Below are 56457 nucleotides of genomic sequence, written 5' to 3'. Positions count from 1 at the left end.
TTTCCAATTTTTTGATTTCAAATATTTACACTAGGCAGAAAGAGATTTGAAAAGAATAGAAGTGGTTTTCACTTAATGACACGGAAAACCTGATGCGTGTCTCATGTCATGTGAGAACTCGTGGAGATACATGTCCCCATATGCATTTTGACCCTGAACCAAACTAAATAGTTGACCTTGATCAAAACCCATTGAGAAGAATCCTACTCCAAATAGTACCAACAAGATTCCCACTGCTAATTTGGGAACGCCATGACTGGATTTTGTCAATTGTTGCAAAATTTTTGCCATTTTCATTTCAAATATTTGAATATTATTTAAACAATCGGATGGTTTATCCAACTCAAGTCATACTAGACTTAAATTTGATACTCTAAGATACCAGCTTTGGTGTAAAATGCATCAAGTTATTCATTTGCTCTCCAAAGTTGCAGAAAGACATGCCCCAAGCAGAATGCTAAGTTTTGATCTAGTTCATGTAATCAAAACAATGCAAATGATGGCAGACAGCAAAAAGATAAGCAGATCAAGTATGATGCAAGAACTTGATCTCGGAGAAGGTTCTGTAAAGACACTTGTAAAACACATGAAGATGTACGGACTTGTGGAAAACTCTAACGCAGGAATGTGGATGACCGACAAGGGAAAGACAATCTATTCTAAGATACATTCGTTTATTCCAAAAGAGGCAGATATTTCCAAATGTGCCATTGCACTAGGCAAATTCAATCATGCCGTGCTTGTAAAGAACATGGCCTATAACATCAGAAGTGGTATTGAACAGAGAGATGCAGCAATAAAAGCAGGTGCAGTAGGTGCAACCACACTTGTCTGCAAAAATGACAGACTGGTGCTTCCTGGAACAGATGAAGATTTGATAAAAAACAACAAAGACATCCATCACATCATAATGGAAAAATTATCTCCAGAGCAAGATGATGTCATAATAATTGGAAGCTCACAAAGCAAGAAAATTGCAGAGCGGGCTGCAAAAAGTGCAGCACTATACACTATTGAAGATCATGAAAAACACTAGAAACATTTCAGAATTATATCATCATATATGTATCTGATATGTTTTGATTTTAGGAACCAAAAATATTGCCAACAAGACAGACAACACAAACATCATGCCTGATATATTACCAAATTCTGGTACAACCTGCGTTCCAATTATCTCTATTTTAGAATCACCGCTGACTAGAGGAATATCCAATATCCTATATTGCGAGTCAGATGCTTCCTCTTGGAATGAGGTCACCTCATCATCATCTACAAAGATGAGAAATGATTCGTCAGCATTGCCAGTCTTTTTTGCATCAAGCAACAGCCTAGGAATCTCAAGATGAAGCATTCCAGGATATTGAGCATCAAGATGCACCACAAGTGAAATGTCTTGAGGGTCAATTACTATGCTTTTGACTGTACCGCCCGTGATGGTATAGTTTAGATCAAAGTTTTGTCCACTAGACATGTCCTTCACATTAAAGACTCCTTCCACAGGAATATCTTTTTGTTCAAAGTCAAATTGCACGGTAGCTGAAACATGTTTGAAGCCATATTGTGCAATCAGAGTGTATTGACCTGGAAGTCTCCACAACGGACCTTCAATTTTCAGAGGCAAAGAGAATCGTCCATCAGCAGTAACAAGTATTTGTTCAACATGCACAAGATTGTTTGTAGGATCAAGTATTTGCAAAGTCAATGGTATTTGAGATACAACATTTTTTACCGATCCAGATACTATCATGATATCACCAGTGTTGTATCGCGTCTTGTCTATCTTGACTGTAATTTGAGAATCAACAGGTGCAGTCTGAGCCCAGACAGGTGGAGTGTTTGAAAGACACATCATGGTACATGCAAACACAGCAAGACAGCTTGCCGCTAGAATTTTTTTCATTTTCGAGATTATACAGTGTCATCTATTGCTATAAAATAAAATCATTCCGTATGATTGGATCATTGTAAAACACACCCAACCAGCTTTAAGCTTTTCTTATGAAAATTAAGCTATAATCTTTAGCGACCCCTATATGGTATTGCATCCAATACAGTATAGAAAATCCCAGTATGCAAGTCATTTTTCAGATTTTCATACAAGATGATTTTCACAGAGGGAGCCCAGACATCCAGTCACGCCCTCTGAGTTTTTATTTCCAAATTATGAATAACATCAAAATCCTAATGCTGTTTTCGTTCTCTTTTTCTCTGTAACATTCTCTGTTCCCCTTCTGCAAATCTCTTCTTTTCATCATCAGTTACAAGCAAGAGCGGAGGAACATCAGTAGGTCTGCCATTCTCATCTAGTGCTACAGATGTCACATATGCAGTATTAGTCAGAGTTTTAACTCCAGTAAACAGATTTTCTGCTTCAACGTGTATCTCAATTTCCATAGAAGATCTTGAGACATAGTTTAACCTGGCATTTAGTATCAATGCATTTCCAACCATCACAGGTTTGAGAAAGTTTACCCTGTCAATTGATGCTGTCACTGCATTTCTTTTGCAGTGCCTCTGCGCTACAAGACCTGCAATCAAGTCAATCTGCCTTAGAATCTCACCACCAAAGACATTGCCAGCAGGATTTGCATCAGATGGAAACATTCTGACAGTCATCTCTGCCTTTGATTCATCTGCGCTCTTTGGTTTTAGTGACATGCTACTGCAATGGGATACATGGCGCATTTATGAGTTATTCTTTCTGGTTCTAGCAAACATTGTTTAATTAACATAGATTTACAAAAAAAGTATTGAATTCAATAACCGAGACATGTGTAGTCAATGCTCCAAGAGATACAGTGTTCGAGTTTTTATCAGATATAGAAAATCTACCGCAATGGAGTACAAAGTTTGTCAACAAACTATCAAAAGTACAAGACAAGTACATTGCACAGACCCCAATAGGAGAGGTCTTCATAAGACTTGATGTATCCAAGACGGCAGGCTTGATTGACATTTATGCAGGCCCTAAAGAGGATGCCATGACTCCAGCATACATGAGAGTAATCTCACTTTCAAACAATGACACTGCAGTGATGTTCACTTTTTTTCAATATGATTCCACACCTGATGCATTATGGAAGATATTTTGTCAATGGATAAAAATCGAAGTGGAAAATATCAGAAAGCATTTTGATTCATAAAATAAAACCAATATTATATCACATGTAAAATCAAGAGAGATATCAAATGAAGTATTTTTGGTGGAGGCTTGTAGATTATGCCACAGGAGCCCTAGTTGGAGGTCTTGTAGTATTTCTTGTCAACAAGTTTGTGTGTAGCCAGTGTCTAGGCCATTATACGCCAATCCTGATGCTAGGAATATGGATTGGTTTTATGTTATTGTGTAATGTTGTATTTCAAAAAATAAAGCCTTCAAACATACAACAAGACAAGCCATGATTTGACAGAAAGCAAATATAGCTTGTATGTTACACCATTATTGAAAATGGTTTTTTTTGATGACTTTTGCAAAAACGTAGTTTTACTTGATAAAAAAATAAGATTTGCAGGAATTGCAGATGGTGATGGAACACTAGAAGGCGTTGCAGAAAGGCCAGGATTGATTCCAGTCATGAAACCTGAAGAGAGAGCCCAGTATGCAATAACTGCTGCCACAAGACAGTACACCAGACTGAGATGGGAGTATTTACTTGGAAAGATATCATACGCCAGCTCACACTATACAAAACTCATCAGAGCTACAATACCAATTGCCGATGAAAACAGAAGACTTGCACATGTATTGTTGCTGTCATTTGATCCTGATGCAGATGACTTTCACAATACAATTACAAAAAAGATAATTCCATTCATAAAACAAAACATGGAAAAAATAATGCAAGAAGCCCAGAAATAATTCTAAATTAACTTCCAGTGTTTATTACAGGCCTTTCCAGTCCCCTATTGCTGATGTATTGTGAAACCCGTGCATCAGAACAAATTGATATGTTTTGTCCCTTGTTTGCATCACAGTACTTGCCTATCTGAAGCATCTCTTGATCACAATCAGAGCTTGGCGTTGTCATGCATGAATCAATATCACTTGTCAATGTAGATACAGAATCAGGACTTTGATTAAGACCCGGTATTGTGCCACTTTGATCCGATGGAGACAAAAAGGGAGAAGCAATAAAGTAAATACTAAAGGCAAATGCAACTGCAATAACAAGATAAGTTGAGAGTCTTCTCCTTTTATCCATAGATTTGCTGTAAATTTCTAAATTATAACTGATCCGAATCTATGATACCAAGATTTGCATCGTCACAGGAGGCGACAAGGCATCAGGGTTTCCCACACTTGCCCACACAAAGACCTGAGCAGTATAAGTTCCAGGAGCAGTAGGAGTCCAAGATTGTGAAGGACTAAGAGACTGACCTGCATCAAGTGTTCCAGTTATCCATGACAAAGAATACACAACTCCATCCTGGTTCTGAATTTGTACAATATAGGCAAACGGCTGGTCTCGGTTTTGGCTGTTTGCAACATCGGTTGTTATTTGGACTTGTTTTCCAACAGTTGTATGCCATACACCATTCTCAAGTATGGCATTTGATTTTGCTACTTGAGAATAACCCGGCTGTAAAACAAACGACATCAACACAACAGATAACGTGATTGCAACCAGAGTCTTGTACATCAAAAAACAGGTAATTTTTCTTGTTTTTTAGGGTTTGGTAGAATCAAGACATGACTTCAATTATCTTGTCTTGTGATTTTTCCCCAGACACAATCCGTATTTTAGATTTTGAGACTCCAAAGTGCTCTGCAACTTTTTTTATGATTTCAAGATTTGCCTTTCCCTTTACAGGTTTGGCCATTATACCAAGCTCCATTTGATCACCTGTAATTTTGATAAAGTCTTTGTGAAACGACACCGATACCTTGTAGAGCACTGACACCTTTGATGTAAGACAAATATTAAAGATACACAGTTACAATTCATGCAAAACAACAGCGAGGATCTTGAGCGATTACAACTATTAGATATTGTATTTACAAGAGGCGTCAATGCACTCTCACGTGCAGAACTTGAACGCCTTCATGACCTGATAGAAAAAAAAGACTATAGTCATGACAAAAAAGCACAAAAATCAAAAACAAAGCTTCTCAAAAAATTAGGCAATGCAATTTATGATCATGATGTAAAATCCGGCAATTCATTTAAAATGAACTAAAATCAAGCTGTGACAATGATGACTGAAATTATCCATTCGGTATTTCGTGATGCATTGTTTATCAAGTATGGCCTTTTGGGACTTTTTTTCAATGGAGTATTCTCAAGTTTCATCCCAATACCTACAGAATTGACAGTATCTGCCCTGTTACTTGGCGGAATTGATCCATTTGAGATATTTTTAACACTTACAGTCGGCTCCATAATTGGGGGATACATTGCGTATTACTTGGGGTACAACGGGCGATTGCTAAAAAAACTCAGAAAAACTCCAGAGAAAAAATATGAACAGAAAGGTATCTCAATAATGTCAAGATACGGATGGTCCACAGTAATTTTCTTGTCACCATGGATTCCAATTGTTGGAGATATTGTATCAATAGTAGCTGGAACAAAAAGATACAACATTGTAAAATACACAATATTTATGACAACTGGTAAAACCGTAAAGGCAATTGCAATCGTATTTTTTGGAGTTCATTTTATACGATGGTTGGTTCACGTTTTTCACTAAAGTATATTATGAGTATGCAAGAACAAAAATTCTGTGAGACAAGTATCACCAATAAATTATCAGATAGAATTTGAGCCAAATTTTGATAATTTTACATTTAGAGGAAGCGAAAAGATAGCAATCAAAGTATCAAGCCCTACAAACAAGATAACACTTCATGCAGCAGAAATTGAGATAAAACAATGTAGCATCTCCTGGAATAACAAGATAATAAAGACAAGGGCAATAGTTAACGAAAAGACAGAAGAGATAACACTTGTACTAGCCCAAAAGATAAATGGCAATGCAACAATTTCAATTGATTTTATCGGTCAGCTAAATGACAAACTAGTTGGATTTTACAGGAGCAAATACAAGTTCAACGGAAAAGAAAAGTATCTTGCCACCACCCAATTTGAAGCTGCAGATGCACGAAGGGCATTTCCATGCTGGGATGAGCCAGAGGCAAAAGCAACATTTGACGTCTCACTTTTGGTAAACAAGAACCATACCGCAATATCAAACATGCCCGTAATCTCAAAGAGAAACATAGGCAAAAAGACGCTATATCATTTTGACACCACTCCTATAATGTCAACATACTTGCTCTATCTTGCAGTAGGAGAGTTTGAGTCAATCTCAACCAAATCAGGCAAAACATTGATTCGAGTAATTACAACAAAAGGCAAGATATCACAAGGAAGACTGTCACTTGAATTTACAAAACAATTCTTATCATATTTTGAAAAATATTTCAAGATTGCATATCCACTTCCAAAGCTTGACATGATTGCAATACCTGACTTTGCATCAGGCGCAATGGAGAATTGGGGTGCAATCACATTCCGAGAGACAATACTTCTCTACGATCCAAAGACCTCGTCTACTGAAACAAAGCAACACATTGCCGAAGTAATCGCACATGAAATCGCACACCAGTGGTTTGGCAATCTAGTTACCATGAAGTGGTGGAATGATCTCTGGCTCAATGAAAGCTTTGCAACATTCATGGCAACAAAGGCAGTTGACGCACTATATCCAGAATGGGATTTCTGGGACCAATTCCTAATTTCAGAAATGACAGGAGGCCTCAGTCTTGATTCATTAAAATCATCTCACCCAATTGATGTTCCTGTAAAAAGCCCAGCTGATGTCAGACAAATATTTGATGAAATCAGCTACAACAAGGGAGGATGTGTACTCATGATGCTAGAAAATTTCATTGGACCGGACAATTTCCGCAAAGGACTCTACAGTTATTTGAAAAAACACGAATATGCAAATGCAACCACAGAAGACCTTTGGGATTCACTTGGTTCTGCTTCACGACAACCAGTAAGACAGATGATGAACACATGGGTGAGACAGGTAGGATACCCAGTTATAAAAGTCAAGGCAGAAAATTCCAGATTGAAACTAACACAAAGCAGATTCCTACTAGAGTCAAATGGCAAGAGCAAGACCGGAAAATGGATAATCCCACTCTCAGTGAGAACAAAAGACAGAACAGTCACCAAATTAATGAAAGGTCCAGTAACCATACCTCACAAGTCAGGCTGGTTCAAGGTAAATGACGGTCAGAAGGGATTCTATCGTGTAAAATATGACAATAATGCGCTAGATGAGCTAGGCATCCAAGTAGAAGACAAGACAATATCAAATGTAGACAGATGGAGCATCCATCATGACCTTGTAGCATTATGCCTGTCAAAGCAGATATCATTTAGAGAATATCTTGACTTTGTAAGACATTACGAAAATGAAGATGATTACGTTGTATTGTCAGACATAATCAGCAGTCTGAACTTTTTCTACATATTATCATCAGGGGAAGCGTTTTGGGACGAGATAAAAGAATTCAATCTTGATTTCTTTAACAAGATATTCGTAAAACTTGGATGGGACAAGTCAGAGGGAGAACGATCCACTGTAGCCCTTTTGCGTGGTCAAGTGATAAGTTCACTTGGAAGATTAAAAGACAAAGATATTGTCAAAGAAGCGCAAGCAAGATTTGCAAACCTGCTAAAAACAGGCAAGTTAGAGCCAGATCTTCGTGGTCCTGTATATTCTGTAATATCATGGAATGGAGACGCATCAACATACCAAAAGATATTATCATTATACCGTAAAGCACCAACACAGGAAGAGATGGTAAGATTGCTCAGTACCCTTGCAAACTTTCAAGATAAAAAATTATTATCAAAAACACTTGCATTTACACTTTCAAAAGAAGTCAGAACTCAAAACTTATTCCAACCAATTGCAAGAATGGTAACAAACCCACAGGGAAAAGAGCTTGTATGGCCATGGATAAAACAGAATTGGAGGGGTATTGTTACAAGATTTGGAGTAGGAAATCCACTTTTGAATAGAATTGTAGGTAGCGTATCAATTGAATCAAGCATGGAAAAAGAAAGAGAGATCAAGAAATTCTTTACAAAACACCATGTTCCAGGAACTGAGATGAAACTGGCACAGACACTAGAGAGAATCCGAATCAATTCCAATTTCATAGAAACCACAAGAAAAGAGCTATCCTAGTTACATCACAGAACAACTCACCTCTCAATGTTTAATAGTGCCACAAAATCAGAGACTCGCTAATGAGTAATCCCTCCCGCCGCAAGCAATCCATAATCACAGTAATGTTTCTCATAGCAGGATTCTGGGGCATTTTCATGGGATTGATTGTATTTACCAAGCCAAACTTTATCCTAACAGCACTTGGAATGGTAAACATATCTCTTGGAATATTTTTGGGATTTCGAATTTTAAGAAAAGACAAACAAGAGCTAAACCGAAGAAAATAATCAATTAAGAACGATTTTTATAATTTGGTCACTAGAGTTTACAGATGTCAGAGCTAAGTTTAGGTCATTTATTATCAAACGAATACGTAATTCCGGTTTTCCTCTTGACAATTTTTCTAGCATCCCTTATCGCATCAAAGGTAAAAATTCCATACACCATGATTCTTGTCGGTATAGGAATAGCAATTTCCGTACTAGACTTTACAGGCCATGGAATTCCAAACATTTCAGGATTCAAGGTAGATCCAAAGCTTATCCTCTACTTTGTCATACCGCCTCTAATTTTTGAAGCAATGATGAAGATAGACCGTGAACAATTCAAGACCGTCAGAATATCGGCACTTGCACTAGCAACAATTGGAGTAGGACTTGCCACCATAGTCGGAGGCCTTTTGCTGTCATATTTGGCAGGACTTCCAACAATAGTTGCATTTGCATTTGCAGCCCTCATTGCACCGACAGATGCAGCAATAGTAATAGAGGTATTCAAGAGAGTCAAGATTCCAAAATCTCTTGCAACACTAATGGAGTCAGAAGCAAGCTTCAACGATGCTGCAGGTGTAATTATATTTTCTTCAATCATGGCAATTGCAGCATCACAAGGATCTCTTCTTGCAGCAGGCAGTACTACAGAAATTAATGTAAACATTTTGGAGACAATAGGTCACTTTGCACTTGTATTTTTCGGAGGAATTGCAATAGGCATAGGCCTTGCAGTAGGTTCCCAGTTCCTACACGGATTACTCGAAGAGCCATTTTCGGAAACTGCACTCTCAGTTGCTGTACTTTTCGGTTCTTTGATAATTGCAAATGCGCTTGGCATGTCAGGTCTTGTAGCAGCAGCTGCTGCAGGACTTTGGTTTGGAGTGGTACTGAGAAAACCCAAGTATATCAGTGAAAAGGTCAGAACATACGCTTCAAACTTTTGGGAAATGATTGCATTTTTTGCAAACTCGGTAGCATTTTTGTATCTAGGTTTGAGCATGGACATGGTACGAATAAGCCAAAACGTACCATTAATTGCACTTGCAGTTGTTGCAGTACTTGCAGCAAGAGCAGTATCAACATATCCAATACTTGCAGTCACACATAGATTTACTAAAGAAAAAACAGACAAAACGTGGAGACATGTTGTCATGATTGGCGGAATGCGAGGTGCACTCTCAGTTGCCCTTGTTGCGACTTTACCGGAAAGCGAGATAAAAGAGATACTAAAGACAATTACCTTCGGAGTAGTCTTGTCGTCATTGATAATCCAATACCCAGTACTTACAAGATACATCAAAAAGGCATTTCCTGAAACAGTCCAAGAGACAACAACATAGAATACAATACATCAAAAAGAATTAAACAAGATACCAAGAACAATTTACCATATAGCAATGGCCGATAAAGATTCAATTCAAAAAATTATTGCAGAGGGAGCAAGTTATGCAAAACTAGAAAGGCATAAAGAGGCAATCTCATTTTTTGACAAGGCAATTAAACAAGATCCAGAAAACACAGATGTACTATACAATAAAGGCATGTCCCTGCTTGCCCTAAAAAAGAACAAAGATGCTGCATCATGTTTTGAAAAAATAATTTCACTTGACCCAAATCACACAGATGCACTAAATAATTTAGGAAATCATCATGCCGAGTCTCAGGAGTTTGCCAAGGCAGTGACATACTATGACAGGGCACTTGCAAACAATCCCAATTACATTCCAGCCTTGTACAACAAAGGAATTGCAAGCATACGACTGGAAAAATACGATGATGCAATCAATTGCCTAAATAAAGTTCTGGAGCAAGAACCTGAAAACATGCAAGCAACATACTACAAGGGACTAGTGTTAGGCAAGCAGAAAAAACATGAAGAGGCCCTTTCATATTTTGACAAAATACTAACAAAAGAACCAGATAACAATGAGGCAATATTTTACAAGGCAACAGAATTGTCAGAACTTGGAAGACACCAAGAGGCAATTGAGATCTTTGATAAAATACTAAAAGAACACCCCAAAAACGGTACAATAATTTATGCCAAAGCACGAAGCAAAGCACTTCTTGGCCAAAATGATGATGCTCTGATACTTCTTGCACAAGCAATATCTCACTACGGCAAAACCATAAAAAAGTGGGCGGCAACAGATTTAGCATTCGATAAGATAAAAGGGGATTCAAGATTCAAGACAGTGGTAAAATAAAATGTCAGAAGATATGCTAAAAACAATCAAGGGCCTGCTTGCATCAGGTAGAGGAGACACCAAGAGATTACGCAACATAATTGAGGAGATAAAAAGTGGCGAGCCAGTTGTCATGTCAGATTATAGATACATCCAAAATTTACTCGAGTCCCCTGATACTCCAGAAAAAGAACAACCAGTTACTCCCCCACCCAAAAGAGATACATCACTTGAGGTACTCAGGGTGAGACTGGCAGAAGGCCAAATATCAATAGAGGAATTTCGTGTCCTCAAAAAAGCTCTAACTGAAGAAGAATAATTCATTCCCAAATCTTAAATGCAAAAAAACCCAATCAAGACACAGGATTGAAAACGGCAAATCATGTCTACAACTATCAAGTATGGACTGTACAATCTTGCACTATATGGTTAAAGAGACAAGATCCGCTTTCAAAGAGTGATTAAATTTGTCAAAATTTGCTCCATTACCCCCGGCCCCAGTGATAATGACATCCTTTGGTCATTGCGGCATTGGTCTTGGTGCAGAAGCATATAGAAGATTGTTGTTAGATGTAGGTGCAGACCCACTCAAGCCAACACTCAAGGGAGAAAAAGATGAATCCCGCATACTAAAAAGATACGGTAGTACAATTCTTCGATTTCCAAACTCTTATGGAGGAAGCGAGATTCCACTTATTCCAAGAGCTCTACTAATTGACCTTGACCCAAGAGCTGCCAATTTGATATTACAATCATATCCAGACTTGTTTGCATTAAGAGACAAACACGTAATCTCTGGTGCAGGAGGCGCTGCAAGAAACTGGGCAGAAGGCCGTACCAGATTCATCAAAGAAGTAAGTACAAAATATGACATGCAAAAGCAACTTGCAAGTCTTTCACCAGAACCAGTAAGAGGATTTACAATTCCATTTGCAATGGGAGGCGGAACGGGCGCTTCATTTGCAAGTGCTTTCATGCAATACATCAAAAAAGACACCAAGGAACACGCAACAATTGCATCATTTGGATTATTGCCAGAATTTGGCTGGGACCCAGTCATACTAGAAGCATCTGCAATCAACATCGTCATGAACCTAGAACACCAGATAAAGTACAGTGACTGTTCTATTCTATTTTCAAACAAGAGATTAAGAGAGCTTGCGCAAAGACACGAGAAAAGACTAGACAAGATGTCATCTATCATAGATGATCTTCCAAAAGAACACGAAGTCGGGTGGAAAGATTACAGAGGAATGAACTTGATTGCAGCAAATGCAATCTCGATGTTTATTGCATCTTTTGCAAGAGAGACAGAATGGGACATGTCAAACTATAGAACATGGCTTGCAACAAAAAGACCAAGATTTGCAATCCCGTGGGTGATTCCAATCATTCCAGAAGAAAGACAATGGAGCTCTGATTTGATGACAGGTACCAAGCACAACACAATGGAGGGAATAGTAGAACACATCAACAAGAAAGAAGATGCAGTACTGTTTGATATCGATGACAACGATGTAAGAGACAAGGGAGGTCCAAAGGATTCATGTTGTGCACTTGTCAAAGTAAAGGGAGACTTTGAGGCAAAAGAAAGAGAGACTCTCAAGAACATGATAAAGGACAGATTCCACATCGAGGAATCAAGAATGATATTCATCAAGATTCCAATACTTGAAACAGAACAAGCAAATGTCACAATACTTGTCAATACAAAGGCAATAGGACCAAAAATTCTAGAGATTGCAAGTGAGGCCGAAGCATCCTGGGATGCATTCAAAGATGAATATGGCAAGTGGGGATTGACTACAGAAGAATTCAAGGCAAGTCTTATGGATGTAGTCCACGAGTTTAGCTAGAAATGGCTGACTTTACATTCTTGGAACAAGTTGCAACCCGCATCAGAGAAAACAGAACCCAATTAAAAGACACAGAAGACGAGCTTGCAACAGTAAATTTCAGAATTCATGAAATTCCACTCAAGAGCCAGACAGAATCCACGTTTGCAAAAATGATTGGCCAAGATTATTACGATGCATCAACAGATCTGGAAAAGGCAAAAGAAAAACTAATTGCACAAAAAGAGGAACTTAGCACCAAAGTCAAAGAAGACATTTCATTATTTATCACAGAATTTACATCACATGATCTTGTAATACCGCTAGAGCCAAACCCAAAGGTTGCAGACGGAAATACAATATTTCATTACAAAAACAATTCAACATACAACAACATACTTGCCATACTAAGTGAGCTTTTAGGACTCACACCACCAATACTTGTCAAAGACGTCATGTTTTCAGCTTCAGAGATAACCATCAAGGTGACAGACGAATACGAAGCAAAGCAAAAGTTCCTCAGCAGCATCAACGAAGTACAAAAGACACTCTCAATCAAGAGAAAATAGACTAGAACAAGTTTTCAGGGGCAATTGCAATGCCGCCACACTTTAGACACAGTCTAGAAACCATAGGCTCTCCAAGTTTCATTGTTACACTGAATTGATTTTTGCATTTTTTACAAGTGTATGGAACCTGCACTGTTGTCATTGTGAAAAAATCAGGCTTTGAAGTATAATAATCAGAAACCACGTTATCAAAGATGATACCAAGGATACATCCCACGAATAAGATATAACAAGGTAGAAACCGCCAAGATTTTGTGAATAAAAACACGAAAAAGCTTCTTGCTTTAGCGTTTATGGCAATTTTCATAGTTTCTACAGTCAGTGTTGCATTTCTAGGCGGCGGAAGAACTGCTACCCAGACCAAGCCTGCAGACACTACCATCACAAACACACCTGCAGACAATTATCCAGACGACAAGAGAGCAACCTTTTGTGATACAGGTCCTGCCAAGTCAACCAAATACATAACAGAATTCAAGATTCCTACCGCATGTACCCAGCCACTTGCAATCATAACAGACCCGTCAGGAGCAGTCTGGTTTACAGAATCAAACACTGGAAATGTGGGCAAGTTTGATCTTTCTTCAAAGACATTCCAAGAGTTTCCAAACACCCAGTGGCAGAAAGGTGAAAAATCAATGATGTGGGGACTGGCATCTGCACAAGATGGCAACATATGGGTTACAGACTCACAACACGTTCTCATCTGGAAGTTCAACCCTTCAGACAAGAGCTATCAGAGATTTGCATTCCCAAAGAGCCAAACCCAGGACGGCTCATTCCCACAAATGTTACTAATTGACGGAAAGAATGCATATGTTAATGACTTTACCGGTAGAAAGTTAGGAGTATTTACAACAGATAACACAAGTCCAGACCTTGGCATAACAAGCATTCAATCACCACAAAAATACAATTTCACTAGTGCAATGGTAACAGATTCTGCAAACAATGTATGGTACACAGCATGGATATACCAACAAGGAGGAAGCCTTGTCAAGTATGATCAAAAGACTGGCAACTCTACACAGTATCCACTTCCACAAGACATCCAAGCTCCAAATGGAATTACAATAGACTCTTCAGGAAAATTATGGATAATGGACACTGCAAGCAGTTTCTTTTTCGATTTTGATCCTGTAACATCACAATTTACAAAACACACAACATCACCGCCCCAAGTAGCATCATATGGAAACGCATCAGGATTAATCAAGACGCCAATATCAAGACCCTACTGGGACCACTTTGATGACAAGGGAAGACTCTGGTTCAACGAGCAAGTTGCAAACAGTCTTGGAGTATACGACCCAGCATCCCAGTCACTTGTAGAATACTTGGTTCCATCCAAGAATCCAAACTGGTCTGATTGTGGACCAATGAAAGACTGTGGAGTAGCCCAAGTACTAGACTTTACATTAGACCACAACAAAGTCTGGTTTACAGAATGGGTTGAAAATAACATCGGATTACTTGATTCAAGCGTCCCATTGCCACTAAACGTAACTACATCCGAGTCCTCACTTACAGTCCACAGAGGACAAAATGCCACAGTATCACTAGATATCACACCGCAAGACACCCTCACATCTCCAGTCTCCATAGTAACATCAAACACCTCAGGACCTCAAACCATCTCAATCATGTCATCTCAAGGTAATGTTACAGTAAACAAGCCAACAAGCGTCAAGATAACAATCTCTGCAGACAACTTTGCAAGTCCAGGAACCTACCAGATCCTAGCCGGTGCAAGATACCAAGATGTAACCATATCCAAATACATCAATGTCACAATCCAGTAAGGTTCCCAACCTAGACAAAATTATTGGAATCTCAACATATAGTACAAAAACAGAAGGAACTGGCGGAAAAATCAAGTCATCTCCAGAGCAGTTTTTTGTCATGGAGCGATTACGCCAAAAAGCACTTGACAAGATATCTTCTTCTGGAAGTTACACAGTATACAAGCTAAAAAAACAAGGAATCGACACAAATCACGCATTATCTGACATTTTTACAAAATACGGATTGCGACTAAAGGCACTTGGACTCAAGGATGCAACTGCAACCACGGAACAATATGTATGCGACATGACAACAGGAAGGTCTGCTAACACTCTAGTCACAAACAGATACACACTAGAAAAAATCGGACTGGTGCAAAAGCCATTAACAAAAAAAGACATGATAGGAAATCATTTCAAGATAAAAATTGAAGATGCAGATTTTACCAAAGTTTCAGTATTCCAAGACCAAGACAAGATTCTCAACTTTTTTGGATATCAAAGATTTGGAAGCAAAAGGCCAGTATCACATTTGATAGGAAAAGCAATTTTGCAGAAAAATTTCGAACATGCAGTAGAGACCCTGCTGTCTTTTACCTCAGAGTATGACACCCCCCAAAACAACAAGGTACGCCAAATGCTAAAAGACAAGTCATCTTACTCCCAAGTCATGGATATGGTCCCCCCTCAAATGGACATTGAGAGAACAGTACTCTCTGAGATGATATCCCACGGAGACCCCCTCAAGGCACTGCGTGCAATACCCATACAGTTGCGAAGATTCTTTGTGCAGGCATACCAGTCATTTGTTTTCAACCAGACAGTATCTCAAGCACATGATTATGGCGAAGACTTGCTGCATCCACAGCAAGGCGATGTCTGCTTTGACAAGGATGACAATCTAGGAAGATATGAAAATGACCCGGACCAGAGGCTTGCAATTCCCCTTGTAGGATATTCATATTCAAAGAAAAACAGGTTTGATAGTTTCATATCAAATATCCTTACAGAAGAGCAAATCACACCAAAGGAATTTTTCACAAAGGAGATGCAAGAGGCAAGCGAAGAAGGAGGCTTTAGGCAATCTACCATATTGTGCAGCGATTTTGCAATAAAGGAACCATATGTGGAATTTACTTTATCCCGTGGATCTTATGCGACAATATTGCTTCGTGAAATAATCAAGCCACAAGATCCAGTATCAGCGGGATTTTAGAAAAAATCAGGTACAAAAAAGATCTCACTGATAAATTCCGCCCAAGTTTTATTAATCATGAATTTAGGTTTTCCATAATTGAAGACTAGAATCATACTGTTATCGTTTCTTGCGATTTTACCAATTAGTCACGCATGGGCAGTTACAGACTTGAGCACACTTGGAAGCCCTACCGTATCAATATCATCAAACACAGGAGCTCCAGGAAGCCTAGTCACCATTACAGTATCGCACATACCAGACATATCAAAGACAAGTTACCCATATCCAGATTTGTACATCTATTTGCCATTCTCCCAACCATTTGGTACTGCAATATCAAGTCATTGCGGCGGCCAGGACTGTTTTCCAATATACACCCATGATGATGCAATAAACCAAGACCTCACAAACAGGACCATAACATTTGCATTGCCAAGCACAAGCAACCCCAAGCCAGTAATTCTAAACGGTCTTGAAAATACAGTCTGCGATGTTACAATAAACGGCAAGACAGTAGAGAGGTTCTCAACTCTATGCAATACAAAAAACGAGCCCCAGGGAACATATGACATCAAAATAGGATGGGTCCTTGAGACAGACCTTGACCAGAAATACATTACAAACACAATTCCATTCCAAGTTAACGGCAATCCACTGCAGATATCATCAAGTCCTGTTGCAGACAATGGCAATACCATCCTCAAGGAATATCAAAATGGCACAATAAGCCAAGCCCAATTTTACCAAGATCTCAGGTTACGCGGATGGACTGATGAGCAAATAAGACAAGCATTAGCAGTAATTGGCAAGCTTCCACATCAGATGGGAGTGCCAGGCCCTGACGCTGGACTTCCAAACAACAATACCATGCAAATTACAAACCAAACTATTCCAAACACAAACAATACAAGTCAACCAATAGTTCCAATCAAGATACCAGTAAACATCACCAAAGTATCAACCAATACAACCAAAACAAATCCAATTCCAGAAAATACAACTACCAAGGAGAATACCACAACATCCCAAATAGTGTACACAACAACACAAACCAATTCCACACAGATGCCAGCTAGAAACAATTTCATGTGGAATGAAATTGTAATTGGATTATCATCTGCAGCAGCTGCAATAATGGCAGGTGTTGTAATATTTGTAAAGACTCACAGAGGTAAGCACAATGCCTGACAAGTCATGCAGGACTTGTGGAGGAGAGCTTATCAAGTGGTCCACATGTTCCAAGTGTAAAAAGACTATACAAAAAATATGCAGAACATGTTCTGGAAAAACAGTAGAAGAGATTCACAATCATCATGTCTATCTTGAGCCATACATTACAACCAAAAAAGAGAGACTTGCCACAGTTCAAAGCTTCTCAGAGGTTCCACCCAAGAAAAAAGAAAAAAGACATGCCAATCCCATTGCCATATCAATCATCATAGCAGGAATCATTGTTTTGGCAATATCAGTTACAAACTATGCCGTGTTTTCAGATAGTTTTGCCCAAAATCAGATAAAACAATCACAGCCCGAGAGAATAGTCTCAGCACCAAGCCTTGACACACCAATACCGCATACACCAACACCTGACACTCCAAAAAGCACACCACCTCAAGATACCCAGACTAGTACCAAATCAGAAGACCCATCATACACATACAACAACTGCCTCGGGGTATCAGATGGAACCCAGTTGACAGTAACATGCCCCACAGAACAAGGAGTTCCCTACAAGGCAGTAGTAAAAACACCCACAGAATTGATACTCCAGCTTGAAAGTGATGTGTTTAACTTGCGCGAGTTGTCAATTACAGAGCACTCGGATTCAATATCAATCCAGTATGCAAAAAAGATGTACGAGGCAAAATTCATCAATGGTTAGACATCAAACATCAATATACATCGAGACCTCCCATGCCGTAGGAGTCTGAGCAAACGATTTACATTCTGAATTTTTCATTTCTACATACGAATCAACAAAGTCACTTGTAAACACATCTTCCAAGAATTTTTTATCGCTTTGGAGAGATCCAAGTGCATCATGTAGAGTATACGGGAGAGAACTAATGTTGTATTTTCTTTTTTGTTCAGGCGTCATCTGGTAGATATTTTCTTCAACAGGGTCTCCAGGGTCTTTCTTGTTATGAATTCCATCAAGTCCTGCAAGCAGCAATGCAGCCTCTAGCAAGTATATGTTTGCAGTAGGATCAGGCACACGATATTCTATTCTTTTACTGTATTCATTTCCATGAAGATACATTGGAACCCGTACTGCAGAAGATCTATTTCCCACACCCCAGCATATATTGACAGGCGCCTCAAAATCCGGTACAAGTCTTTTATAGGAATTTGTAGTCGGATTTGATATTGCACACAGTGCAGACGCATGGTCAAGTAATCCACCGATATAATACCTGCCAATCTGGCTTAGTTCTGATACATCATCAGGATCATACATGGCATTTTTGTTGCCATTCCACAAACTTTGATGTATATGCATTGCAGACGCATTGTCCCCATAGATTGGTTTTGGCATAAAAGTTGCAACTTTACCCATTTTTCTTGCCTTTACCTTCACCAAGTTTTTTACTGACACAACCCCATCTGCCGCAGCAAGAGTATCGTTGTACAGTAGATTTATCTCACATTGTCCTGATGTTGCAACTTCATGATGCTGTGCCTCCACTTTAATCCCAAAGTATCTGTACACATCATCACAGATGTCTTTTCTAATACCTTCAAGGGTATCACGCGGCTGTGCAGGATAGTATCCTCCCTTTAGGCCAATCCTTGTGCTTGCATTTCCACCCTCCCATGGAGCCTCACTTGATTTGATAGAATATCCAGATCCCCCATAGGAATGCATCGCGCCCATAGCAGATGGAAACAGGTTTACTTTGTCAAATATAAAAAATTCCAGTTCCGGTCCCCACATGGCTTTGGTCAATCTAAATTTTCCTAGTTTTTCAACTGCCTTTGACGCTATGAACCTAGAATCCCTATTGTACCGTATCTCATTTTTACCATCACTCTCATACAGATTTGCAAACATCCTAGCATTTTTCCTCTGCCCATCATCATACACAGGAGGCAGAACAACATATGTAGAAAGATCAGGTACAAGCAACATGTCAGACTTGTTTACAGATTTGAAACCTCGAATGGAGCTTGCATCAAGTTTTTCAAGCCCATTTACGAAATGCTCCTCATTTAGAGAATAAGATGGAATGCTTACGCTGTGTAATTCTCCAAATACATCTACAAACCAAAAATCTACAAAGTCTATCTTGTTGTTTTTGATTCTATCCAGTGTATCCTGTACCATCATCTTCCATACCAAGGTGTAAATTTATGGAGGCCCGCCGCCTGCAATACTGACATCTTGGCCGCCTTTTTCAGTCTCACTCTGTAACATCTCCTTTAGCTCACCTTCATAGAAGAACTGCTTGCCTGCAAATGGCTCCAGATCATCTATCCAGATAGCACCCTCATCATATTTTGCAAGAAACGGCCTTTGGACCCAGTCAGGATTTCTTCCCTGTAAAAAGCGCATTACAATTGCCTTTTTTGCACCAATGTCAGTAACACCTAGAATCTGTATCTTCCCAGGAGTGGAAGACATGCTTGGTCCTCGAACTGTTCTACAAAGACCACTGACTTTTTGATATGCATCTCGAAATATTTCTTGTGCCTCTACAAGAGGAACTCCAAAGTAGTGCTGTGCTCCAGTATCTCTTACCACAAACATATAGTACGGCACAAGGCCCAATGCCACCTGATTTTTCCACATCTGAGCCCACGTATCAGAATTGTCGTTTATGTGCCTCAAGACCGGTGATTGTGTTCTAATTTGAGCGCCAGTACTTCGAATGCGCCTTATTGCAATCTTGACTGCCTCTGTAGACAATTCAACAGGATGATTAAAGTGAGCCATGAAGGACAAATGTATTCCGCGTCCAGTGACACGACTAAACAATTCAAGCATCTCGTCAGAGTCACCATCAGTGAGAAACTTGTATGGCCAGTAAGATAGTGCTTTAGAGCCTATTCGAATTGTATTCAAATTTGGCAAGTTTGCATCAAGCAAAGAATCAACATATTGTGAAAACAATCTTGCATTCATTATCATTGGGTCACCTCCTGTAAACAAGACATCTGTTACTTCAGGATGTTCCCTTAGATACTGAACCAGATACTCTGATTCCTTCATTGCAAACCTAAATTCATCCATACCGACAAATTGTGGCCACCTAAAACAAAAGCTGCAATATGCATGACATGTCTGACCCTGGCTTGGGAAGAAAAGCACTGTCTCTTTGTATTTGTGCTGCATTCCGTATAGTTTTGTGCCATCTTTTAGATGCGGAACGTTATGTTCCATCTGCCCTGCAGGATGCGGGTTGAGCTGCATCCTTATTTTGTTTGCAACTTTTTGGATTTCCCTTGTTCCCAGGTCTTGTTTTAGAGCAGATTCCATCTCCTTGTAATGGTGCGGTCTTAGCATTTCTTTTTGTGGAAATGTAAGCCTAAAGATAGGATCATCAGGTATGTTTTTCCAATTTATCAACTGTTCAATCACATAATTATTTGTCTTAAATGGTAGAACATTTCCTACAACTTCCATCTCAAATTGTTGTCTAGGCGGAAGTTTTTTTATTTGTGGAATTTCTCTGAAATTATTTAGAGTGTATGATTTGTATGTTGGAGCAGTTGATTCTGACCAAGACTGATTTAATTTTTTCATAGTTACATTGATACGATATCATCATTGTTAAGTGTTGTCCATGAAAAATAAAATTATAATTTTTTCCAAAGAAAATAAATATGATGACTGCAAAAAAAATCAAAAAATTATTTTTCAAATTTTAAACAAAAAAATATTTTTCAAAAAAAATCATCTTATTTATCTCTTGTGTAAAAAACATATTTGTAGAATTAAAAAATTTTTCTAAAATAATTTTTAAAATTTGAAAAATAATTTCTTATTCTCACAAAATGATAATTACAAAATCATTCTGAGAACTCAAAGGATATCATCGTCTTGTCAATTTTTACATTAATTTTTTTGTTAAACGCTTCTTCAAAGATTAATTCCAGTATGGTTTTGTGATATAATGACCAATTTTTCCCAAGCTCATGCTTCATCACATATCTATGAAATTCATCTTCCTGTATGTGGCTTACCTGAACTGACGAATTTATCATGCGCAGCTCAAACCATGACAAAAACGATTTGACATCCATCTTTCCCTTCATGAATAAGGCCATGTTCTTTACCTCGTCTTTTCCAACGCGAGATGCAATCTGAATTACATCTTTTTGGGTTAATTTTTCAAAGACATGTACAAAGACCTGTTTGTTTATCAGTACAAATCCAATTGTGGACTCGTACATTCCCCAATCCAGAAATTGCTTTAGTGCCTGGTTTACCAGAGTATTCGTACTGACTTGTCGGGTGGATGATTCACTACGTAGTCGCTTTATGGTAGCATCATCAAGCCGAAATGTTATGGTGGATGTCTTTTTAGGGTTTGAACTCAACTTGACATAATAACCAATGATCTCTTTTTAAGAGTTGTACATCATCAAAAAGATCCCTGCAAAGACATTGTCAAAAAATTCCAAGTTAATAAATTTGGATGAACTGTGTTAATCGTGTTTTTAATAAAAAATACAGCAATACTATACATGCAAATGTCTCCAGATCCCACAGGAGAGATGTATGCATGGATTGCAATGGCAGCAGTAAGTGCGCTTGCTTCTGCTGTTGGAGTTTTCACCATACATAGAAGACGATAGTAAAATTACTATCTTTCCAGATTTTTAAAAAAATTATCTCTCTTCAGGTCCCAGGATGAATTTTTTTATCTCATAATATCTTGCACGAATTGTAGTAGATGTAACCCCTGATGCTCGAGTTATTTCAGATTGTGACTTTTGCTCTGCATTTAATATACAAGACAGATACAAAGTTGCAGCAGCCATTGCCTTTGGGTTTCTCCCTCTAGTCATGCCAGCTTTTTCAAGTGTCAGCAGCAGTTCTAGCGCATTTCTCTGTGATTTTTCAGAGACTTGAGCCTCATTTGCAACCTTGGCAAGAAATTCCACTGAACTAAATGGTTCAAGGGATAGACTCATTTCTTCTACCAAAGTTCTATACGTTCTTCCAAGTTCTTTTTTACCAATATTGCTTGTAAGCGATATCTCGCCCAAAGATCTTGGAACTCCGGCCTGTTTGCATGCAACATACACGCATGCACATACAAGATTTTTTGATTTTCTCCCAACAGTCATTTTTTCCCTCATTGCTTTTCTATACAGATGAGCCGAGTTTTCTGCTACAGAATCAGGTAATGCAAGTTTGACTTGAAGCACATTAAGAAATACAAGTGCAGAACGCAGAGTCTTGTTTTTTGCAGCAACTGCGCTTCTAGTATTTAGTATCTTTAATCTGTAAAACGCATTCTTGTTTACACTTGACAGAGATTTACCCATGCCATCTCTATCTGACATTACGGTTGTCATGTTCATATCATACATTGTAAGCGAATTTGCAAGACCAAAGTTTCTTTTTGGACTGTCTACAGAATCAGACTCAAAAAGCGGTGCTGATTCGGGGGATCTTTCTTCTAAAACTCGCCCACATGAACCACATAGAATTTCACCTGAAGAATTGTCAGTAATTATCGGCCATCCCTTGCATCCTGATGTAATACAGGAATACTCAGAAGAGGATTTTTTTGATATCTCTGGCCTTTCCAGCACCTGTTTTCTCTTACTCATGTATCATATCCGCCCATTGTTTTCTAGATTCAGTCGGAAAAGCCTGAGTCTTTTCAATCTCTTCTTTTACCAAATGAACTGCAAGTTCTGCCTCGTCACGTAATTCTTCAGATATGCTCCTTGAGCGAACTTGAGCAATTCCATGCAATTCATAATTCATCTCAACCTCAAGAAGCGTTTGAGTTCCAATCTGAGTTATCATGATATCTTTCGTACCGGTAATCATTCCCCTCGTCCATCGAATGTGAATCCCTTCTATTGGAAACAAGATGACTTTCTGCAAACACTTTTCAGAATTTGCAAGTGTCACCTGACGTGTCAGAGCATTTCCATTTTTTGATGTTGTTCTAACACGAGACATTCCTTTCCAAAAATATGGATCGCGCTGAATTTCAGATATTACATTCCATACTTGTTTGGCAGAAGAATTTATCATAATTTTAGAAACTACTTTGATCATCAACCCAGTATGGAATTGTCAGGTTAAAGCCTAGCTAGTACACACTGCAATCTAGCTTATTGATATACAAGAAATGTAATTTAGATAATCATGCATGAAACATTTGTTCTCATAAACTGTGATTTAGGAAAAGAAGAACAAATTGTGAAATCACTGCAAGAAATAGAATACGTAAAAGAAGTACAAGCAACGCACGGAGTATACGATGTTGTAGCAAAACTAGAGACAAAAACAGAAAAAGAACTCACAGATATAGTAAGACAAAAAATACTTGGACTCGGGCCAGTCCATAGCGTATTGACATTATTTGCGCAATGATATCCTAGAGGTTATCCCCAAAGTTTCTTGTGTGAGCATCTACCTCATCCTGAGGTGATGGAGACTTGTTTTCATGCTTGTGTTCGTTTTTGTGTATGCGTCCCTCCATCTTCTTTTGATGTTCTTCTCGCGCATGATGTAGTCTGTCTTTTTCATGTACAAACTCTTTTCCACAATGCTCACATTTTGCGATGGTATGATGATGCTCATGTCTTGCATGGTTGATCAAATCATCATATTCATTAAATGATGACTTGCATTGGTCGCAGCTGAATTTCTTTTTGAAAAGTTTCATGATACCATAAATAAAAAATTACAGCATAATAAAACTGTCGTATCTAGATATTTATTACGACTGGAACATAAACAAACAATTTGAGATTTAACACCAGTGCATACAATGCAAAAACTTTCTGACTAGACTCATCTCAAAAAAACTCACAAGACCATGGACTTGCAAAATATCACACAAGGCATCCAATCAGCAGTAGTAACTGCAAATATCTCAGATCAGATAAACAATACACTACAATCAAATTTCATCAAGACCGAGATAGCCAAAATAAATCACAGTATCATACAAAATGTATTTGGAACTAGCGACCTTACCTCTCCTCAAGTAATTTTTCTAGCAATTGCAGTAATTGTATTTGTAGGAGTTACAGGAGAGGCATTTTTTAGAAAGACTGGAGTTCCTGAAGTTCTCTTTTTAACAATAGTAGGTTTTGTACTAGGCCCAATCTTTGGAGTTGTAGACAATTCCACAGCATTTAGGATAATCCCGTACTTTGCATCACTTGCGTTGATCATAATCATGTTTGATGGAGGAATCAGTCTTGACATCAAGACAGTAATCAGGACTGCACACTATTCCCTTCTTTTATCCATACTTAGTTTTGCAGCAACACTTGCAATTGTTGCTCCCCTTGCAGTCTATGCATTTGGATGGCCGTGGATTAACGCATTGCTTTCGGGTGCAATACTTGGAGGAATTAGTCCAATTGTAGTATTTGCCATAGCTAAAAGGTTGCCCATATCAGAAGAGACAAGATCAATTCTCATTTTGGAATCAGCCATGACAGACATCTTGGCAACAATAGTAGCATTTTTGCTCTTTGAAGCAATAACATCAGGCCATTTCAGTAGCATATCACTTGCGTCAGGATTTGCAAGAGAGTTAGCAGTAGGATTCGGGTTGGGCCTTGGAGTTGGAATACCATGGCTTTATGGATTTTCAAAGATAACAAACATCAAGCACGCATACATGCTCACACTTGCAGTACTGTTTGTGCTCTTTTTTGCTGCCAAGTCTCTTGGCGAGTCAGGGGCCCTCACTGCGCTTGTATTTGGTCTCGTATTAGGAAATAGAACAGAGGTATCAAGGCGACTGAGATTCAAGATGCCAGAAATATCAATGGAAGATACATTCCATGACGAGATTACGTTTCTTGTCAGGTCATTTTTCTTTGTATTTGTCGGCTTGATTGCAGAGTTTGGCCAGCTGCGATACATATTGGTAGGAATCATAATGGCAATAGCAATTTACATGTCACGACGAGTCTTGACAAGAGTGTGTCTGACCCCATCCAAGTTTGCCCAGTTTGACAGAAGAGTAGTAAGGGCAATGGTGCCAAGGGGACTTGCAGCTGCAGTGCTTGCAACATTTGCAATAACATTTTCCATACCTCATGCCAAAGTCTACACCGAGATTGCCTTTGTCATAATAATTGCAACTGTAATAATCACGACAATAGATTTGAGCAAGATTTCGAAAAAAGATGTAAAAAAACTATAGAATCTTAGATACAGTATCTTTTAGATCACTTGCAGCCTTTTTGCCTTTGTTGTTGGTATTCAAATTTACATGATCTACAAGATCCTCAATGATTATCTCCATTGTACTGTCAAGCGCTGCCCTCACTGCAGTTATTTGTTGCACAATCTCAGGATAGCCTTTTCCCTCATCAATCATTTTTCCTATTCCTTTGACATGTCCTTCTATTCTTGCCAATCTTTTTTTGATCTCAGGAAGTTTATGGTGAGTCATGTCAAGATAATTTTCATTTTGGCGATATTTATCTAATCGGATGGTTTATCCAACATAACTAGAAACAAGAATGTAAATTCCAATTGCCGCAATTACAAATCCAACCATGGAATCATTGTACTTTGCAGGAATCCTGGCAAATGTTTTTGCAAGCCCAAACTTACCCAGTTGGACCAAAAGTAACATAGTCAGAATTGATGCAGCTGCAAACACAACTGAGAGTTCCAGTGCAAAATAAAATCCAGAAGAGATGGCAGAAAGATAAATTGGAATTATGCTAGGATCCGGAGAAAGTGCTGCACCCAAGATTGCAAAGTATCCTATTTTCTGAGATAGATTTCTAGACTTGATATCATGGTCATGGTTGTGATCATCATGTTCACCATGGTGATGATGGTGCTCTTTTTTGAGCAATGATACAACACCTACAGCAAGACCTGCTGATGCCATGATTATTCCTATCATCATATCCAAATAGCGAGCAATCAAGTGAGAGATTAGTAATCCTACAGCGACAACTGCCAATCCCATTCCTATTGATAGTGCCACATGACCTATGGCTGTAACAAGCGATATCCCAAAGAGTTTCTTTGGAGCCCAGCGCTTGTTTTGTGCAAGGACACATAGAGTCAACCAATGATCAGGTGCTGACATGTGCAATATTCCTACAACTGCTGCCCCTATCACATAGGTTAGAGGATGTATCAAATCTGCTTTCCATAATTAACAGTCATCTAAAAACATTATCCTCCCCCCCTGGATAGGATCTATAGGAAGATCTATCCATATTCATCAAGGTACCATAATTGTACATGAATTAAATAAGCAAAATACGAAATTCATGGTACCATCATGTTTGACAACATATTTTCCAAGGTTACAAAAGCACCAGAGTTTCCTCAAGAGTTTGAGTGGATAAACACAAAAGAGCCGCTCTCACTTGAGAAACTAAGAGGACATGTCATAGTTTTAGATTTTTGGACCTATTGCTGCATAAACTGCATGCATACACTTCCAGTACTTGCAGAGCTTGAAAAAAAATACAAAGACTCACCAGTTGTATTCATCGGAGTTCATGCTGCCAAGTTTTTCAATGAAAAAGAAAAGCAAAACATTGCCCAGGCAGTTGCAAGATACGAGATATCTCATCCAGTAATTGTAGACCAAAACATGACAGTATGGAGTAATTTTGGCGTAAACGGCTGGCCCACAATTGCAATAATCGACCCAAACGGCACACTGGTGTACAGACAGTCAGGCGAGGGCCAAAAAGAGATGATTGAAGACACCATAGATGTGCTCTTGGAGAAACACTCCAACTCCCACACACTTGCAAGAGAACCAATTGTCATACATCATACCATAAAAAAAGATGCCACTACACTCTCATTTCCAGGCAAGATATCAATATTTAATAAAAAAATTGCAATATCAGATTCAAACCACAACAGGATACTTGTAACAGATACGTCAGGCAAAGTCTTGCATGTCATTGGAAACGGCAAGCCAGGACTCCAAGATGGTAACCTATCTCAAGCATCATTTTGGAGACCGCAAGGAGTTGCATGGTACAACGATTATACCATCATTGTAGCAGACACTGAAAATCATGCATTGCGTAAGATAGACTTGGAGAAAAATCAAGTCACTACACTTGTAGGAACTGGAAGACAGGGACCGTGGAGATCACCTGGAGGAAGGGGGAAAGAGACTGCAATCTCTTCTCCATGGGATGTAACAACAAAAGACAATCTTGTTTTCATTGCAATGGCAGGAAATCACCAACTGTGGGAATATGATACCACCACAGACATTGCAAGACCGTTTGCAGGAACAGGACAAGAAGATATTGTTGATGCAGACAGGACACGCGCACTACTTGCACAGCCAAGCGGGATTTTTCTACACAATGACATAATCTATTTTGTAGACAGTGAGACCTCATCAGTCAGGGAGCTTGACCTTAACACTGGATACGTCAGGACAGTCGTAGGACACGGACTGTTTGCATTTGGCCACAAGGATGGCAACTCAAACCAAGCGCTATTTCAACACCCACTAGGGGTGTGCTCCACGCAAGAGAAAATTTTTGTCGCAGACACATACAACTCTGCAATTCGAATAATTGACAAGACAACAGAGCAGGTTGCCACCGTTGTAGGAAAGAAAGAAACTAGCACCATGTGTAAATTGGACGACCCAAGCTGTGACACACTTTTTCTCTACGAGCCAAGTGATGTCAAATGGTACGATGATAAACTGTACATCGCAGACACAAACAACCACCTAATACGCATCTATGACTTGAAGACAAATCTATTGCAGACACTAGACATTCAGATATAATTATTCAAAAAAGCTCTCAGATACAACATCATTTTTTAATGCAAATTCTTTTAGCTGTGAAAACTGGACCTTGCCCTTGTGGTATTGGTCCCACAGAAAATCAAGTGCTTCTATACTTGAGAGATGCTCTGGGTCCATTGATGCTGTCTTGCCAAATGTCTCGGTGCAGAATTTTTGTAAGTCAGCAAACTGGAAATTGTCAAGCAAGATACGCATCTGGTCGACAGTATCATCTTTTGGTTTTTTTCCAAACAATCCCATACAAATCAACTTGAACGGCCGCCATTTAACTCCATCCGGTAGTATACAAAATTTTTGTATAAATCCAGAATAGGGTTTAAGTTTGTGTTCTAATCTATTATACCATGGAAAAAGCGTACGTTTTGATCGGTTGCGAGCTTGGTGCAGAAAACGAGATTCTTGAAAAACTCAAAAAGATGGAAAAAGTCAAGGGTGCACACATTGTATACGGAGACTATGATATCGTAGTAGAGGCTCAGGCTGATACAGAATCCCAGATGGACAGTCTAATTACAAAGCAGATTCGCCAGCTGGCACGAGTCAGGTCTACTATGACCTTAGGCGTTGTAAGCTGATTCCAAGACCTGCAACAAGTATCAAAATTCCACCAATTGCAATCAGTGGGCCATTTACAATCCATTTCGGATTTGAATACATGAACGAGTAGGTAGGCCCAACAATTGAATTTCCCTGCAGATAAAATACAATTCCAGATACCATAACTGCAACGCCAGCCAAAATCACCAAAATCCCCCGTTTCATGATATTACTTTCCCTCACATCCCAAATAAAAGGCAAAAATGAGTTGATAAGAAAGGCAAAATCATTTCGATTTCCTTCTTTAATTTCTAATTTTAAACGATATTCCAGATTGGATGAGTGGGGAGTAGACCTATTTGAGATGAAGAAGAACCGTAGCGCTATTGATATTGCCATATTTGCAAGCGCTGCTGCTTCTGCCCTAATTGTATACCTAGTCTTTGGCCCATCAATTGACGCTGCCATAAAACAATCACCATTGATTATTGATATCATGTTTGTACCATCATTTGGAATCGGATTTTTGTACGGACTGAGGATGACTGACAGGGTGATGCATCCATCAGAATCCCGCAGTCCTACCAAGAGGGCAATCTACAAGATATTCTTGTTCTTGTTTATCATGGGTGCCATATTTACCACAGTATCATTTGCACTTCATGGAGGAGCACATCCTGTCCACAAGTCAATCTTTTCAGATGGACTAATCCCATGGGCATCAGATTTCATCCAAGCAAACGGAGGACTGACATTTTTGATTGTATCAAGCATTACAATAATGGCTGCTGCCACAAAAAGAATAGTCGGCATGGAAGGAGTCCTTAGTAAGTTATTCACATTTGTTGGAACCTACATATTTTTCTCAATGCTTGCAATGACATTTACCCACTCTGACCCCACACACTCACAAGTGTACCTGTATGCATTTTACCAAGCAGGAATCGTAGGCGGAATGTTTTACCAGATGAACAAACTGACAACAAGGGCAAACATGTGGGAAGACTATAACAACGGATTTTAGAATTTCAATCTAGATACAATCAACATCATTGATACTGCCAATATCATGACAAGCGGTACAATGCTTGAAAACTCTGGAAGATACGTAGTTCCTATGACACTTGTCTTTACAGCACCTGTCTGATTGAATTTCAACATTACAGTATTTGAATCAGTTCCAGGAGCTACAATTGCAGATACTGGCTTGTCATCCTGTAAAACAGTGAGATTTCCTCCGATTAGATTTTTAGGAATATCAATTTCTGCAACCTTGTCAGGGTATGAGCTGTTTCCTAAAAAGTCAAGTTCCTTGTTTTGTTTGTTAAATGTAACATTTGACATGTCATAGTTTGATACTGTTACCACATCAAAGGTATAATTTTCGGCATGTATCTTCCAAATCCACTTTATTCCAGGATGATCAAGTTGTTTTCCAGTAACTACCTCCTGCGCAAAGACAGGAACTGTCACCATGCCCAATGCTACAAGTATAACAGACAAAATCAGTATAGACTTCAATTTCTCAAGACAGCAAGTTTTCCACGAATTTCCTTGTCTTTTATGATTCGTGGATGAGATGGGTCTGCAAGTATTACTTCGTACCAGAGGTACAAGCCGTCTTGATGAACATAATATGATCCAAGAAGATTCATGTTTGGAAATCTCTCAAGTACCCTGCGTTCTGCAACATGCTGCATTCCAAGTGCTGGCTTGATTCTCAACACACCAAGGTGCTTTGGTCTTCTTCCTGCAACTGGTCTTTTCTTGCGCATGTTACCTTTTCCTACGCGCATTCTTACTACGACAATTCCCTGTTTTGCTTTGTATCCAAGTCTTCGTGCCCTCTGGATTCTGCTTGGCCTTTCTATGCGAACTAGAGCATTTTGTTTTCTCCATTCGATTGCCTTGGCTCTAAGCTCTGGGGAATTTTCCTTCCACATGTTTATCCAGATTTGATCCTGTCTACTTGGCATACACCGCACTACAAATTTACCCTTTATATTCTGTTAGACAAAAATTGGCACTTTTTTGCCCAGTATAATAAAAATTCAAGCAAAGACTATATGAAATAAATTTTCATCTCAAAATCATGAACAAGCCAGTACTGGTCTTGGCATTTGCAGTCATACTGATGGTACTATTTGGAATCAACTCTGCTTTTGCAGTATCATCCCTTGAGATCTCTACAAACAAAAAGACCTACGAGTATGGCGATTATCTCTCAATTAACATTCTAGTCCCTGATCTCTCATCCAAGATGGTAATACTGCATATCATCGACAGCTCAAACAAGACAAGTGCCCCAATCAATCTTCCAATAACACAGACAAACACAACAATTACCACACCTGTTCCATTTTACAAAATAAACTTTGATCCAGGTACATACAGAATAAATGCACAGTATTCTAATTTTACCACAAGTACATCTTTTGATATCATAGATTCTGGCAAGATTGCAATACCGGTTGAGCTCAAGTCACTTGTTAAGACATTAGAGCAGGGAGACCAGTCAGATAATGCATACACTAGCTTGATTCGTGAACTTGTAAATGACAAGATAATAGATATTCCAAACTATGTCCAATCAAATCAACCACATATACCACAATGGTTCAAAAATAATTTCAAGTGGTGGGCAGACAGCTCCATATCAGACAATGATTTTGGAATGGCAATAAAATATCTAATGCAAAAGGGAATAATTTTAGCCTAGTTTTCCTTTTGGCTTGGCTGTCTTGCGTCTTGCAGATGATGTAATTGTAAGTACCACAACAAGTGCGATTGCACCAATAAGAGAATATTCAGTTACTTGCTTTTTTCCAAAATCTAATGAGAAATTTGGTTTTTGATGCAACAACGAGTTTATTTTATCCAGTATCTGGTCTTGCAAAGTCATTGAACCCGAGTCTGCAAATGCAACTGATACTGGAATTGCAAGCATCACAAGTAATGGCGCTATCTTGGCATCCACTAGATAACGCCGCGGAGAATCATTATTATTTTTTCGCCTATGACATTTGCAGCAAGTGTTTGTGCTTCCTTTGTCTGTGCACCAATGTGAGGAGTGCATACCACATTTGGCAGCGTTGTGAGTTTGTTTCCTACAGCAGGCTCTTTCTCAAAGACATCAAGTGCGGCACCTGCAAGTTTACCCTGCTGTAATGCATCATACAATGCATCTTCATCAATTATCTCTCCTCGTGAGGTGTTTATGATGTAAGCAGTTTTTTTCATAGTAGAGAGTCTTTTTGCATTTACAAGATGATGTGTTGTCTCTGTGAGCGGTACATGAAATGAGACATAGTCAGCACTTGACAGCAATGTGTCAATGTCTGCTTTTATCAGTCCTACTTCGCGTGCAAAGTCATCTGCAATAGGCATTACATCAAACCCAATGATATTCATGTTAAGTGCACGTGCAAGCTTGGCAAGTCTCTTGCCAATGTTTCCCAATCCAACAATACCCAAGTATTTTCCTGAGAGCTCACTTCCCATCAGTTCTTTTTTGAGCCATTTTCCGTTTCTAATTTCCCTGTCGGCCCTTGGGATTTCTCTTGCAAGTGATAACATCAAACCAAGTACAAGTTCTGCAACCGCATTCATTGCACCTTCTACTGCATTGATTACTCGAATCCCCTTTGCCTTTGCAGCTTCAGTGTCTATGTTATCCAATCCCACACCAACACGTGCAATTATCTTACACTTGGATGCTTTTTCTATCATCTCCTTTGTGATTTTTGTTCTGCTTCTAACTATAACAATATCAAAATTTGCAATCTTTTCTTTTATTTGATCTGGAGTAATCTCTGGCTCGTATGTAATTTGCAGACCATTTTTCTGTAAAATTTCATTTAGAATTGGTGCTACCTGATCACATATCAATACAGATTGATTCATCGACATGAAAGATGGCCATCATACACAGAATATAATCATTGCCAAGTCAAAAAAATAATTTAAAAAAATATTATTGTCTTTTTGATATCATCTTTGCAAGACATGCATACAGCCCAATAAAGGCGATCTGGAAGAGCTCAATTGGTGGGAACAAGATTTTTCCTATCTGAAGCCCCAGCTGCGGAGGTCTTGGACCTCGTGGGAACTCACCCCCAGTCATGTTTCCTCGCGGAAATTCTCGGGGAGTGTGCTCTTGAGCACCTTGTCCTCCTCCCAGAATGTTTCCTTCCGGCATGAGGTGAAGCCTATCAAGATACCACATCAAGATAAAGGCGCCAGTTCCCACCAGTCCAATTATCTGCCAAACTTTTCCCCATCGTTTGACTACAGGCACTGCCCAGAATATCTGCACCAGTCCACCTACAAGAAATAAAATTCCCTCCCCTGTGTTGCGCGATATGTTACCAGGTACCATTTGCAAATGCATAATTCCTGCAATCACTGTTGCAGCTGCTGTAACCAAAGAAAATATCAAAATTTTCCTGTCTTTTGAAAACGTTTGACTCATTTTTAATTACATAATTTAATTTGCAATTATAACAGTTGTCTAACCTTGTTAGTTAACAATGTGTCCTGTTGATTTCATTTTGCATACCATGTAACAAAAAACCATAATCAAGATTATAAAATATCAAAACAAAAAGAGAAAAGTTGGGGATTTACCCGCTAATAGATGTCGCAATTGCAGCTGACTGGTTATCAGTACATAGACAGTGAACGATTTCCTTTTGTGGAATAGAGTTCATGCCCAATGGAGGTACTGCATCAGATGGGTTTGGCATATCGCCTGCCTTGTAGCCCAAATTGAATGGGTCGCCTGCGACAAATACTGTGGCCGCACCTGTAAAGATTGCTGCATAGTCATGATTGACTGCTACATATGCACCAGGGCTGTTAAAGACAGTATCAATGATTGCATCCTGTGAACCACCAATTAACCAAGTTTGGCTACCTTGAGCTTGTACATGATTACCTTGTGATACACGATCCAACATTCCACCAACTATGTGGAAGAATACTGGCATGTCACCTTGATTGACTACAAAGATTCTGTAGTGTGTGTTAAGGTCGACAAACAATGGATGTCCTTGATATTGCTTTAGTGCTGGGTCATTCCAGGGTTGTACTGGGAAGACGTTCTTGCTTGGATCACCTTTTATCAGCTTGTTGATGTCTGCGTTTGGTGTGTAACCAAATGCCATACCGTTTACAACAGTCTGTGTGGTGTTGTGTAAGAACATTGCTGTCTGATCATAGCTGCCATCTGCTGTCAAGTACAATTGGTTGTACTCTAAGACAAATTCTTTTGCATCGGCTTCATAGCGTTGATGTACTACTGAGACTTTGCCGTTTTGGGCTACAGTCTGGTCTACAATCAATGGCTTGTAACCGTCCAATGGATCTACGATTGTAACTCCGTACATGCCGGACAATACATGTTGGTCCATTGAAGCTAGATTGACACCTTCACAGTGATACTTGAATGCACCAGGAACCTCAGCGATGTATGCATAGGTGTTAGATTGACCAACCTTCACTGCTCCAAAGTTTGTTGCACTTAGTTGTCCTGCGTGCATGTCTATGGAGTGTGGTGTTGATTCAGTTGAAGGTATTGTGAGTGTTACTCTGACGATATCGCCTTGGGTAACTCTTACTGTTGGTCCTGGGACTTGACCGTTAAAGGTCAATGCATGGTATTTACCACCGCCCATGATTGGCAAGTCAGCGCTTTGTGCAACTAACTTGACATCTACAACATGGCGTCCTTGTGCGACCATACTATCAACTTGATCTGCTGGTATCTGTGCAAATGCGCTTGGCATCTGTAACTTGACACCGCCCATGTCATCGACTGCTCTCATCATACCTTGTGCTGATGCACTTGGAATATTCTGAGTAGATGCAGTCATCTGAGTCTGTGAATATGTGCTTGCGAACAATAATCCTGCCACTGCCACTACTGCGGCAATTGACATCATACTGTATCGTCTGTTCATCGTTTCGAATGTTCAAATCTAAATATATTAACTTATTGGGAAATTTCTTGAGAAATTATCACATTCTTACAACTCTGGACCACGTATAATTCCAAAAATGCGAATGCATATTAGGAAAATTAATTCCAGTGGTGACGTGAAGTTTAGAACAGATACCGATTCTTTAGGAAAAGTAGAGATTCCAGCAGAAGCATACTATGGTGCATTCACTGCAAGAGCCATAAAACAATACCACGTGACAGGACAGAGGTCTCATCCCTATCTTGTGATGGCATTTGTAATGATTAAAAGATCAGCAGCAGTTGCAAACATGAAAGTAAAGGCACTTGACAAAAAAAGAGGAGATGCCATAGTCAAGGCATGTGACCAAGTTTTATCAGGAAAACATTTGGACCAGTTTGTAGTAGAGGCAATCAACTCTGGTGCAGGCACTGCATTTAACATGAACACAAACGAAGTCTTGGCAAATATTGCATTAGAGATACTTGGCAAGAAAAAAGGAGATTATGAATCGCTCCATCCAAATGATCACGTCAACATGTCGCAGTCAAGCAATGATACATTTCCAACTGCCATGCATGTTTCCATACTGTTTGATACAGTCCAAGTCATACCAGCAATTGATGAGCTAATCAAGACACTTGCAAAAAAGGCAAAAGAATTTTCAAGTTATCAAAAAATTGGAAGAACCCATCTCATGGATGCACTTCCTGTTACATTGGGAAGTGAATTTGCAGCATATGCAACTGCAGTTGCCAAGGCCTGCGATGCAATAGTTGAAGCAAAAAAAGAACTTGAAAAAATTGCACTTGGAGGAACTGCAGTAGGCTCTGGTGCAAACACACCAAAAGGATACAGAACAATTGCAATTTCAGAGTTGGCTAAAATTTCAAGGCTTTCACTCAAGCCAGAACCGGACATGCAGTTCGGACTAGAGAGTAGATTTGCAGTTGCAAAAATGTCATCTACATTACGAAACCTGGCACTAGAGCTTGGAAGAATAGCAAACGACATCAGACTCATGGCATCAGGCCCTGTTGCAGGACTATCAGAGATAGGAATCCCAGCAGTCCATGCAGGCTCGTCAATCATGCCAGGAAAGGTAAACCCATCTCTTGCAGAATGCATGAATATGGTCTGTTTTGATATAATAGGAAAAGACTCTACGGTGGCACTTGCAGCACAGGCAGGACAGTTTGAGTTGAATGTGATGCTTCCAGTAATGGTAAAATCAGTACTAGATTCAATGGACATGCTGCGAAACTTTGTGCCAATATTCTCAAAGAACCTAATTGAGGGACTGACTGCAAACAAGACCAAGCTAGGCCAGTACATAGAAAACAGTCCAGTAATTGTCACCTTGCTTGCACCAAAGATTGGATACCAGGCAAGTGCAGACTTGTTCAAAGAGTCTCTCAAGACAGGCAAGACAATCAGACAGCTTGTCGTTGCAAAAGAATTATTGACTGAAAAAGAAGTAAACGAACTTCTCGGATGAGCAATGGCCAAGATCTGGGTAGAGGCACATGGTTGTTCTGCAAGCTTTGCAGATTCTGAAATGATATCAGGTCTTGTCGTAAATGGAGGCCACACACTTGCAGCAAGTGAAAAAGATTCAGATCTTAGTGTACTGATAACATGTTCTGTCAAAGATGTTACTGCACACAAGATGGTACATCGGATAAAGAAACTTCGCAGCGCACCACTTGTTGTTGCAGGATGTCTTCCAAAAGCAGAGAAAAATACTGTAGAAAAATTTAGCCCCAATGCAAGCATGCTTGGACCAAACTCACTTGGAAGAACACTTGATGTAATAGAATCTACGTTGCATGGAATAAAAAAAATAGAACTTGAAGATACCGATGCAAGCAAAGTCGGACTGCCAAAGGTCAGACTCAACCCAGTTGTAGGCATAATAGAAATTGCAAGCGGATGCATGAGCCAGTGCACATTTTGTCAGACAAAAATTTCAAAAGGAGAATTACAAAGCTATCGAGTCGGAGACATTGTACGCCAAGTAAGACAAGAGATCAAAGACGGATGCGTCGAAGTATGGCTTACATCAACTGACAACGGCTGCTATGGACTAGATATCGGCTCTAGTTTGCCTGAGCTTGTAAGCAATGTATCTGAGATAAAACAGGATTTCATGGTACGGGTAGGCATGATGAACCCAATGTATCTTCCACGCATACAAAAGGGATTACTAGGAAGCTTTGAGAGTGACAGAGTCTTCAAGTTTTTGCATATTCCAGTCCAGAGCGGAAGCGACAAGGTGCTAAAAGAGATGAAAAGACAGCACACTGCCAAGATATACCATGACGCCAACGCTGCATTTAGGGAGAAATTTGAAAAGTTTACCATTGCTACTGATATCATAGTAGGCTTTCCAACAGAGACTGAAGAGGACTTTGTCAAGACAGTAGACTTGATAAAATCAACAAGGCCTGATGTTGTAAATCTCTCAAGATATAGCGCACGAGACGGCACCAAGGCAGCCAAGCTAGAACAGATTGACATTTCAGAAGTCAAGAGGCGAAGCAAGATAGTATTTGATCTTGCAAAGAAGATATCACTTGAGAGAAACAAGGAATGGATAGGATGGGAGGGCCAGGTGCTATTCGATGAGCGATCAGAAGGAAAGACAAAGGGAAGAAACTTTGCCTACAAGCAGATAGTAACAGACCAGTATGTAGAATTGGGACACAAAGTAAATGTCAAGATAACAGGCGCTGCACCCAATGGGCTGTATGGTACAGTGAGCTAAATAATTTAGATCCGAGTTTGGATCAAAACTAAGCAACAAAGTTTTTTAATCAATTTTGTAAGCAAGAAGGAGTCATGGAATTTCAGATGAAAGAACCAGTTTTAATTATAGGCCTTGGCGGTGCAGGATGCAAACTAGCACTAGATATCAAAGGCACTCTTGGTCATGACTGCCTTTTGATAAGCCATGATGCGCGAGATTTGAATCATGATGTTTCAAAGATTTTAATCAATACCAGTCCTATCTTGAACCCTTCAGCATACTTGATCAGGGGCGTCTCATTTGGAGCAAGAGAATCCATTGAAGAAAAGATATCAAACTATTCCACGGTTCTAGTTGTAGCAAACCTTGCAGGCAAGTCTGGCGCAGCCCTTGCCCCAGTAGTATCTCAGATAGGCAAGGAATCAGGAAAAAGCGTGCTCTCCTTTGGAATAATGCCGTTCAAGTTTGAAAAAGACAGGATATTTTTCTCAGGGGTGTCTCTTAAGAGACTAAAGGCAAATTCAGATTGTACAGTCATAATAGATAATGATGCATTGCTTGAGAGCAATCCAGACCTTACACCAGTCAAGTGCAATGAGATAACAAATGCGGCATTGCTTCACGTAGTATCTACGTTAAAGAGCTCATCATCTTTGCCACTTGAAACAAGCATACTTTCAACAAGCAAAGACATGCCAAGTGTAGAGACATCACTTAGAGATTCAATCAAGATGCTCTACGAGGATGCAACACCTGGAAACATCAAGAGTGCACTAATGTACGTGGTAGGCGGAAACAAGGTTCCAATCGGAGTTTTAAATTCAATGGTAAACACAATCAGCGGCATATTTGGAGATGACAGTACACGCGTAAGCATGTCTCTTACTGCTGGGGAGAGCTCCAAGGTAGTGTTGTTGACATCAATTGAAGGTGAGACCCGCTTTGACAAGTACGACCCGTTGGGATTTATTCCAAAAGAAAATGTACTTGATTGGGATGAACCCGATGCAAGTGTAAAAATCGACCTTGTACTAGATCAAATAGAATAAAATTTTAAAAATTAAAATTTCTAAGTTTCAAAAAGACTAGATTACTCTTTCTTTGTCTTTTTCTCAGACTTTACTTTCTTTTCTTCTACTGCTTTCTCTTCGGCCTTCTTTTCTTCCTTCTTTGGTTTCTCTTCAGTCTTGGACTCTTTCTTTTCTTCTGCCTTTTTCTCTACCTTTTCCTTCTTATCTTCCTTCTTTTCCTCTACTTTCTTTTCTTCTTTTTTTGACTTGTCAGACTTTTTCTTGTCGTCTGATTTTTTCTCAGATTTTGTCTCTTCTGCCTTTTTCTCTTCTTGGTATTTTGATACAATGACATTTCCGTCATCTTTTGTAATCTTGACTCTAATCTTTCTTGGAGGATGTCTTATTCCTCGTGCCCATACCAAGTGACTAATCTCTTCTTCAATCTTGATATTCTCAGACTTCATGTGCTTTATGGCAAACTCTCTTATCATGTTGATTGCCCTCTTTGCCCTCTGGTTGTTTGGTGACAAGAGTACCTTTCCAAGGTTAATAGTGTAAATTCTCTCTGTTGCTTCTGTCGACATTTATCCCACCTTCACATCCGTTCTGCGCCACTGTCTCTTCTTAGGATTTGTTCGCACTCTACGCTTTGTCCTAACAATTATCCAAGCTGGTACAGATTTGTTCTGTTTTATTTTCTTCATCAACCTGTTCTTTCTTGGAGTTGACTTGTGTGCAGCCATAAAAATTTGACATTTTAGCCTCTTTTTAAATGAATCTCAGATACCAAGGTATCAATCGGTTACAAGATCTTGTCATGCATCTGCTTGAGCATCCTTGCAGATGCACCCCAGATCAAGTGGTTCTCAAACTTGAAGGTGTACATCTCCATGATGGACTTGTGGGCAGGATCTTTGTCATCTTCAATGGTATGCAACAAAGGTACAAGAGGTATCTCAAGCAGTGATGCAATCTCTGAGTTTGGAGTAATTTTTGGCAGAACATCAAGTATTGTCACATACGGAAGTATTGTAAAACCAGAATTTAGTGTTGTAACAGGTTTTAGATTTCCAATAACCATAGAGCGTGTCATCTCAATTCCAAGCTCTTCTCTAGTTTCCCGGATTGCAGTATCTAGTAGGTCGCCATCATCTTTTTCCCAGGTTCCGCCTGGAAACGCAATCTCACCTGCATGATGATTCATGGTTTTTGGTCTTTCAGTCATCAAGACTGAAGGCTGTTTTCCAAACAGAATAATCATTACAGCTGCAAGCCTTCCAGTTGCATTTACTTTTGTTGTAATAGGACAAGACAGGATCTTACCTAGTTCTTTTGTATCCAACGTTGATACTAGAGAAATAATCAATTATTGTCTTTTGTTGTTGTGATATACCATCACAGAACAAAGTATTCTGCTTCCGGATGATGTACCACGATTGCAGCAGTGGACTGTTCTGGAATGATTTGTCCTGCCTCTGTTAGTGTCATGCCAGACTTTTGAGGCTCTAATAGTTTCCACACAATGTGATGCTGTGAGACATCAGGGCAGCTTGGATATCCCCAACTGTATCGCAGTCCCCTCTTTGGGCCTATACCTAATTCCTCTCTAATCTTGTTGTTAATCCACTCTGCCATTGCTTCTGCAGTCTCTACTGCTAGTCCATGCAAATAGTATGCATCAGTGTACTTGTCTTGCTTGTTCCACTCTTCTATGATATCAGATGCTTTTGTTCCAACAGTTACTGCCTGGAATGCAACAATGTCATCTTTTCCAAAGTAATCAGTAAGGCACAGATGTTTTTGCTTTGAAGAGCGTGGAAAATCAAATGACAACTTTTCTCCGCTTGGATGGTCCACCACAAGATTTCCATCCACATCGTGACACGTAAAAAATCCATAGACTGCCCTTGGCTCAAATAATTTTTCATCAAGAATTTTTTTCTTCCACTGTTCAAGCAAGATTTCATGCTCTTTTTCTGTCTCTTTTGCTGCCTGCCCTCTTATTCCCCATGACAACACAAAAAGAGATTTCTTGTTGAGATACTTCCAGACCTCGTTTAGGTCAATATCTCCAGGCTCTAGCCTTGTTACTTTATTGATTCCAGAAAATACAGGAGGTGCTACAGGTACAATTCCGCTGTGTGCAAACTCTGGCACCTCTGCTTTTTCAAACACCGGCTCTTTCCAGTCCTCAATTTTCTTTTTCCACTCTGATACAAATTGCTCTCGTTCAGGAGATACCAATTTGTCCATCATTTTTAATCCATCAAACATGGTTTTGCAATAAAATACCCCAGGAGAATAGACTCCGCCTTCTTTTGCAACCCGGTTGATATAGTTTGAATTTATTGCAGCACCACCACACAAAACAGGAATCTTCATGTTGTTTTTTCTTGCATGTTCTACAAAAAATTGCATCTGCTTTGATGTTGACACTAAAAGAGCTGATAACCCAATAGCATCAGCATTTACCTCTTCAATTTTTTCAAGAAACTTTTGCATCGGAACTTGTTTTCCAAGATCATATACTGTATAGCCGTTATTCTCAAAGATTGTTTTTACAAGATTTTTTCCAATATCATGTACGTCACCATATACAGTTCCAAGGACTAGTTTTCCTTTGCTAGAGCCCTCTTCTTTTAGGAGATACTTTTCAAGCTCTGCAACAGATGCCTTCATGCACTCTGCAGATTTGAGAACAAATGGGAGAATCAACTCACCTGAGCCAAACTTGTCACCTACTTCTTTCATTGCAGGAAGCAAGTCATCATTTAGAGTAGATATGGCAGCTTGGTGTGTTGCCTCCTTTGAAGCATTAATTGATAATTTTCCATCCTTTTCTGATGTATCAAATTTTGAAGTTATCTTTTCTGCAATTGCAGATACAACATCGTTTTCTATCCCATCTTTGAGCCTATTTACAATCCTAAAGTTTGCCCTCTTTCCAGCAGGCCATGTTGGGTCTACATCTACTTTTTTTGCAGCAGCCTGTACCGTATTTTTGGTACTCTCAAAGTGTGCAATGAATTCTGCAAGCGCATTTTGGTGCTTGTTAAATATCAAATCCTCTGCAAGTCTTTTTTCCTTGTCATCTATCTCAGTGTATGGTATGACATCTTTTGGGTTGATGATTACAGTGTCAAGACCATATTTTACAGCATGATACAAAAATACTGCATTGAGTATCTTTCGTGCCCGTGGCGCAAGACCAAAGCTAACATTGCTCAAGCCAAGCGTGGTAAACGAATGTGGGAATTTCTGCTTGACAAGTTTTATTCCCTCTAACGTATTTTTCCCAGCATCTAAAAATTCTGCCTCACCTGTTGCAAGGGTAAATGTAAGTACATCAAATATGAAATGCTCTTCTGTCAGGCCATACTTTTTTCCTGTTTCCACAAGCAGCTCGGCAGTCTCTAATTTTTCCTGCGGAGTCTTGGCCATCCCCTTTGGCCCTATACACATGGCAACTGCAGGAACTCCATACTTTACCATCATGGGTGCAAGCAGATGGAATCTGCTGCCGTCACCTTCAAGATTTATCGAATTAATTATTGGCTTGCCAGGTATTTGCTCAAGTGCTGCTGCAATAACCTTTGGTTCTGTGGAGTCAATTACAAGTGGAGCATCAATCTCAAGGCTAAGCATTTTTACAAGTTTTTTCATAAATTCCAGTTCATCTGAGCGCTCTGTTGTTGCAACACAGACATCAAGGCAGTGTGCTCCATCTTCAATTTGGTCCCTTGCAAGTTTTACGAGCTCCTCATAGTTGTCATTTAAGACACATTCTTTTGCCTTCTTGGACCCTTGTGCATTTAGTCTCTCACCTATAATCAATGGCGGCGGATTTTGCAAAAGATCTACTGCCTTTAGTGCAGAGCTTACTCGCTGAATTTTCAACAATATTTGATGTAAAGATCTTTTTCTAAATACCTAGCGGTTATTTCCTGCCTGATTTTTGTCAATTATTTGGCGTAACTGCGAAATATGCTCAGGATTTGTACCGCAGCATCCACCAATTATTCTAACATGTGGGTATTGCACCAAAAAGTCAGCCATTACGTGAGCCATCTCTTTTGGCTCCATCTTGTATACTGCTTTTCCCCCCTGGTTTTCAGGCATTCCAGCATTTGGCACAACAAGCAATGGTAGCGATCCTTGTTCGTCAAGCCACTGGATGCTTGGGACCATCTCTACAGGACCTGTGGAACAGTTCAATCCAAATGCATCAATTCCCATTTCAGATACTGTTGTGTATGCAGCTTGGACAGTGGTACCAAGAAGCATCTTGCCATACTTGTCAAGTGTGACATTTGCAATTATTGGAATTTTTTTTCCAGTCTTTTCAAAGGCCTCATGGCACCCCTCTATTGCAAGTTTTACCTCAAGGATATCCTGGCTTGTCTCAACAAGTAATGCATCAACTCCGCCTGCAATCAATCCCTCTGCCTGTATCTCAAATGCCTGACGTATTTCATCAAGTGATATCTGCCCAAGCGAAGGATCATTTGAGCTTGGTAAGAATCCAGTAGGACCCATAGAGCCAATCACGTATCTTGGTTTATCAGTAAACTCTTTTGTCACATCAACTGCAAGCTGGGCAATTTTTTTGTTAAACTCTAGCGTCTTGTCTCCATAACCGTATTCATCCAGTTTTAGCTTGTTAGAGCCAAAGGTGTTAGTTTCAATACAATCAGCACCTGCTTGAAGATATGTACGGTGAATTTTTTTTATCCACTCGGGTCTTGTAAAGGACAGACCATCATTGAATCCATCCTTTCCATCTGGAAAGTCTTCTGGCTTTGGGTTTAGTTTCTGGATTTCAGTTCCCATTGCACCATCAAAAAGTACAATCTTTTGTTTCATTAAAACATCAAGTGGGAGTTTATCCAAACCAATTTTTGGTAAGTTTAATCGATTTAATTCTGTTTTGTTTTTGAATATAACAACAATGCTCTTCAAAGGTTATAATCAAGTAGCCATGAGAATCAAATAATGACAATAATCTACGAGATAAACCCGCCAAAAGTAATTGAAGATACCATACTATCCCATGACCAATTGTCTGGCTCTGTTGAGAGACTAAAACAGAGGGCACTAGAAATTGGCAAGGTCTGCGATGGCATACACCTTACAGATTCAGTACTTGGAGTTCCTCGTGTATCCCCAATCACTGCAGGATTTTTTGTGCGAAATTCCAACAATAAAATTGGCGTTACTGCAAGCATTCGAGTCAGAGACAGAAACATTACATCAATAACGCAGACAATATGTGATGCAATTTTATTGAATCTAAATGGGGTCTTGGTTCTCAAGGGCGATGCCCCACCCCAGGGTCCTCAAGATTCAGGGCTTGTGCCAAGTGATATTGTAAGGCAGTTCAACGAGCAAGGATTTTCAAAAAGAATTGACATGTACTTGTCAGTATCAAGCCAGCCCAACTTTGAAAAGATGCACAAAAAGATAGAGGCCCAGCCAAAGGGGTTCATCACCCAGGTAATTAGTTCCATAGACCAAGTCACAAGAATAGTGGACCATCTAAAACCGCAAGGATTCAGAGTTATTCCATGTATCTTGGTGTCATCAGAGAAGAACAAAAAATCAGCCCAGATGCTAAACCTTGATTGGTCCCAATACAGCAAAGACATAGTATCGTTTGTCAAGCAGGTAGAAAAGACAGCAGGAAGCGTATTGCTTAGCTCTCCAAATGATTTTGCAGTAGCGCTAAACCTATTGAATCAACTCTAAAAAATATAATTGATAATTAGCACCTAGCTTAAAATTAAAGACAAGACATCTAGAGCATATTACAACATGAGATTATTTTCAATATGCATGATTTTTGGATTGGTAGGAGTTGTTATTGCAGTCCATCCGGCATTTGCCAATGTGTGGATACCTGATGATGAGTATTCTGGATTTTATGACATCAATGGTACCTACACAGTAATTGGTGCGGTAAAAAATACCCAGGATGTATCCATTGTCCCAACTATAACAATAAACATCAAGGATGGCTCTAGCGTTTATTCACAAAACTATACTCTATCTACAGTAAATTCACAAAAAGATATTCCTTTCAAGATACAAATACCAGAGATCAAGGGAAAAGATGCAACACTTGACAGACCACAGGTCTCATACATAACAACAAGTCATGTCAACCCAGATGTTGATGTCATATACGACAAGACACTCAAAAAACACGGAGACGGCCATGAGACAGGCATGATACTAAACAACAGTACATCACCTGCATATGGAATCAAGATTTTTGCTGCCATATATGGGAAGGATGGCAAATTCTTGGATGTTGGAAAGAGCATCGAGACAATCTCCAAGATAGACCCTGGTCAGAAGGTTGCATTTTCCATGTATCCAGACCCGCAGCATGCAACATCTGTTAGTTATTACAGTTGTTTTGTAGTAAGTGACAATCCTACAATTCAAGTTACCATGACAAAAGATGGCAAGCCGTACAACTTTACATATCTTACAACAGGCTCTGTCACAGATGTCCAGTTTAACTATGACACCCGCAGTATCACTGCAACTGTGAGATACCCATTCCCTGATACAGGGTATGTGAATTTCATGTTCCCAGAAGAATCTGAATCTGAAAAGTTTTCAGTGCTCTCAGATGGCAAACCAGCCCAGTTCATACAAAGCAAGGACCCTGATGGCTATTGGCATGTTGCGTTGACGCTTGGCCCCAAATCTGTACAACATATTGCAATCTCCGGATTTGGAGACCCAGCAACAGCACAAGCATCACAGAAAGAAGATTACAGAAATTACATCTTGATTGCAATTCCGATTGGGGCAGCTGCTGTCATAGTTATGATTCTAAAAAAGAGAAAAGACTAGACAGTAGGCAAGTTTTGTTGTTGTAGAACTTTGTTCAAGATACTCAGATCAAATATTCCTGAAAGGTCTGGTTTTTTCTCGCCTAAAAATCTAAGATTAAATGCATCATCTGCAGATTTTAGCACCGAGGATTGTATTGGATCATAGGTGAAATCCATCCTAGTAAAGGCTTCAGATATGACATCATTAGGCATTGTCTTGCCAGTAAGTTTTTGCACCTGGGTATTGAATTGGTTTATTGCATCAGCCTTGTTTTTGTTTATCCACAAAGTTTCTTGCACGTGAGCCTGCAATAATTTTTGGATTACGTCAGGATGGTTTTGTAGGTAATCAGATCTTGCAACAATTAATGCAGTTGCAAACTTGCCATTAGGCCATAGGTCTCTTTCATCTACAAGTATGGTACTGTTTGTCTGTTTGGCAAGTATTGTTCCCCATGGTTCTGGAACCCATGCTCCATCAAGCTCTTTTTTTGACATCATTGTAACAATGTCAGCAGAGTTTGCAGGAGTTATGGTTACATTTCCTCCGTTTTCTGTTGTCTTGAATCCATTTTTGATAACATAGGAACGTAATGCTACATCCTGAGTGTTTCCAAGCTGTGGCGAGGCAAATTTTTTGCCAGACAGGTCATGGACAGAATGTATCCCTGCATCATTTCGCACAACAAAGACTGCGCCTCCACTTGAGACGCCGCCAATTATCTTAAGTCCGTTTCCATCACTTTTGATGTATCCGTTTATTGCAGGATTTGGGCCCACATATGCAACATCAATTCTTTTTGCAAAGAGTGCCTCTATTGCAGAAGGTCCTGCATTGAATACCTGTGATTCTAGTTTAATATCGCCCAAAGTTTTTTGATAGTCTCCATTTCCTACACCAATTACCGCTTGGGCGTGGTTGATGTTTGGAAAGTATCCAATTCGCAAAACATTTCCCGAATCAGATGAAGCCATTGTTTTTTCTTGCACAGGTTGTGAAACAGCACTGAGTGCAATTACAATTGCAATTATTGTACCAGATATTGCAAACTTGATTCCAGAGTTCAATGATATAACACTCCTTTGTGATTTGTCATGTCTATCCAAGTCATCTGTGATGATCTAGTCCCCATTTGTTTCTGATGTTGCCTTCTAGTTTTTGGAGCAAAAATCTGTCCACAAGAAGTCCTATTGTAAATATCGTAATCATGCTTGCAATTACTTGACTCATGTCAAGAAACTCTCTTCCAACCGAGAGTATGTGACCAAGGCCTACAATTGACATTAGTATCTCAGCACCAATTATTGCGTGCCATGCAAATGACCACGCCTGTCTTAGACCAATTATCAAGGATGGAGTAGCAGCAGGAATGGTAACATGTCTGAACAACAACAGTCCGTATGCGCCCATGTTCTTTGCCGCATCAATGTAGATGGATGGAATATTTCTGATGCTGCTGTATGTCGATATCATTATTGAAAAAATCGAGCTCATCACAACTACAAACATTATTCCAAACTCGTCAAATCCTATCAACAGTATGGAAAATGGTACCCATGCAATACTTGGAAATGACAACAGTCCTGCAGAAAAAGAGTTTAATGTTTTTCCAAATCCTTTGAATTTTATCATTGCAAACCCAATCAAGGTACCAAGTATGATAGATACTGCAAAAGACCCAAGAAGTCTTGCAAGTGTCACACCAACGCCTTGAGGCAGCGTACCATTTAGCACAAGTTTTGCATATGTTGTTGCAACCATTGCAGGTGATGGAAGCGATATCTTTGGAAATATACCCAACATGAATACAAGTTGCCATACCCCAACAAATGCTGCAATCATCAGTGCAGCGTTTGCAGCATCCTCAAGATTATGAGATTTTACAATACTAGCCATTTTCATCACTCTTGGTTTTTGCCATGACTTCACTTCGTAGCTCATCAAGAATTTGGTGGTAAAATTTCTGCAGATTCTCGTCTTCTGCAAGTCGCGGTCTTCGATAATCAATCAGTATCTCTTTTTTTATCTTGGACGGTCTGTTTTTGAATACCTCTACCTTGTTTCCAAGTATTACAGATTCTGAAATATTGTGTGTGACAAATATGATTGTCTTTTTTGTCCTCTCCCAGATTAGTTGCAGTTCCACTAACAACAAGTCTCGTGTTTGAGAATCAAGTGCTGCAAATGGTTCATCCATCAACAGTATTTCTGGATCCATTGCAAGTGCACGCGCAATTGCAACACGTTGCTTCATTCCAGTGGACAGTTGATACGTATACGAGTCGGCAAATTTTGTAAGCTGCATCATGTCAAGATATCTTTGAGATATCTGTCTTCGCTCCTCGGTTGGTATTCCTGCCATCTTTAGTCCAAACTCTACATTATCAATCACCTTAAGCCACGGAAACAGTGCACCTTCTTGGAATACCATAGTCCTGTCAGGGCCTGGTGTTGAGATTGGCTTGCCGTTAAGCAGAATTTCACCCGAGTCTGGCTTTTCAAGTCCTGCTACGATATTCAAAAAAGTAGATTTGCCACATCCTGATGGTCCTACAATGCACACAAAGTCCCCTTCTTCTACATTCAAGTTGACGCCATCCAGGGCAAGAACAGAATTTCCGTTATGATCAAAGTGTTTTACAATGTTTTTTGCCTGGAGTTTGGTCATTTTTCAATAATCTCCGATAGAGTACAGTCTAGAAGTGCCATACAAGGCGCCGATTTTCATATAACGTCGTTATAATATTTATCTTAAATAGTGATCGAATTTTAGCTTGGACTAACTTGCGATATCACTAGTTGGCAAAATCACAAGATGAAAAAAATTTTTGCAAAATAAAAAAGATCGGCCTGTGATCATAAAAGATAAATTCCAAATTCTGATCACAGAAAACCTCAATGATAAAAGGAAAAGCTGTTCTTGCTTTCTCTGGCGGACTGGATACATCTGTTGTGATAAAATATCTACAAGAAAAACACAACCTGGATGTTGTCACAGTTACAGTAGATGTAGGCCAAGAAGACAATCTCAAAAAGATTTCAGCCAAGGCAAAAAGTCTTGGAGTCTTGAAACATTACAATATTGACGCACGACAAGAATTTGTTGATAGTTTTATCTTTCCTGCAATAAAGGCAAATGCGCTGTACCAGAAAAAATATTGTCTTGCAACAGCACTTGCGCGTCCACTGATTGCACAAAAAGTTGTAGAAGTTGCAAGAAAAGAAAATGCATCTGCACTTGCACATGGTTGTACCGGAAAAGGCAACGACCAGGTAAGATTTGATGTGACATACCGTTCAGGCTCTAATCTTCCAATCATTGCACCAATACGTGATCTCAACCTTACTCGTAACGTAGAGCTAGAATATGCCAAGCGACACAACATCTCAATTGATACCACTGCAAAAAGATTTAGCATAGACCAGAACTTGTGGGGACGAGCAATTGAAGGTGGAGACATGGAGGACTCGTTCTCAGAGCCACCAGATGATGCATTCATCTGGGTAAAGACAAAGAATTTGCCTGACAAGCCACAGTATATCGAGATTAAATTTGAGAATGGAATTCCCGTTGCAGTTGACGGAAAGAGACTGCATCCAATTGAATTAATCAAGTACATTAACAAAAAGGCAGGCGCAAGTGGAGTCGGAATTGTAGACCATATCGAAGACAGGGTTGTAGGAATAAAGTCACGCGAAGTCTATGAAACCCCAGGTGCTACATGCATCATAGAGGCCCATACAGATCTTGAAAAGATGGTTCTCACAAAGCATGAATTGAAATTCAAATCAATGGTTGATTCAGAATGGTCATGGTTAGCATATTCTGGTTTGTGGCAAGATCCACTCAAAAATGATTTAGATATGTTTATCAATGCTACACAGAAGAGGGTTAGCGGAACTGTCAAGCTCAAAATGTTCAAAGGAAGCCTTCGAGTTGTTGGACGAAAATCAGAATATTCATTGTACAGCCATGATCTGGCAACATATGGAGCTGGTTCTACTTTTGACCAAACTCTTGGAAAAGGATTCGTTGAGCTGTGGGGGCTTCAATCAACAGAAGCTAATAAATTACTAAAAAAGAGGTGAATGATCAAAGAATGAATTGCCCAGAATGTGATGCAATAATAAAAATTCCAGACGATGCAAGTGTTGGAGAGTTAGTCTCATGTCCAGACTGTGGAGCAGATTTTGAGATTGCTTCCAAAAATGGCAGCGTTTGTGAATTAAAGCATGCTGAGAAAGTCGGCGAAGATTGGGGAGAGTAAATGCCCAAGGTTCGCATCGTGTTTGATAGAGTAAGACTCGAAGAGAAGATGCTTGAGCAAAAAGCAATCGAGCTAGGACACGATACGAAGATGATCGATGCAAAGACTACCCAATTTACCACTGAAAGTAAGAGAAGCGACTACGATTTTGGAGATGTAGTGTTAGAAAGATGCGTAAGTTACTTTCGTGGTCTTCATTTTACAGCAGCTCTTGAATTTTTAGATATTCCAGTACTCAATAGAACCGAAGTAGCAAACAATTGTGGAAACAAGATGATTACATCTTTGTTATTGCAAAAGCATAACGTACCAACACCCAAGACATACTTTTCATTTTCATCAGAGGCAGCAGTGGAGACACTGGAAAAGCATGGATATCCACTTGTGATAAAGCCAATCATAGGCAGTTGGGGAAGAGGTATAGTGCCTTTGAGGGACAGAGAGACCGCTGATGCCATAATTGAGGTTCGAGAACTAAATGATGGCCCTCTAGACAGAATATACTACCTACAAGAGGTAGTTCCGCGCCCACCAAGAGACATCAGGGCAATATCAATAGGGGACAATCTGATCGCTGCAATGTATAGGACATCATCAGGAGGATTCAAGACAAACATTGCACTTGGTGCAGAGCCTATTGCATGTGAGATAACAAAGGAATTAGAAGACATTTGCATGAAAGCATCCAAGGCAGTAGGCGGAGGAATACTTGGAATCGATGTCATGGAAGACGAAAAACGCGGATTTGTGGTGCATGAAGTAAACAACACTGTAGAATTTAAGGGAATGGCAAAAGTTTCCAAGAAAAACATACCAAAAGAAATGATCGATTACGCAATAAGCTACGCCAAGCGATAAAAATCTAAAAGTTGAAAAAAAATTTAGAGTTTAAATTATACTGTATCATGGTAGGAAAGTATCTATGAGAGTAGGTGTGGTCGGTGCATCAGGTTATGTCGGTGGAGAAATCCTTAGGTTACTTGTTAGTCACCCACATGCAGAAATCACAATGGTTACCTCTCGACAGTATGTCGGAGAATACATATCTCGAGTTCAGCCAAGCTTGAAGGGATTTACAGATCTTACATTTTCAGAATTAGATTATGACAAACTAACAGACAAGTGTGACTTGGTCTTTACAGCAGTACCACATGGAACTGCAGTAGATATTGTCAAGGCATTATACGACCGAGGAATGAAGGTAATTGACCTTAGCGCAGATTACAGGCTCCACAACCCTGCAGATTATGACAAGTGGTACGGATGGCAACACCCACACCCAGAGTTGCTAGAAAAATCAGTCTTTGGAGTACCAGAGCTTCACAGAGAAGAGATAAAAAAATCTCAGATAGTCTCGTGTCCTGGATGCATGGCAGTAACATCAATTCTTGGATTGTATCCGCTAATCAAAAAGAAGATAATTGATACAGAACACATTGTGGTTGATTCCAAAATTGGCTCTTCAGGCGCAGGTGCTGGAACAGTCTCCGGTACACACCATGCCATGAGGTCAGGTGTAATTAGACCATACAAGCCAGCAAAACACCGACACACAGGTGAGATAGAGCAGGAACTAAGCCAGGCGGCAGGAAGCAAGATCAAAGTATCAATGAGTCCACACGCAGTAGACATTGTAAGAGGAATATTGTGTACAAACCATGTCTTTCTCAAGCAACAGGTAAGTGAGATGGACTTGTGGAAGATGTACCGTGAACAATACCAGAATGAAAGATTTGTCAGGCTAATCAGGGACAAGAAAGGATTTTACAAATTCCCAGATCCAAAGTTTGTAGTAGGTTCGAACTTTTGTGATGTTGGGTTTGACATTGATGAAGACAATAACAGACTCGTAGTCTTATCTGCATCAGACAACCTCATGAAGGGTGCTGCAGGCTCTGCCATTCAGAACATGAATGTAATGGCAGGATTCAACGAGATGGAAGGAATTTCATATTCTCCGCTAACTCCAGTATAGAAAAATGATTACAATAAAAATAGGAGGAAGTGTGGTAGATGGTCTTCACCCCACTACAATATCTGACATCAAGCAAGTATCAGAAAAAGAGAAACTAATTCTGGTACACGGTGGAGGAAAGGAAGTAACCAAGATATCAGAAGCTCTGGGAAAGGAACAAAAATTCATAGTATCACCAGGAGGAATCAAGAGCAGGTTTACTGACAAGGAGACTGCAGAGATTTTCACAATGGTCATGTCGGGAAAGATAAACAAGATGATAGTTGGCATGCTTCAAAAACATGGAATCAATGCAGTAGGATTGTCAGGGGTTGACGGCAAGATAATTCAAGCAGAGAGAAAAAAGAAGCTAATTGTAATGAATGACAAGGGTCGCAAGATGGTAATAGATGGAGGATATACTGGAAAAATCCAGGACGTAAATGCAAAGCTTGTACATTCCATTTTAGATCAAGGATATGTACCGGTAATTTCTCCAATTGCAATAAGTGAAGAGTGTGACTTTCTCAATGTGGATGGAGACAGGGCAGCAGCGTATGTTGCAGGAAAGATGCAGTCTGACAAAATATTGTTCTTGACAAATGTGGACGGATTGCTAATGGAGGAAAAACTTGTTACAAAACTTTCTCTTGCAGAAGCAAAGGCAATTTTGCCAAAAATTGGATTTGGAATGGAAAAGAAGATACTTGCAGCCACAGAGGCATTAGAGATGGGAGTAAAAGAGGCACTTGTTGCAAACGGTAAAAAGGAAAACCCAATATCAGCAGCAATAAATCATGATAATTGCACGGTGATTACAAGATGACAGAAGATCAATTCATGGGAAGCATCTACCAGAGATTTCCCGTTACAATAGAAAGAGGATTAGGAGCCAAGGTATGGGATGCAAGCGGCAAAGAGTATATTGACTGTATGGGAGGATATGGTGTCGCACTTGTGGGTCACTGCAACCCAAGAGTTGTCAAGGCACTCAAGGTACAACTTGACAAAATAATTACAGTGCACAGTTCACTATACAACAAGACACGCGAAGAGTTTTTGGAAAAGCTCATCAAAATTGCACCAAAAAATCTCAGCCAAGTATACCTGAATAACAGCGGAACAGAAGCAGTAGAAGCTGCAATCAAGTTTGCGCGCAAGTTCACAGGCAAGAAGAAAATGGTTGCAATGAATGGCTCGTACCATGGCAAGTCACTAGGATCATTATCTGTAACATTTAATCAAAAATATCGCAAGGCCTTTGAGCCGCTTGTAGATACTGTAAACTTTTCATCATTTGGCGATATCGAGGCATTGCGAAATGTAGTGGATTCAGATACTGCAATGGTAATAATGGAGCCAATCCAGGGCGAGAGTGGAATCAATGTTGCACCGGACGGATTTTTGCAAGAGGTGCGCAAGTTGTGTGACGAAAAGGGAATAGTTTTGGTATTTGATGAAATTCAGGCAGGACTTGGAAGAACAGGAAAGATGTGGGCAAGTCAGCACTGGGATACGGTACCAGATATTATGTGCCTTGCAAAAGGAATTGCAGGTGGTGTACCAATGGGTGCAACACTTGTCAGACCAGATATTTTAGCGTCAATTAGCAAGGGAGAGCAGTCATCCACATTTGGTGGCAACCCGTTATCATGTGCTGCTGGAATCGGTGCAATAGATGCTTTAACAGAAGACGGACTTGTAGAAAATGCTGCGAAAAACGGCAAATTGTTCCGAGAAGGCCTTGAGAGACTAAAAGAAAAGCACAAAGTAATACGCGAAGTAAGAGGAAAGGGATTGATGATTGGCGTGGAGATGAAGTTTGAGGTCAAAGATATTCTATTTGACGGAATTGCAAACAACTTGCTCCTCTTGTACTCGGGCAAGAACATACTCAGATTGTTGCCGCCTCTCGTGATATCAGAATCTGAGATAAACAAAGCTTTAGAAACTCTAGACATAATACTAACAAAAGAGGAACAGAGAAGAAATGTCTAGAGACAAGACAGATGACACCATAATTGACATGCTAAAGAAGGACTCGCGACAGTCCTTTGTAGAAATTGGTCAAAAGCTTGGCCTGTCAGAATCTGCAGTCAGAAGAAGAGTAAAAAATTTAACAGATGGCGGTACGATAAAAAAATTCACAATAGAGACAGGAGATGCCAATTCAACTAGTGCAATAATTTTGATATCAGTTGATTCGTCAACTGATACATCAAAGGTTTCTGCAAAGCTAGTCAAGCTAAGAGGAGTGCACACGGTATTTGAGATAACAGGCCAGTATGACATTGCTACAATCATCAAGGCGCCAACAATTACAGACATTAATGTCTGCATTGATGAATTACGAAAGGTTCCAGGTGTGTTTGACACCAATACTGTAATCATATTGCGTACAGTAACCTAAAAACGAATATCGTGTCAGAATTCTGAAAATCGCCTAAAATCGTTTCAAAAACAGCAAAAATAGACGATTTCTGTACGAATATGTTTATATTCGCAAAAGGCAGTAAAAAATCCAAATGGATGATGCAAACATTTACGCATACAAGTATAATGAGATGGGTGTCAAGCCAAAGAAGATTAGAATACTTGACAGTACTCTAAGAGAAGGAGAACAGCACCCAGGTGTTACTTTTTCAAACAAGCAGAGAATCCAGATTGCATGGATGCTTGATTATTTTGGAGTTGATCAAATAGAGATATCACCAGTGGTATCACCTGATCACAAGGAAGCAACAAAGACAATCATAAAGCAGGGCCTAAAGGCAGACATTGTAGCACATGTTCGTGCGCTAAAAGAGGATGTAGATGTTGCACTTGATTGTGATGCCACATGGATGGCAACATATCTTGGAATATCAGAGATTCACATGAAGGACAAGCTTAGGATTACAAGAGAAGAAGCATTGCGAAGATCAGTTGAAACAGTTGAATATGCAAAATCGCATGGACTAAAGATGCGATTTACAGTCGAAGATGGAAGCAGGGCAGATCCAGAATTTTTGCTCCAAGTGTGCAAAGAGATTTCAGATGCAGGGGTTGATAGAATCAGTCTTCCAGATACAGTTGGAATAATGAGACCAAATGGAATGTATCACTTTGTCAAGTCAGTCCGAGATGAGATTGATACTGCACTTGATGTGCACTGCCATAACGATATTGGGCTTGCACTTGCAAATGCTTTGGCAGGATGTGATGGAGGAGCAGACCAGATTCACACCACAATAGATGGCATCGGAGAAAGAACTGGGATACCCGCACTTGCAGAGACTGCAGTTGCATTGACATACCTATACAAGTCACCAAATAACTTTAGGCTAGATATGCTAATGGACCTATCAAGGCTCATCGAGCAATATACACACATTGTTCCTTACGATTCAAAGCCAATTGTAGGACCTACAGCATACAAGCACAAGGCAGGAACTCACCTTGCTGCAATACTGCGAAACCCTGCAGCATATGAGCCAATAGAGCCAAAGGTGGTAGGAAACAGGAGGAGAATAGTCTTCGGAGAGCTTGCAGGAAAGAATGGTGCGGCATATCTAATGTCGCTTTTAGGTCTTGACCAAAATGAGGAACATGCCAAATCAGTTGCTGCAGGGCTAAAGAACTTGAGGATGGGAGACTTGCTTGAGATACCCCTTGATGACAAGTTAGAACAAAAGATAATCAAGTCAGAAGAGAGCATGGAAAGAAAAAAGAAGTGATTTTCCTAAAGATATGCCCAAGCCAAAAGATAATTAATGTCGCAAAATGAGAGGTTAGAACAGGAATAGAATATGAAATGTTTAGAATGTGACGCAAACATCAACCCTCCAAAGGACTCGATGGAAGGAGAGATAGTAACATGCCCTGACTGTGGCGCAAGTTTTGAGCTTGCCAAGGGATCCTCAGGCTTTGAGCTAAAACCAGCACAATCTGTTGGTGAGGACTGGGGCCAGTGAGTTCCGGTTTATCGATTCTCTACGATACCATCAGGTGGGAAGAAAAAGCACTCCATGATGCTGCCAAGGAAAAAGGCATCGATGCAAAAATGGTGGATTGTAAGAATCTGTCCATTAATTTAGATAAAAGTAAAGAAGATTATGGAACAGTAATACAACGATGTGTTAGTTATTATCGCAGTCTGCACTCTACTGCTGCACTTGAAGGCAAGGGTGTAAACGTGATCAATTCATTGAACACCAGTATATTTGCTGGAAACAAATTATTTACTCACATGCTATTGCTAAAAAAAGGAATTCCAACTCCATTTAGCGCAGTTGCATTTTCACAAGAATCTGCACTAGAGTTACTGGACAAAAAGGGATATCCAATGGTGATCAAGCCGACGGTGGGAAGTTGGGGAAGAATGATTGCCATGATAAAAGACAAGGAAGCTGCAGAGGCAATCATAGAGAGTAGAGAGAGCATGTATCCAATTTACCAAGTATACTATTTGGAAGAATTTGTAAACAGACCTCCACGTGACATTAGGGCCATTGTAGTTGGGGACAAGGTTGTTGCTGCAATATATCGCTATTCGGGTGATGATCAATGGAAGACAAACATGGCACTTGGAGGAAGAGCAGAGGAGCTAAAGGTCACAAAAGAACTTGAAGATATTTGCATCAAGGCAAAAGAAGCAGTCCAGGGACAGATAGTTGGGGTAGATCTCATGGAAAGCAAGGAGCAGGGACTTGTTGTACATGAAGTGAACAATACAACGGAATACAAAAATACTGTCAGAGTTACTGGCGTAAATATACCAGCAATGATGATTGATTACGCAATAAACCAAGGAAAGTAAGAATTGGACTCGTCAGTTACAAGCACACCAAGATATTCAATAAAGGTTCTAGAGAAGGCTCTAAGACTTTACACGCCATCTCTTGCAGAAAAGCCTCTTGCAGAATTTTTAGCAGACAAGTGTGATGATTTTGGATTTGATGATATTCGCATTGATGATGTAGGAAATCTTACTGCTACCAAAGGATCTGGGTATCCAAGAATAATGTTGTGCGGTCACATGGATACGGTTCCAGGAAAGATAAAGGTCAGGACAGAGAATGGTTACATCTATGGTCGTGGTGCATCAGATGCCAAGGCACCATTGATATCTATGCT

Annotated in this window: 70 protein-coding genes (1 of these 70 only partly in view); 39 read left to right on the top strand and 31 right to left on the bottom strand. The window is 39.7% G+C overall.

Annotated elements, in window-relative coordinates; all coding sequences use genetic code 11:
• Window positions 1-72: 72 nt before the first annotated feature.
• The gene (locus NSIN_RS04900; RefSeq protein WP_101010087.1) at window positions 73-291 is read right to left on the bottom strand and encodes a CbtB domain-containing protein; all 219 of its coding nucleotides are present in this window, start codon (window positions 289-291) and stop codon (window positions 73-75) included.
• Window positions 292-397: 106 nt separating this feature from the next.
• Between NSIN_RS04900 and NSIN_RS04895 the strand changes: the two genes are divergently transcribed.
• Entirely contained in the window at window positions 398-1036 is a 639-nt protein-coding gene (locus NSIN_RS04895) for a DUF4443 domain-containing protein (RefSeq protein WP_101009649.1), read from the top strand.
• A 21-nt stretch (window positions 1037-1057) separates the two neighbouring features.
• Here NSIN_RS04895 and NSIN_RS04890 read toward each other — a convergent pair whose 3' ends face one another.
• Window positions 1058-1903: a hypothetical protein gene (locus NSIN_RS04890; protein ID WP_101009648.1), complete on the bottom strand. Its 846-nt coding sequence runs from the start codon at window positions 1901-1903 to the stop codon at window positions 1058-1060.
• A 281-nt stretch (window positions 1904-2184) separates the two neighbouring features.
• Window positions 2185-2661: an acyl-CoA thioesterase gene (locus NSIN_RS04885; protein WP_101009647.1), complete on the bottom strand. Its 477-nt coding sequence runs from the start codon at window positions 2659-2661 to the stop codon at window positions 2185-2187.
• Between the two features lie 92 nt (window positions 2662-2753).
• On the opposite strand from NSIN_RS04885, the gene NSIN_RS04880 reads away from it, so the two are divergent.
• The 3 genes from NSIN_RS04880 to NSIN_RS04870 are packed head-to-tail and all read left to right on the top strand — an operon-like array spanning window position 2754 to window position 3862.
• Window positions 2754-3146, top strand: a complete 393-nt coding sequence (locus NSIN_RS04880; RefSeq protein ID WP_101009646.1) for an SRPBCC family protein — start codon at window positions 2754-2756, stop codon at window positions 3144-3146.
• A gap of 46 nt (window positions 3147-3192) precedes the next feature.
• Complete coding sequence (locus tag NSIN_RS04875; RefSeq protein ID WP_101009645.1) at window positions 3193-3405, top strand: hypothetical protein; 213 nt, start codon at window positions 3193-3195, stop codon at window positions 3403-3405.
• 1 nt (window position 3406) lies between these two features.
• Window positions 3407-3862 (top strand): hypothetical protein, encoded by a 456-nt coding sequence (locus tag NSIN_RS04870; protein ID WP_101009644.1) that lies wholly within the window; start codon window positions 3407-3409, stop codon window positions 3860-3862.
• Between the two features lie 7 nt (window positions 3863-3869).
• Here NSIN_RS04870 and NSIN_RS04865 read toward each other — a convergent pair whose 3' ends face one another.
• From NSIN_RS04865 to NSIN_RS04855, 3 genes are read right to left on the bottom strand one after another with little or no spacing between them, the layout of a single operon-like run.
• Window positions 3870-4205 (bottom strand): hypothetical protein, encoded by a 336-nt coding sequence (locus NSIN_RS04865; RefSeq protein ID WP_101009643.1) that lies wholly within the window; start codon window positions 4203-4205, stop codon window positions 3870-3872.
• Between the two features lie 39 nt (window positions 4206-4244).
• Window positions 4245-4643, bottom strand: coding sequence for a hypothetical protein (locus NSIN_RS04860; RefSeq protein ID WP_101009642.1), 399 nt, complete (start codon window positions 4641-4643; stop codon window positions 4245-4247).
• 43 nt (window positions 4644-4686) lie between these two features.
• Window positions 4687-4899: a DUF167 domain-containing protein gene (locus NSIN_RS04855; RefSeq protein WP_101009641.1), complete on the bottom strand. Its 213-nt coding sequence runs from the start codon at window positions 4897-4899 to the stop codon at window positions 4687-4689.
• A gap of 48 nt (window positions 4900-4947) precedes the next feature.
• Between NSIN_RS04855 and NSIN_RS04850 the strand changes: the two genes are divergently transcribed.
• From NSIN_RS04850 to NSIN_RS04810, 9 genes are all read left to right on the top strand, one after another.
• Entirely contained in the window at window positions 4948-5181 is a 234-nt protein-coding gene (locus NSIN_RS04850; protein ID WP_101009640.1) for a hypothetical protein, read from the top strand.
• Window positions 5182-5199: 18 nt separating this feature from the next.
• Window positions 5200-5694 carry a YqaA family protein gene (locus tag NSIN_RS04845; RefSeq protein ID WP_218192579.1) on the top strand — a complete coding sequence of 165 codons (495 nt, stop codon included), beginning with the start codon at window positions 5200-5202 and terminating at the stop codon, window positions 5692-5694.
• A gap of 33 nt (window positions 5695-5727) precedes the next feature.
• Entirely contained in the window at window positions 5728-8214 is a 2487-nt protein-coding gene (locus NSIN_RS04840) for a M1 family metallopeptidase (RefSeq protein ID WP_101009638.1), read from the top strand.
• Window positions 8215-8276: 62 nt separating this feature from the next.
• Window positions 8277-8483 carry a hypothetical protein gene (locus NSIN_RS04835; protein WP_133124059.1) on the top strand — a complete coding sequence of 69 codons (207 nt, stop codon included), beginning with the start codon at window positions 8277-8279 and terminating at the stop codon, window positions 8481-8483.
• A gap of 44 nt (window positions 8484-8527) precedes the next feature.
• A complete protein-coding gene (locus NSIN_RS04830; protein WP_101009637.1) occupies window positions 8528-9808 on the top strand; it encodes a cation:proton antiporter in 1281 nt (426 codons plus the stop codon).
• A 57-nt stretch (window positions 9809-9865) separates the two neighbouring features.
• Window positions 9866-10675 carry a tetratricopeptide repeat protein gene (locus NSIN_RS04825; protein WP_101009636.1) on the top strand — a complete coding sequence of 270 codons (810 nt, stop codon included), beginning with the start codon at window positions 9866-9868 and terminating at the stop codon, window positions 10673-10675.
• A 1-nt stretch (window position 10676) separates the two neighbouring features.
• Window positions 10677-10973 carry a hypothetical protein gene (locus NSIN_RS04820; RefSeq protein WP_101009635.1) on the top strand — a complete coding sequence of 99 codons (297 nt, stop codon included), beginning with the start codon at window positions 10677-10679 and terminating at the stop codon, window positions 10971-10973.
• A 148-nt stretch (window positions 10974-11121) separates the two neighbouring features.
• On the top strand, window positions 11122-12510 hold the full coding sequence (locus NSIN_RS04815) for a cell division protein FtsZ (RefSeq protein ID WP_101009634.1): 1389 nt from the start codon (window positions 11122-11124) through the stop codon (window positions 12508-12510).
• A gap of 2 nt (window positions 12511-12512) precedes the next feature.
• Window positions 12513-13058 (top strand): hypothetical protein, encoded by a 546-nt coding sequence (locus NSIN_RS04810; protein ID WP_101009633.1) that lies wholly within the window; start codon window positions 12513-12515, stop codon window positions 13056-13058.
• A gap of 1 nt (window position 13059) precedes the next feature.
• On the opposite strand, the gene NSIN_RS09445 is transcribed toward NSIN_RS04810, so the two are convergent.
• On the bottom strand, window positions 13060-13200 hold the full coding sequence (locus NSIN_RS09445; RefSeq protein WP_165775243.1) for a hypothetical protein: 141 nt from the start codon (window positions 13198-13200) through the stop codon (window positions 13060-13062).
• A gap of 112 nt (window positions 13201-13312) precedes the next feature.
• Between NSIN_RS09445 and NSIN_RS04805 the strand changes: the two genes are divergently transcribed.
• The 4 genes from NSIN_RS04805 to NSIN_RS04790 all read left to right on the top strand — a co-directional run bounded on the left by NSIN_RS04805 (window position 13313) and on the right by NSIN_RS04790 (window position 17922).
• Window positions 13313-14860, top strand: coding sequence for a virginiamycin B lyase family protein (locus NSIN_RS04805; protein WP_101009631.1), 1548 nt, complete (start codon window positions 13313-13315; stop codon window positions 14858-14860).
• On the top strand, window positions 14844-16058 hold the full coding sequence (truD, locus tag NSIN_RS04800) for a tRNA pseudouridine(13) synthase TruD (protein ID WP_101009630.1): 1215 nt from the start codon (window positions 14844-14846) through the stop codon (window positions 16056-16058). The genes NSIN_RS04805 and truD overlap by 17 nt, the downstream gene beginning before the upstream one ends.
• 78 nt (window positions 16059-16136) lie before the next feature.
• The gene (locus NSIN_RS04795) at window positions 16137-17228 is read left to right on the top strand and encodes a hypothetical protein (protein WP_101009629.1); all 1092 of its coding nucleotides are present in this window, start codon (window positions 16137-16139) and stop codon (window positions 17226-17228) included.
• On the top strand, window positions 17221-17922 hold the full coding sequence (locus NSIN_RS04790; RefSeq protein WP_101009628.1) for a hypothetical protein: 702 nt from the start codon (window positions 17221-17223) through the stop codon (window positions 17920-17922). The genes NSIN_RS04795 and NSIN_RS04790 overlap by 8 nt, the downstream gene beginning before the upstream one ends.
• A gap of 3 nt (window positions 17923-17925) precedes the next feature.
• Here NSIN_RS04790 and glnA read toward each other — a convergent pair whose 3' ends face one another.
• The 5 genes from glnA to NSIN_RS04765 all read right to left on the bottom strand — a co-directional run bounded on the left by glnA (window position 17926) and on the right by NSIN_RS04765 (window position 23283).
• Window positions 17926-19368 (bottom strand): type I glutamate--ammonia ligase, encoded by a 1443-nt coding sequence (gene glnA / locus NSIN_RS04785; RefSeq protein ID WP_101010085.1) that lies wholly within the window; start codon window positions 19366-19368, stop codon window positions 17926-17928.
• 21 nt (window positions 19369-19389) lie between these two features.
• Window positions 19390-20784 carry a KamA family radical SAM protein gene (locus NSIN_RS04780; RefSeq protein WP_101009627.1) on the bottom strand — a complete coding sequence of 465 codons (1395 nt, stop codon included), beginning with the start codon at window positions 20782-20784 and terminating at the stop codon, window positions 19390-19392.
• Window positions 20785-21050: 266 nt separating this feature from the next.
• Window positions 21051-21581 (bottom strand): CopG family ribbon-helix-helix protein, encoded by a 531-nt coding sequence (locus NSIN_RS04775; protein ID WP_101009626.1) that lies wholly within the window; start codon window positions 21579-21581, stop codon window positions 21051-21053.
• A gap of 291 nt (window positions 21582-21872) precedes the next feature.
• Window positions 21873-22823, bottom strand: a complete 951-nt coding sequence (locus NSIN_RS04770) for a transcription initiation factor IIB (protein WP_101009625.1) — start codon at window positions 22821-22823, stop codon at window positions 21873-21875.
• Complete coding sequence (locus NSIN_RS04765) at window positions 22816-23283, bottom strand: SRPBCC family protein (RefSeq protein WP_101009624.1); 468 nt, start codon at window positions 23281-23283, stop codon at window positions 22816-22818. The genes NSIN_RS04770 and NSIN_RS04765 overlap by 8 nt, the downstream gene beginning before the upstream one ends.
• A 90-nt stretch (window positions 23284-23373) precedes the next feature.
• Between NSIN_RS04765 and NSIN_RS04760 the strand changes: the two genes are divergently transcribed.
• Entirely contained in the window at window positions 23374-23601 is a 228-nt protein-coding gene (locus tag NSIN_RS04760) for an Lrp/AsnC ligand binding domain-containing protein (protein WP_101009623.1), read from the top strand.
• 4 nt (window positions 23602-23605) lie between these two features.
• On the opposite strand, the gene NSIN_RS04755 is transcribed toward NSIN_RS04760, so the two are convergent.
• Window positions 23606-23896: a hypothetical protein gene (locus NSIN_RS04755; RefSeq protein WP_101009622.1), complete on the bottom strand. Its 291-nt coding sequence runs from the start codon at window positions 23894-23896 to the stop codon at window positions 23606-23608.
• Between the two features lie 159 nt (window positions 23897-24055).
• On the opposite strand from NSIN_RS04755, the gene NSIN_RS04750 reads away from it, so the two are divergent.
• Window positions 24056-25396, top strand: a complete 1341-nt coding sequence (locus NSIN_RS04750) for a cation:proton antiporter (protein ID WP_165775242.1) — start codon at window positions 24056-24058, stop codon at window positions 25394-25396.
• Here NSIN_RS04750 and NSIN_RS04745 read toward each other — a convergent pair.
• On the bottom strand, window positions 25391-25648 hold the full coding sequence (locus NSIN_RS04745) for a metal-sensitive transcriptional regulator (RefSeq protein ID WP_101009620.1): 258 nt from the start codon (window positions 25646-25648) through the stop codon (window positions 25391-25393). The two genes, NSIN_RS04750 and NSIN_RS04745, sit on opposite strands and share 6 nt — an antisense overlap.
• A 45-nt stretch (window positions 25649-25693) precedes the next feature.
• Entirely contained in the window at window positions 25694-26356 is a 663-nt protein-coding gene (locus NSIN_RS04740; protein ID WP_133124058.1) for a hypothetical protein, read from the bottom strand.
• Window positions 26357-26500: 144 nt separating this feature from the next.
• Between NSIN_RS04740 and NSIN_RS04735 the strand changes: the two genes are divergently transcribed.
• On the top strand, window positions 26501-27994 hold the full coding sequence (locus NSIN_RS04735) for a thioredoxin-like domain-containing protein (protein WP_101009618.1): 1494 nt from the start codon (window positions 26501-26503) through the stop codon (window positions 27992-27994).
• Here the strand turns inward: NSIN_RS04735 and NSIN_RS04730 are convergent, their stop codons facing one another.
• The gene (locus tag NSIN_RS04730; protein WP_101009617.1) at window positions 27995-28255 is read right to left on the bottom strand and encodes a hypothetical protein; all 261 of its coding nucleotides are present in this window, start codon (window positions 28253-28255) and stop codon (window positions 27995-27997) included.
• A gap of 104 nt (window positions 28256-28359) precedes the next feature.
• Between NSIN_RS04730 and NSIN_RS04725 the strand changes: the two genes are divergently transcribed.
• Window positions 28360-28590 (top strand): Lrp/AsnC ligand binding domain-containing protein, encoded by a 231-nt coding sequence (locus NSIN_RS04725; protein WP_101009616.1) that lies wholly within the window; start codon window positions 28360-28362, stop codon window positions 28588-28590.
• Here the strand turns inward: NSIN_RS04725 and NSIN_RS04720 are convergent.
• Window positions 28565-28777 (bottom strand): hypothetical protein, encoded by a 213-nt coding sequence (locus NSIN_RS04720; protein ID WP_101009615.1) that lies wholly within the window; start codon window positions 28775-28777, stop codon window positions 28565-28567. The two genes, NSIN_RS04725 and NSIN_RS04720, sit on opposite strands and share 26 nt — an antisense overlap.
• A 109-nt stretch (window positions 28778-28886) precedes the next feature.
• On the opposite strand from NSIN_RS04720, the gene NSIN_RS04715 reads away from it, so the two are divergent.
• Window positions 28887-29576: a hypothetical protein gene (locus NSIN_RS04715; RefSeq protein WP_320410670.1), complete on the top strand. Its 690-nt coding sequence runs from the start codon at window positions 28887-28889 to the stop codon at window positions 29574-29576.
• Here the strand turns inward: NSIN_RS04715 and NSIN_RS04710 are convergent.
• On the bottom strand, window positions 29573-30073 hold the full coding sequence (locus tag NSIN_RS04710; protein WP_101009614.1) for a hypothetical protein: 501 nt from the start codon (window positions 30071-30073) through the stop codon (window positions 29573-29575). The genes NSIN_RS04715 and NSIN_RS04710 overlap by 4 nt on opposite strands.
• A complete protein-coding gene (locus NSIN_RS04705; RefSeq protein WP_101009613.1) occupies window positions 30070-30528 on the bottom strand; it encodes a 50S ribosomal protein L15e in 459 nt (152 codons plus the stop codon). The genes NSIN_RS04710 and NSIN_RS04705 overlap by 4 nt, the downstream gene beginning before the upstream one ends.
• 116 nt (window positions 30529-30644) lie before the next feature.
• Between NSIN_RS04705 and NSIN_RS04700 the strand changes: the two genes are divergently transcribed.
• Entirely contained in the window at window positions 30645-31271 is a 627-nt protein-coding gene (locus tag NSIN_RS04700; RefSeq protein ID WP_101009612.1) for a hypothetical protein, read from the top strand.
• Here NSIN_RS04700 and NSIN_RS04695 read toward each other — a convergent pair.
• The 4 genes from NSIN_RS04695 to NSIN_RS04680 all read right to left on the bottom strand — a co-directional run bounded on the left by NSIN_RS04695 (window position 31263) and on the right by NSIN_RS04680 (window position 34512).
• Window positions 31263-31529, bottom strand: coding sequence for a hypothetical protein (locus NSIN_RS04695; protein WP_133124057.1), 267 nt, complete (start codon window positions 31527-31529; stop codon window positions 31263-31265). The genes NSIN_RS04700 and NSIN_RS04695 overlap by 9 nt on opposite strands.
• Entirely contained in the window at window positions 31529-32461 is a 933-nt protein-coding gene (locus NSIN_RS04690) for a D-2-hydroxyacid dehydrogenase (protein ID WP_101009610.1), read from the bottom strand. The genes NSIN_RS04695 and NSIN_RS04690 overlap by 1 nt, the downstream gene beginning before the upstream one ends.
• A 64-nt stretch (window positions 32462-32525) precedes the next feature.
• Window positions 32526-33023 carry a hypothetical protein gene (locus tag NSIN_RS04685; RefSeq protein WP_101009609.1) on the bottom strand — a complete coding sequence of 166 codons (498 nt, stop codon included), beginning with the start codon at window positions 33021-33023 and terminating at the stop codon, window positions 32526-32528.
• Between the two features lie 151 nt (window positions 33024-33174).
• Window positions 33175-34512 (bottom strand): multicopper oxidase domain-containing protein, encoded by a 1338-nt coding sequence (locus NSIN_RS04680; RefSeq protein ID WP_245871905.1) that lies wholly within the window; start codon window positions 34510-34512, stop codon window positions 33175-33177.
• Window positions 34513-34648: 136 nt separating this feature from the next.
• Between NSIN_RS04680 and NSIN_RS04675 the strand changes: the two genes are divergently transcribed.
• From NSIN_RS04675 to NSIN_RS04665, 3 genes are all read left to right on the top strand, one after another.
• Window positions 34649-36010, top strand: coding sequence for an aspartate ammonia-lyase (locus NSIN_RS04675; protein WP_101009608.1), 1362 nt, complete (start codon window positions 34649-34651; stop codon window positions 36008-36010).
• A gap of 3 nt (window positions 36011-36013) precedes the next feature.
• Window positions 36014-37279 (top strand): tRNA (N(6)-L-threonylcarbamoyladenosine(37)-C(2))-methylthiotransferase, encoded by a 1266-nt coding sequence (locus NSIN_RS04670; RefSeq protein ID WP_101009607.1) that lies wholly within the window; start codon window positions 36014-36016, stop codon window positions 37277-37279.
• Between the two features lie 74 nt (window positions 37280-37353).
• Entirely contained in the window at window positions 37354-38310 is a 957-nt protein-coding gene (locus NSIN_RS04665; protein ID WP_101009606.1) for a cell division protein FtsZ, read from the top strand.
• A 41-nt stretch (window positions 38311-38351) separates the two neighbouring features.
• On the opposite strand, the gene NSIN_RS04660 is transcribed toward NSIN_RS04665, so the two are convergent.
• Genes NSIN_RS04660 through NSIN_RS04640 form a run of 5 tightly spaced genes read right to left on the bottom strand, consistent with a single transcriptional unit; the run spans window position 38352 to window position 43137 of the window.
• Complete coding sequence (locus NSIN_RS04660) at window positions 38352-38858, bottom strand: 50S ribosomal protein L31e (protein WP_101009605.1); 507 nt, start codon at window positions 38856-38858, stop codon at window positions 38352-38354.
• Window positions 38859-39017 carry a 50S ribosomal protein L39e gene (locus NSIN_RS04655; RefSeq protein ID WP_101009604.1) on the bottom strand — a complete coding sequence of 53 codons (159 nt, stop codon included), beginning with the start codon at window positions 39015-39017 and terminating at the stop codon, window positions 38859-38861.
• Between the two features lie 59 nt (window positions 39018-39076).
• Entirely contained in the window at window positions 39077-39616 is a 540-nt protein-coding gene (locus NSIN_RS04650; protein WP_245871904.1) for an NUDIX hydrolase, read from the bottom strand.
• Window positions 39617-39669: 53 nt separating this feature from the next.
• Entirely contained in the window at window positions 39670-42171 is a 2502-nt protein-coding gene (locus NSIN_RS04645) for a methionine synthase (protein ID WP_101009603.1), read from the bottom strand.
• A 33-nt stretch (window positions 42172-42204) separates the two neighbouring features.
• Complete coding sequence (locus NSIN_RS04640) at window positions 42205-43137, bottom strand: homocysteine S-methyltransferase family protein (RefSeq protein ID WP_245871922.1); 933 nt, start codon at window positions 43135-43137, stop codon at window positions 42205-42207.
• 129 nt (window positions 43138-43266) lie between these two features.
• Between NSIN_RS04640 and NSIN_RS04635 the strand changes: the two genes are divergently transcribed.
• Together NSIN_RS04635 and NSIN_RS04630 are read left to right on the top strand one after the other, a co-directional pair.
• A complete protein-coding gene (locus NSIN_RS04635) occupies window positions 43267-44019 on the top strand; it encodes a methylenetetrahydrofolate reductase (protein ID WP_101009602.1) in 753 nt (250 codons plus the stop codon).
• 87 nt (window positions 44020-44106) lie between these two features.
• Window positions 44107-45138 (top strand): peptidase, encoded by a 1032-nt coding sequence (locus NSIN_RS04630; protein WP_133124056.1) that lies wholly within the window; start codon window positions 44107-44109, stop codon window positions 45136-45138.
• On the opposite strand, the gene NSIN_RS04625 is transcribed toward NSIN_RS04630, so the two are convergent.
• From NSIN_RS04625 to NSIN_RS04615, 3 genes are read right to left on the bottom strand one after another with little or no spacing between them, the layout of a single operon-like run.
• Window positions 45135-46187, bottom strand: coding sequence for an ABC transporter substrate-binding protein (locus NSIN_RS04625; protein ID WP_101010075.1), 1053 nt, complete (start codon window positions 46185-46187; stop codon window positions 45135-45137). The genes NSIN_RS04630 and NSIN_RS04625 overlap by 4 nt on opposite strands.
• A 40-nt stretch (window positions 46188-46227) precedes the next feature.
• Window positions 46228-47016 carry an ABC transporter permease gene (locus NSIN_RS04620; RefSeq protein WP_245871903.1) on the bottom strand — a complete coding sequence of 263 codons (789 nt, stop codon included), beginning with the start codon at window positions 47014-47016 and terminating at the stop codon, window positions 46228-46230.
• Window positions 47009-47788, bottom strand: coding sequence for an ABC transporter ATP-binding protein (locus NSIN_RS04615; RefSeq protein ID WP_101009599.1), 780 nt, complete (start codon window positions 47786-47788; stop codon window positions 47009-47011). Before NSIN_RS04615 ends, NSIN_RS04620 begins: the two co-directional genes overlap by 8 nt.
• A 230-nt stretch (window positions 47789-48018) precedes the next feature.
• Here NSIN_RS04615 and NSIN_RS04610 point away from each other — a divergent pair, with 230 nt between their 5' ends.
• From NSIN_RS04610 to NSIN_RS04560, 11 genes are all read left to right on the top strand, one after another.
• On the top strand, window positions 48019-49209 hold the full coding sequence (locus NSIN_RS04610; RefSeq protein ID WP_394340807.1) for an argininosuccinate synthase: 1191 nt from the start codon (window positions 48019-48021) through the stop codon (window positions 49207-49209).
• An 11-nt stretch (window positions 49210-49220) separates the two neighbouring features.
• Complete coding sequence (lysW/argW, locus tag NSIN_RS04605) at window positions 49221-49388, top strand: alpha-aminoadipate/glutamate carrier protein LysW (RefSeq protein WP_101010071.1); 168 nt, start codon at window positions 49221-49223, stop codon at window positions 49386-49388.
• The gene (gene lysX / locus NSIN_RS04600; RefSeq protein WP_101009598.1) at window positions 49389-50246 is read left to right on the top strand and encodes a lysine biosynthesis protein LysX; all 858 of its coding nucleotides are present in this window, start codon (window positions 49389-49391) and stop codon (window positions 50244-50246) included.
• Between the two features lie 64 nt (window positions 50247-50310).
• Window positions 50311-51363, top strand: coding sequence for an N-acetyl-gamma-glutamyl-phosphate reductase (gene argC, locus NSIN_RS04595; RefSeq protein WP_101009597.1), 1053 nt, complete (start codon window positions 50311-50313; stop codon window positions 51361-51363).
• Between the two features lie 4 nt (window positions 51364-51367).
• Window positions 51368-52168: a [LysW]-aminoadipate/[LysW]-glutamate kinase gene (locus NSIN_RS04590; RefSeq protein ID WP_101009596.1), complete on the top strand. Its 801-nt coding sequence runs from the start codon at window positions 51368-51370 to the stop codon at window positions 52166-52168.
• Window positions 52165-53340, top strand: a complete 1176-nt coding sequence (locus NSIN_RS04585) for an aspartate aminotransferase family protein (protein WP_101009595.1) — start codon at window positions 52165-52167, stop codon at window positions 53338-53340. The genes NSIN_RS04590 and NSIN_RS04585 overlap by 4 nt, the downstream gene beginning before the upstream one ends.
• Window positions 53333-53752, top strand: coding sequence for an HTH-type transcriptional regulator LysM (gene lysM / locus NSIN_RS04580; RefSeq protein ID WP_101009594.1), 420 nt, complete (start codon window positions 53333-53335; stop codon window positions 53750-53752). The genes NSIN_RS04585 and lysM overlap by 8 nt, the downstream gene beginning before the upstream one ends.
• Before the next feature lie 115 nt (window positions 53753-53867).
• A complete protein-coding gene (locus tag NSIN_RS04575; protein WP_101009593.1) occupies window positions 53868-55058 on the top strand; it encodes a LeuA family protein in 1191 nt (396 codons plus the stop codon).
• Between the two features lie 72 nt (window positions 55059-55130).
• Window positions 55131-55295 (top strand): alpha-aminoadipate/glutamate carrier protein LysW, encoded by a 165-nt coding sequence (gene lysW/argW / locus NSIN_RS04570; RefSeq protein ID WP_101009592.1) that lies wholly within the window; start codon window positions 55131-55133, stop codon window positions 55293-55295.
• Window positions 55292-56140 carry a lysine biosynthesis protein LysX gene (gene lysX, locus NSIN_RS04565; RefSeq protein WP_101009591.1) on the top strand — a complete coding sequence of 283 codons (849 nt, stop codon included), beginning with the start codon at window positions 55292-55294 and terminating at the stop codon, window positions 56138-56140. The genes lysW/argW (NSIN_RS04570) and lysX (NSIN_RS04565) overlap by 4 nt, the downstream gene beginning before the upstream one ends.
• Window positions 56141-56143: 3 nt before the next feature.
• A protein-coding gene (locus NSIN_RS04560; RefSeq protein WP_101009590.1) for a M20/M25/M40 family metallo-hydrolase crosses the window boundary here: on the top strand, window positions 56144-56457 show its 5' end (the start). Its footprint extends 826 nt past the window's final position; the window shows 314 of its 1140 coding nt (coding positions 1-314); the start codon lies at window positions 56144-56146; the stop codon falls past the right edge of the window.

The sequence above is a fragment of the Candidatus Nitrosotalea sinensis genome, assembly GCF_900143675.1.
Lineage (GTDB): Archaea > Thermoproteota > Nitrososphaeria > Nitrososphaerales > Nitrosopumilaceae > Nitrosotalea > Nitrosotalea sinensis.
Note: the sequence above shows the minus strand (reverse complement) of the source record. Positions and strands in the feature narration are given on the sequence as shown.

What these genes read in the sequence shown, in the direction of transcription:
- NSIN_RS04860 (WP_101009642.1), bottom strand. Translation starts at nt 4,643, where the DNA reads ATGTACAAGACTCTGGTTGCAATCACGTTATCTGTTGTGTTGATGTCG.
- NSIN_RS04770 (WP_101009625.1), bottom strand. Translation starts at nt 22,823, where the DNA reads ATGAGTAAGAGAAAACAGGTGCTGGAAAGGCCAGAGATATCAAAAAAA.
- NSIN_RS04885 (WP_101009647.1), bottom strand. Translation starts at nt 2,661, where the DNA reads ATGTCACTAAAACCAAAGAGCGCAGATGAATCAAAGGCAGAGATGACT.
- NSIN_RS04755 (WP_101009622.1), bottom strand. Translation starts at nt 23,896, where the DNA reads ATGAAACTTTTCAAAAAGAAATTCAGCTGCGACCAATGCAAGTCATCA.
- NSIN_RS04730 (WP_101009617.1), bottom strand. Translation starts at nt 28,255, where the DNA reads ATGGGATTGTTTGGAAAAAAACCAAAAGATGATACTGTCGACCAGATG.
- NSIN_RS04590 (WP_101009596.1), top strand. Translation starts at nt 51,368, where the DNA reads ATGATTACAATAAAAATAGGAGGAAGTGTGGTAGATGGTCTTCACCCC.
- argC (WP_101009597.1), top strand. Translation starts at nt 50,311, where the DNA reads ATGAGAGTAGGTGTGGTCGGTGCATCAGGTTATGTCGGTGGAGAAATC.
- NSIN_RS04685 (WP_101009609.1), bottom strand. Translation starts at nt 33,023, where the DNA reads ATGAGTCAAACGTTTTCAAAAGACAGGAAAATTTTGATATTTTCTTTG.
- NSIN_RS04875 (WP_101009645.1), top strand. Translation starts at nt 3,193, where the DNA reads ATGAAGTATTTTTGGTGGAGGCTTGTAGATTATGCCACAGGAGCCCTA.
- NSIN_RS04825 (WP_101009636.1), top strand. Translation starts at nt 9,866, where the DNA reads ATGGCCGATAAAGATTCAATTCAAAAAATTATTGCAGAGGGAGCAAGT.
- NSIN_RS04725 (WP_101009616.1), top strand. Translation starts at nt 28,360, where the DNA reads ATGGAAAAAGCGTACGTTTTGATCGGTTGCGAGCTTGGTGCAGAAAAC.
- NSIN_RS04640 (WP_245871922.1), bottom strand. Translation starts at nt 43,137, where the DNA reads ATGAAACAAAAGATTGTACTTTTTGATGGTGCAATGGGAACTGAAATC.
- NSIN_RS04760 (WP_101009623.1), top strand. Translation starts at nt 23,374, where the DNA reads ATGCATGAAACATTTGTTCTCATAAACTGTGATTTAGGAAAAGAAGAA.
- truD (WP_101009630.1), top strand. Translation starts at nt 14,844, where the DNA reads ATGTCACAATCCAGTAAGGTTCCCAACCTAGACAAAATTATTGGAATC.
- NSIN_RS04745 (WP_101009620.1), bottom strand. Translation starts at nt 25,648, where the DNA reads ATGACTCACCATAAACTTCCTGAGATCAAAAAAAGATTGGCAAGAATA.
- NSIN_RS04680 (WP_245871905.1), bottom strand. Translation starts at nt 34,512, where the DNA reads ATGAACAGACGATACAGTATGATGTCAATTGCCGCAGTAGTGGCAGTG.
- NSIN_RS04765 (WP_101009624.1), bottom strand. Translation starts at nt 23,283, where the DNA reads ATGATCAAAGTAGTTTCTAAAATTATGATAAATTCTTCTGCCAAACAA.
- NSIN_RS04850 (WP_101009640.1), top strand. Translation starts at nt 4,948, where the DNA reads ATGCAAAACAACAGCGAGGATCTTGAGCGATTACAACTATTAGATATT.
- NSIN_RS04610 (WP_394340807.1), top strand. Translation starts at nt 48,019, where the DNA reads ATGATAAAAGGAAAAGCTGTTCTTGCTTTCTCTGGCGGACTGGATACA.
- NSIN_RS04665 (WP_101009606.1), top strand. Translation starts at nt 37,354, where the DNA reads ATGGAATTTCAGATGAAAGAACCAGTTTTAATTATAGGCCTTGGCGGT.
- lysW/argW (WP_101010071.1), top strand. Translation starts at nt 49,221, where the DNA reads ATGAATTGCCCAGAATGTGATGCAATAATAAAAATTCCAGACGATGCA.
- NSIN_RS04670 (WP_101009607.1), top strand. Translation starts at nt 36,014, where the DNA reads ATGGCCAAGATCTGGGTAGAGGCACATGGTTGTTCTGCAAGCTTTGCA.
- NSIN_RS04810 (WP_101009633.1), top strand. Translation starts at nt 12,513, where the DNA reads ATGGCTGACTTTACATTCTTGGAACAAGTTGCAACCCGCATCAGAGAA.
- lysW/argW (WP_101009592.1), top strand. Translation starts at nt 55,131, where the DNA reads ATGAAATGTTTAGAATGTGACGCAAACATCAACCCTCCAAAGGACTCG.
- NSIN_RS04895 (WP_101009649.1), top strand. Translation starts at nt 398, where the DNA reads ATGCATCAAGTTATTCATTTGCTCTCCAAAGTTGCAGAAAGACATGCC.
- NSIN_RS04780 (WP_101009627.1), bottom strand. Translation starts at nt 20,784, where the DNA reads ATGAAAAAATTAAATCAGTCTTGGTCAGAATCAACTGCTCCAACATAC.
- NSIN_RS04820 (WP_101009635.1), top strand. Translation starts at nt 10,677, where the DNA reads ATGTCAGAAGATATGCTAAAAACAATCAAGGGCCTGCTTGCATCAGGT.
- NSIN_RS04845 (WP_218192579.1), top strand. Translation starts at nt 5,200, where the DNA reads ATGACTGAAATTATCCATTCGGTATTTCGTGATGCATTGTTTATCAAG.
- NSIN_RS04835 (WP_133124059.1), top strand. Translation starts at nt 8,277, where the DNA reads ATGAGTAATCCCTCCCGCCGCAAGCAATCCATAATCACAGTAATGTTT.
- NSIN_RS04735 (WP_101009618.1), top strand. Translation starts at nt 26,501, where the DNA reads ATGTTTGACAACATATTTTCCAAGGTTACAAAAGCACCAGAGTTTCCT.
- NSIN_RS04575 (WP_101009593.1), top strand. Translation starts at nt 53,868, where the DNA reads ATGGATGATGCAAACATTTACGCATACAAGTATAATGAGATGGGTGTC.
- NSIN_RS09445 (WP_165775243.1), bottom strand. Translation starts at nt 13,200, where the DNA reads ATGACAACAGTGCAGGTTCCATACACTTGTAAAAAATGCAAAAATCAA.
- NSIN_RS04790 (WP_101009628.1), top strand. Translation starts at nt 17,221, where the DNA reads ATGCCTGACAAGTCATGCAGGACTTGTGGAGGAGAGCTTATCAAGTGG.
- NSIN_RS04720 (WP_101009615.1), bottom strand. Translation starts at nt 28,777, where the DNA reads ATGAAACGGGGGATTTTGGTGATTTTGGCTGGCGTTGCAGTTATGGTA.
- NSIN_RS04585 (WP_101009595.1), top strand. Translation starts at nt 52,165, where the DNA reads ATGACAGAAGATCAATTCATGGGAAGCATCTACCAGAGATTTCCCGTT.
- NSIN_RS04615 (WP_101009599.1), bottom strand. Translation starts at nt 47,788, where the DNA reads ATGACCAAACTCCAGGCAAAAAACATTGTAAAACACTTTGATCATAAC.
- NSIN_RS04865 (WP_101009643.1), bottom strand. Translation starts at nt 4,205, where the DNA reads ATGGATAAAAGGAGAAGACTCTCAACTTATCTTGTTATTGCAGTTGCA.
- NSIN_RS04890 (WP_101009648.1), bottom strand. Translation starts at nt 1,903, where the DNA reads ATGAAAAAAATTCTAGCGGCAAGCTGTCTTGCTGTGTTTGCATGTACC.
- lysM (WP_101009594.1), top strand. Translation starts at nt 53,333, where the DNA reads ATGTCTAGAGACAAGACAGATGACACCATAATTGACATGCTAAAGAAG.
- NSIN_RS04630 (WP_133124056.1), top strand. Translation starts at nt 44,107, where the DNA reads ATGATTTTTGGATTGGTAGGAGTTGTTATTGCAGTCCATCCGGCATTT.
- lysX (WP_101009598.1), top strand. Translation starts at nt 49,389, where the DNA reads ATGCCCAAGGTTCGCATCGTGTTTGATAGAGTAAGACTCGAAGAGAAG.
- NSIN_RS04700 (WP_101009612.1), top strand. Translation starts at nt 30,645, where the DNA reads ATGAACAAGCCAGTACTGGTCTTGGCATTTGCAGTCATACTGATGGTA.
- NSIN_RS04690 (WP_101009610.1), bottom strand. Translation starts at nt 32,461, where the DNA reads ATGTCGATGAATCAATCTGTATTGATATGTGATCAGGTAGCACCAATT.
- NSIN_RS04900 (WP_101010087.1), bottom strand. Translation starts at nt 291, where the DNA reads ATGGCAAAAATTTTGCAACAATTGACAAAATCCAGTCATGGCGTTCCC.
- NSIN_RS04705 (WP_101009613.1), bottom strand. Translation starts at nt 30,528, where the DNA reads ATGCCAAGTAGACAGGATCAAATCTGGATAAACATGTGGAAGGAAAAT.
- NSIN_RS04620 (WP_245871903.1), bottom strand. Translation starts at nt 47,016, where the DNA reads ATGGCTAGTATTGTAAAATCTCATAATCTTGAGGATGCTGCAAACGCT.
- NSIN_RS04830 (WP_101009637.1), top strand. Translation starts at nt 8,528, where the DNA reads ATGTCAGAGCTAAGTTTAGGTCATTTATTATCAAACGAATACGTAATT.
- glnA (WP_101010085.1), bottom strand. Translation starts at nt 19,368, where the DNA reads ATGATGGTACAGGATACACTGGATAGAATCAAAAACAACAAGATAGAC.
- NSIN_RS04655 (WP_101009604.1), bottom strand. Translation starts at nt 39,017, where the DNA reads ATGGCTGCACACAAGTCAACTCCAAGAAAGAACAGGTTGATGAAGAAA.
- NSIN_RS04660 (WP_101009605.1), bottom strand. Translation starts at nt 38,858, where the DNA reads ATGTCGACAGAAGCAACAGAGAGAATTTACACTATTAACCTTGGAAAG.
- NSIN_RS04635 (WP_101009602.1), top strand. Translation starts at nt 43,267, where the DNA reads ATGACAATAATCTACGAGATAAACCCGCCAAAAGTAATTGAAGATACC.